This window comes from Streptomyces sp. NPDC104313 (assembly GCF_055583985.1).
Genome location: NZ_JBVJMW010000017.1, coordinates 57,290 through 112,774 on the forward strand (window position 1 = coordinate 57,290; position 55,485 = coordinate 112,774).

Annotated in this window: 48 protein-coding genes and 6 pseudogenes (2 of these 54 only partly in view); 34 read left to right on the forward strand and 20 right to left on the reverse strand. The window is 71.7% G+C overall.

The window, feature by feature from the left end:
- On the forward strand, positions 1–329 hold the 3' portion of the coding sequence (locus tag ACZ60Q_RS30535; protein WP_469640800.1) for a hypothetical protein. 151 nt of this gene lie to the left of the window's left edge; only the last 329 of its 480 coding nucleotides appear in the window; the start codon falls outside the window, past its left edge; it ends in the stop codon at positions 327–329.
- A gap of 95 nt (positions 330–424) precedes the next feature.
- On the opposite strand, the gene ACZ60Q_RS30540 is transcribed toward ACZ60Q_RS30535, so the two are convergent.
- Complete coding sequence (locus tag ACZ60Q_RS30540) at positions 425–1,351, reverse strand: DUF4231 domain-containing protein (protein WP_469640801.1); 927 nt, start codon at positions 1,349–1,351, stop codon at positions 425–427.
- A gap of 615 nt (positions 1,352–1,966) precedes the next feature.
- Between ACZ60Q_RS30540 and fxsA the strand changes: the two genes are divergently transcribed.
- From fxsA to fxsT, 4 genes are all read left to right on the forward strand, one after another.
- Positions 1,967–2,131, forward strand: a complete 165-nt coding sequence (gene fxsA, locus ACZ60Q_RS30545; protein ID WP_469640802.1) for an FxSxx-COOH cyclophane-containing RiPP peptide — start codon at positions 1,967–1,969, stop codon at positions 2,129–2,131.
- A gap of 30 nt (positions 2,132–2,161) precedes the next feature.
- Positions 2,162–4,507, forward strand: coding sequence for a radical SAM/SPASM protein FxsBH, inactivated beta-hydroxylase extension form (gene fxsBH / locus ACZ60Q_RS30550; protein ID WP_469640803.1), 2,346 nt, complete (start codon positions 2,162–2,164; stop codon positions 4,505–4,507).
- 74 nt (positions 4,508–4,581) lie between these two features.
- Entirely contained in the window at positions 4,582–5,922 is a 1,341-nt protein-coding gene (gene fsxC / locus ACZ60Q_RS30555; protein ID WP_469640804.1) for an FxsC protein, read from the forward strand.
- Positions 5,919–9,854, forward strand: coding sequence for an FxSxx-COOH system tetratricopeptide repeat protein (gene fxsT / locus ACZ60Q_RS30560; RefSeq protein ID WP_469640805.1), 3,936 nt, complete (start codon positions 5,919–5,921; stop codon positions 9,852–9,854). Before fsxC ends, fxsT begins: the two co-directional genes overlap by 4 nt.
- Before the next feature lie 18 nt (positions 9,855–9,872).
- Here fxsT and ACZ60Q_RS30565 read toward each other — a convergent pair whose 3' ends face one another.
- Positions 9,873–10,784, reverse strand: coding sequence for an alpha/beta fold hydrolase (locus ACZ60Q_RS30565; RefSeq protein WP_469640806.1), 912 nt, complete (start codon positions 10,782–10,784; stop codon positions 9,873–9,875).
- Between the two features lie 409 nt (positions 10,785–11,193).
- Between ACZ60Q_RS30565 and ACZ60Q_RS30570 the strand changes: the two are divergent.
- A pseudogene (locus ACZ60Q_RS30570) lies at positions 11,194–11,538 on the forward strand (S1 family peptidase); the annotation flags it as partial.
- 18 nt (positions 11,539–11,556) lie between these two features.
- Here the strand turns inward: ACZ60Q_RS30570 and ACZ60Q_RS30575 are convergent.
- Positions 11,557–12,609: a DUF3533 domain-containing protein gene (locus ACZ60Q_RS30575; RefSeq protein ID WP_469640807.1), complete on the reverse strand. Its 1,053-nt coding sequence runs from the start codon at positions 12,607–12,609 to the stop codon at positions 11,557–11,559.
- Positions 12,610–12,776: 167 nt separating this feature from the next.
- Between ACZ60Q_RS30575 and ACZ60Q_RS30580 the strand changes: the two genes are divergently transcribed.
- The 3 genes from ACZ60Q_RS30580 (at position 12,777) to ACZ60Q_RS30590 (ending at position 16,053) form a co-directional block, all read left to right on the forward strand.
- Positions 12,777–13,130 (forward strand): winged helix-turn-helix transcriptional regulator, encoded by a 354-nt coding sequence (locus ACZ60Q_RS30580; RefSeq protein WP_469640808.1) that lies wholly within the window; start codon positions 12,777–12,779, stop codon positions 13,128–13,130.
- Positions 13,131–13,413: 283 nt separating this feature from the next.
- Entirely contained in the window at positions 13,414–14,937 is a 1,524-nt protein-coding gene (locus ACZ60Q_RS30585) for an MFS transporter (RefSeq protein ID WP_469640884.1), read from the forward strand.
- A gap of 225 nt (positions 14,938–15,162) precedes the next feature.
- The gene (locus tag ACZ60Q_RS30590) at positions 15,163–16,053 is read left to right on the forward strand and encodes an esterase/lipase family protein (RefSeq protein WP_469640809.1); all 891 of its coding nucleotides are present in this window, start codon (positions 15,163–15,165) and stop codon (positions 16,051–16,053) included.
- Positions 16,054–16,322: 269 nt separating this feature from the next.
- On the opposite strand, the gene htpG is transcribed toward ACZ60Q_RS30590, so the two are convergent.
- The 3 genes from htpG to ACZ60Q_RS30605 form a co-directional block, all read right to left on the reverse strand.
- Positions 16,323–18,239 carry a molecular chaperone HtpG gene (gene htpG / locus ACZ60Q_RS30595; RefSeq protein WP_469640810.1) on the reverse strand — a complete coding sequence of 639 codons (1,917 nt, stop codon included), beginning with the start codon at positions 18,237–18,239 and terminating at the stop codon, positions 16,323–16,325.
- Positions 18,240–18,366: 127 nt separating this feature from the next.
- Positions 18,367–19,017, reverse strand: a complete 651-nt coding sequence (locus ACZ60Q_RS30600; protein ID WP_469640811.1) for a type III effector protein — start codon at positions 19,015–19,017, stop codon at positions 18,367–18,369.
- 314 nt (positions 19,018–19,331) lie between these two features.
- A complete protein-coding gene (locus ACZ60Q_RS30605; protein WP_469640885.1) occupies positions 19,332–19,985 on the reverse strand; it encodes a response regulator in 654 nt (217 codons plus the stop codon).
- A 148-nt stretch (positions 19,986–20,133) separates the two neighbouring features.
- Between ACZ60Q_RS30605 and ACZ60Q_RS30610 the strand changes: the two genes are divergently transcribed.
- The 4 genes from ACZ60Q_RS30610 to ACZ60Q_RS30625 are packed head-to-tail and all read left to right on the forward strand — an operon-like array spanning position 20,134 to position 24,714.
- A complete protein-coding gene (locus tag ACZ60Q_RS30610; protein WP_469640812.1) occupies positions 20,134–21,117 on the forward strand; it encodes a Bug family tripartite tricarboxylate transporter substrate binding protein in 984 nt (327 codons plus the stop codon).
- Entirely contained in the window at positions 21,114–21,674 is a 561-nt protein-coding gene (locus ACZ60Q_RS30615; RefSeq protein WP_469640813.1) for a tripartite tricarboxylate transporter TctB family protein, read from the forward strand. Before ACZ60Q_RS30610 ends, ACZ60Q_RS30615 begins: the two co-directional genes overlap by 4 nt.
- Before the next feature lie 3 nt (positions 21,675–21,677).
- Positions 21,678–23,207: a tripartite tricarboxylate transporter permease gene (locus tag ACZ60Q_RS30620; RefSeq protein ID WP_469640814.1), complete on the forward strand. Its 1,530-nt coding sequence runs from the start codon at positions 21,678–21,680 to the stop codon at positions 23,205–23,207.
- 13 nt (positions 23,208–23,220) lie between these two features.
- Positions 23,221–24,714 (forward strand): methyltransferase domain-containing protein, encoded by a 1,494-nt coding sequence (locus ACZ60Q_RS30625; protein ID WP_469640815.1) that lies wholly within the window; start codon positions 23,221–23,223, stop codon positions 24,712–24,714.
- Between the two features lie 43 nt (positions 24,715–24,757).
- Here the strand turns inward: ACZ60Q_RS30625 and ACZ60Q_RS30630 are convergent, their stop codons facing one another.
- On the reverse strand, positions 24,758–25,270 hold the full coding sequence (locus ACZ60Q_RS30630; protein ID WP_469640816.1) for a ribonuclease FAU-1 family protein: 513 nt from the start codon (positions 25,268–25,270) through the stop codon (positions 24,758–24,760).
- On the reverse strand, positions 25,251–26,171 hold the full coding sequence (locus tag ACZ60Q_RS30635) for a GNAT family N-acetyltransferase (protein WP_469640817.1): 921 nt from the start codon (positions 26,169–26,171) through the stop codon (positions 25,251–25,253). Before ACZ60Q_RS30635 ends, ACZ60Q_RS30630 begins: the two co-directional genes overlap by 20 nt.
- Before the next feature lie 70 nt (positions 26,172–26,241).
- Between ACZ60Q_RS30635 and ACZ60Q_RS30640 the strand changes: the two genes are divergently transcribed.
- The gene (locus tag ACZ60Q_RS30640; protein WP_469640818.1) at positions 26,242–26,616 is read left to right on the forward strand and encodes a GntR family transcriptional regulator; all 375 of its coding nucleotides are present in this window, start codon (positions 26,242–26,244) and stop codon (positions 26,614–26,616) included.
- A 22-nt stretch (positions 26,617–26,638) separates the two neighbouring features.
- On the opposite strand, the gene ACZ60Q_RS30645 is transcribed toward ACZ60Q_RS30640, so the two are convergent.
- The gene (locus ACZ60Q_RS30645; RefSeq protein ID WP_469640819.1) at positions 26,639–27,733 is read right to left on the reverse strand and encodes a DUF5925 domain-containing protein; all 1,095 of its coding nucleotides are present in this window, start codon (positions 27,731–27,733) and stop codon (positions 26,639–26,641) included.
- A gap of 235 nt (positions 27,734–27,968) precedes the next feature.
- Here ACZ60Q_RS30645 and ACZ60Q_RS30650 point away from each other — a divergent pair, with 235 nt between their 5' ends.
- Positions 27,969–28,772, forward strand: coding sequence for an SGNH/GDSL hydrolase family protein (locus ACZ60Q_RS30650; protein WP_469640820.1), 804 nt, complete (start codon positions 27,969–27,971; stop codon positions 28,770–28,772).
- A gap of 270 nt (positions 28,773–29,042) precedes the next feature.
- Positions 29,043–29,306 (forward strand): hypothetical protein, encoded by a 264-nt coding sequence (locus ACZ60Q_RS30655; RefSeq protein WP_003970092.1) that lies wholly within the window; start codon positions 29,043–29,045, stop codon positions 29,304–29,306.
- 44 nt (positions 29,307–29,350) lie between these two features.
- Here ACZ60Q_RS30655 and ACZ60Q_RS30660 read toward each other — a convergent pair whose 3' ends face one another.
- The 4 genes from ACZ60Q_RS30660 to hmgA all read right to left on the reverse strand — a co-directional run bounded on the left by ACZ60Q_RS30660 (position 29,351) and on the right by hmgA (position 34,287).
- Positions 29,351–30,547, reverse strand: coding sequence for a CaiB/BaiF CoA transferase family protein (locus ACZ60Q_RS30660; RefSeq protein WP_469640821.1), 1,197 nt, complete (start codon positions 30,545–30,547; stop codon positions 29,351–29,353).
- A 69-nt stretch (positions 30,548–30,616) separates the two neighbouring features.
- Positions 30,617–31,963, reverse strand: a complete 1,347-nt coding sequence (locus tag ACZ60Q_RS30665) for a type ISP restriction/modification enzyme (RefSeq protein ID WP_469640822.1) — start codon at positions 31,961–31,963, stop codon at positions 30,617–30,619.
- A gap of 71 nt (positions 31,964–32,034) precedes the next feature.
- Positions 32,035–32,886 carry a GntR family transcriptional regulator gene (locus ACZ60Q_RS30670; RefSeq protein WP_469640823.1) on the reverse strand — a complete coding sequence of 284 codons (852 nt, stop codon included), beginning with the start codon at positions 32,884–32,886 and terminating at the stop codon, positions 32,035–32,037.
- A 42-nt stretch (positions 32,887–32,928) separates the two neighbouring features.
- Positions 32,929–34,287 (reverse strand): homogentisate 1,2-dioxygenase, encoded by a 1,359-nt coding sequence (gene hmgA / locus ACZ60Q_RS30675; protein ID WP_469640824.1) that lies wholly within the window; start codon positions 34,285–34,287, stop codon positions 32,929–32,931.
- A gap of 226 nt (positions 34,288–34,513) precedes the next feature.
- On the opposite strand from hmgA, the gene ACZ60Q_RS30680 reads away from it, so the two are divergent.
- From ACZ60Q_RS30680 to ACZ60Q_RS30695, 4 genes and pseudogenes are all read left to right on the forward strand, one after another.
- Positions 34,514–35,134, forward strand: a complete 621-nt coding sequence (locus tag ACZ60Q_RS30680) for a TetR/AcrR family transcriptional regulator (RefSeq protein ID WP_469640825.1) — start codon at positions 34,514–34,516, stop codon at positions 35,132–35,134.
- A 128-nt stretch (positions 35,135–35,262) separates the two neighbouring features.
- Positions 35,263–35,655: pseudogene (locus tag ACZ60Q_RS30685) on the forward strand (molybdopterin dinucleotide binding domain-containing protein); the annotation flags it as partial.
- Positions 35,656–35,790: 135 nt separating this feature from the next.
- Positions 35,791–37,233: a CitMHS family transporter gene (locus ACZ60Q_RS30690; protein ID WP_469640826.1), complete on the forward strand. Its 1,443-nt coding sequence runs from the start codon at positions 35,791–35,793 to the stop codon at positions 37,231–37,233.
- Complete coding sequence (locus ACZ60Q_RS30695; RefSeq protein ID WP_469640827.1) at positions 37,233–38,501, forward strand: MFS transporter; 1,269 nt, start codon at positions 37,233–37,235, stop codon at positions 38,499–38,501. Before ACZ60Q_RS30690 ends, ACZ60Q_RS30695 begins: the two co-directional genes overlap by 1 nt.
- Positions 38,502–38,936: 435 nt before the next feature.
- On the opposite strand, the gene ACZ60Q_RS30700 is transcribed toward ACZ60Q_RS30695, so the two are convergent.
- Entirely contained in the window at positions 38,937–39,917 is a 981-nt protein-coding gene (locus ACZ60Q_RS30700; RefSeq protein WP_469640828.1) for a DMT family transporter, read from the reverse strand.
- 560 nt (positions 39,918–40,477) lie between these two features.
- Positions 40,478–41,167 (reverse strand): TetR/AcrR family transcriptional regulator, encoded by a 690-nt coding sequence (locus ACZ60Q_RS30705; RefSeq protein ID WP_469640829.1) that lies wholly within the window; start codon positions 41,165–41,167, stop codon positions 40,478–40,480.
- A gap of 91 nt (positions 41,168–41,258) precedes the next feature.
- On the opposite strand from ACZ60Q_RS30705, the pseudogene ACZ60Q_RS30710 reads away from it, so the two are divergent.
- The 4 genes and pseudogenes from ACZ60Q_RS30710 to ACZ60Q_RS30725 all read left to right on the forward strand — a co-directional run.
- Positions 41,259–41,446: pseudogene (locus ACZ60Q_RS30710) on the forward strand (acyl-CoA dehydrogenase family protein); the annotation flags it as partial.
- Positions 41,432–41,572: pseudogene (locus ACZ60Q_RS30715) on the forward strand (acyl-CoA dehydrogenase family protein); the annotation flags it as partial. The pseudogenes ACZ60Q_RS30710 and ACZ60Q_RS30715, both read left to right, overlap by 15 nt.
- An 88-nt stretch (positions 41,573–41,660) precedes the next feature.
- Positions 41,661–41,951 carry a YiaA/YiaB family inner membrane protein gene (locus ACZ60Q_RS30720; protein ID WP_469640830.1) on the forward strand — a complete coding sequence of 97 codons (291 nt, stop codon included), beginning with the start codon at positions 41,661–41,663 and terminating at the stop codon, positions 41,949–41,951.
- A gap of 88 nt (positions 41,952–42,039) precedes the next feature.
- Positions 42,040–42,672 carry a TetR/AcrR family transcriptional regulator gene (locus tag ACZ60Q_RS30725; protein ID WP_469640831.1) on the forward strand — a complete coding sequence of 211 codons (633 nt, stop codon included), beginning with the start codon at positions 42,040–42,042 and terminating at the stop codon, positions 42,670–42,672.
- A gap of 30 nt (positions 42,673–42,702) precedes the next feature.
- On the opposite strand, the gene ACZ60Q_RS30730 is transcribed toward ACZ60Q_RS30725, so the two are convergent.
- Positions 42,703–43,164 carry a MaoC family dehydratase gene (locus ACZ60Q_RS30730; protein ID WP_469640832.1) on the reverse strand — a complete coding sequence of 154 codons (462 nt, stop codon included), beginning with the start codon at positions 43,162–43,164 and terminating at the stop codon, positions 42,703–42,705.
- 113 nt (positions 43,165–43,277) lie between these two features.
- Here ACZ60Q_RS30730 and soxR point away from each other — a divergent pair, with 113 nt between their 5' ends.
- Positions 43,278–43,754, forward strand: coding sequence for a redox-sensitive transcriptional activator SoxR (gene soxR / locus ACZ60Q_RS30735; RefSeq protein ID WP_469640833.1), 477 nt, complete (start codon positions 43,278–43,280; stop codon positions 43,752–43,754).
- Between the two features lie 24 nt (positions 43,755–43,778).
- On the opposite strand, the gene ACZ60Q_RS30740 is transcribed toward soxR, so the two are convergent.
- Positions 43,779–44,393: a hypothetical protein gene (locus ACZ60Q_RS30740; RefSeq protein WP_469640834.1), complete on the reverse strand. Its 615-nt coding sequence runs from the start codon at positions 44,391–44,393 to the stop codon at positions 43,779–43,781.
- A 474-nt stretch (positions 44,394–44,867) separates the two neighbouring features.
- Between ACZ60Q_RS30740 and ACZ60Q_RS30745 the strand changes: the two genes are divergently transcribed.
- The 3 genes and pseudogenes from ACZ60Q_RS30745 to ACZ60Q_RS30755 all read left to right on the forward strand — a co-directional run bounded on the left by ACZ60Q_RS30745 (position 44,868) and on the right by ACZ60Q_RS30755 (position 46,211).
- A complete protein-coding gene (locus tag ACZ60Q_RS30745; RefSeq protein ID WP_469640835.1) occupies positions 44,868–45,356 on the forward strand; it encodes a hypothetical protein in 489 nt (162 codons plus the stop codon).
- A gap of 395 nt (positions 45,357–45,751) precedes the next feature.
- Positions 45,752–45,802: pseudogene (locus tag ACZ60Q_RS30750) on the forward strand (hypothetical protein); the annotation flags it as partial.
- Between the two features lie 43 nt (positions 45,803–45,845).
- Positions 45,846–46,211, forward strand: a complete 366-nt coding sequence (locus tag ACZ60Q_RS30755; protein ID WP_469640836.1) for a hypothetical protein — start codon at positions 45,846–45,848, stop codon at positions 46,209–46,211.
- A 132-nt stretch (positions 46,212–46,343) separates the two neighbouring features.
- On the opposite strand, the gene ACZ60Q_RS30760 is transcribed toward ACZ60Q_RS30755, so the two are convergent.
- Entirely contained in the window at positions 46,344–47,636 is a 1,293-nt protein-coding gene (locus ACZ60Q_RS30760) for an exo-beta-N-acetylmuramidase NamZ family protein (protein ID WP_469640837.1), read from the reverse strand.
- A gap of 257 nt (positions 47,637–47,893) precedes the next feature.
- On the opposite strand from ACZ60Q_RS30760, the gene ACZ60Q_RS30765 reads away from it, so the two are divergent.
- From ACZ60Q_RS30765 to ACZ60Q_RS30780, 4 genes and pseudogenes are all read left to right on the forward strand, one after another.
- Complete coding sequence (locus ACZ60Q_RS30765) at positions 47,894–48,664, forward strand: SDR family oxidoreductase (RefSeq protein WP_469640838.1); 771 nt, start codon at positions 47,894–47,896, stop codon at positions 48,662–48,664.
- Between the two features lie 66 nt (positions 48,665–48,730).
- A pseudogene (locus tag ACZ60Q_RS30770) lies at positions 48,731–48,935 on the forward strand (AMP-binding enzyme); the annotation flags it as partial.
- A 54-nt stretch (positions 48,936–48,989) separates the two neighbouring features.
- Entirely contained in the window at positions 48,990–49,583 is a 594-nt protein-coding gene (locus ACZ60Q_RS30775) for a TetR/AcrR family transcriptional regulator (protein ID WP_469640886.1), read from the forward strand.
- Positions 49,584–49,900: 317 nt separating this feature from the next.
- Positions 49,901–51,229 (forward strand): M28 family metallopeptidase, encoded by a 1,329-nt coding sequence (locus tag ACZ60Q_RS30780; RefSeq protein ID WP_469640839.1) that lies wholly within the window; start codon positions 49,901–49,903, stop codon positions 51,227–51,229.
- Between the two features lie 95 nt (positions 51,230–51,324).
- Here ACZ60Q_RS30780 and ACZ60Q_RS30785 read toward each other — a convergent pair whose 3' ends face one another.
- Together ACZ60Q_RS30785 and ACZ60Q_RS30790 are read right to left on the reverse strand one after the other, a co-directional pair.
- Positions 51,325–52,539, reverse strand: coding sequence for an acyl-CoA dehydrogenase family protein (locus tag ACZ60Q_RS30785; RefSeq protein ID WP_469640840.1), 1,215 nt, complete (start codon positions 52,537–52,539; stop codon positions 51,325–51,327).
- 4 nt (positions 52,540–52,543) lie between these two features.
- Positions 52,544–53,566, reverse strand: coding sequence for a phosphotransferase family protein (locus ACZ60Q_RS30790; RefSeq protein WP_469640841.1), 1,023 nt, complete (start codon positions 53,564–53,566; stop codon positions 52,544–52,546).
- Between the two features lie 142 nt (positions 53,567–53,708).
- Here ACZ60Q_RS30790 and ACZ60Q_RS30795 point away from each other — a divergent pair, with 142 nt between their 5' ends.
- Together ACZ60Q_RS30795 and ACZ60Q_RS30800 are read left to right on the forward strand one after the other, a co-directional pair.
- The gene (locus tag ACZ60Q_RS30795; RefSeq protein ID WP_469640842.1) at positions 53,709–55,001 is read left to right on the forward strand and encodes a glucarate dehydratase family protein; all 1,293 of its coding nucleotides are present in this window, start codon (positions 53,709–53,711) and stop codon (positions 54,999–55,001) included.
- A gap of 67 nt (positions 55,002–55,068) precedes the next feature.
- A protein-coding gene (locus ACZ60Q_RS30800; protein WP_469640843.1) for an NADP-dependent oxidoreductase crosses the window boundary here: on the forward strand, positions 55,069–55,485 show its start. 519 nt of this gene lie beyond the right edge of the window; only the first 417 of its 936 coding nucleotides appear in the window; the start codon lies at positions 55,069–55,071; its stop codon lies beyond the right edge, outside the window.

A 55,485-nucleotide genomic window follows, 5' to 3' on the forward strand; every position in this document is an offset into this window, starting at 1 on the left:
ACCTCGCCCTCGCCTGCGGTGCCGAACTGACCGCCGTGATCCCCAGCGGCGACTACGAGGCCTGTTTCGAGAACGCCGTCGACCTCGCCCGCTACCGGACGCTCAAGGCGCGCGCGGCGCAGGAGGTCCGGCTCGACTTCCCGCACTCCACCGACGAGGCGTACTACGCGGCGGGCGCCTACATCGCCGACCACTGCGACCGGCTGCTCGCGGTCTGGGACGGCCTCCCGGCCCGGGGCCTCGGCGGCACGGGCGACATCGTGACGTACGCCCGCACCCTGGGCCGTCCCGTCACCGTGATCTGGCGCGACGGAGTACTGCGCGGCTGAGTACTGCGTGACGGAGTACTGCGCGGCTGACCGGAGGGCGCCCGCCGAACGGGCCGTACGGGGAGGGGCTCACGCTCCCGCACGGCCGCCCCGGCTCACACGCGATGTCTGACCAGCCAGTCCGTGTGCTCGGGCGACACGATCCGCTCGGTCTCGAACACCGCCCTCGGCCAGTGCCGCTCGGTGAGGGTGGTCTCCATGGCGGCCTGCATCGACTCCAGGTCCTTCTCCACCAGCGAGTGCGCCGAGATCAGCGGATGGTGCCGGCGCATCTCGTTCCAGGCGAGACAGGCCGCCGCCGCGGCGGAGAACGCCCCCGTCAGACCGAACGAGCGCCCCACCCCGAAGGCCTGGAACACGCTCAGCGCCAGCGCCGGGAGCGTCAGCGCGACAATGGCGCCCGACCACAGGATCGCCCCGCGCCGGGAGGCCTGCTGACGTCTGCGGTACCAGCGCCGCTGTTCGATGAGCCGGTCCCGTACATAAGTTTCCTTGCGGACCGTGTAGGCCTTGTTCCGTAACGCGCGCATGGACTCCGTAATGAGGCCGCCGGAATCCGGCAGTTCCTCGCGCGGGTCGGCCCAGCCCACCTTTCGCAGTTCCTGGAGGCCGTCCTCCAGACGATTGGCGAACAGCGCCTCCGGGTGCTCGGACGCGCTGTCGAACGGTGCGCCGTGGACCGCGTAGCGCCAGCAGTTGGACTTGATGAACTCGGCCGCTGAGCGGTTCAGTTGCCAGTGCGACTTTGCTTTGCGGTGGGAGGCCAGAAACGTCGCGAAGAGCACGCCCAGGTAGGCCAGCACCGCGCCGCCGTACAGGGCCCGGGCCGCCGGATTGTCCTCGGTGTGCCAGGGCAGCGCCGCCGGCACCGCGCCGGCCACGAGCAGCGCGAGCTGCGCCCGGGTGGTGTTCACGGCCTCACGCTGGCGGGCCACGGCGACCGCGTCCGTGTGATGGAACAGCGCCGGCAGGTCGTCGTTCCTGAAGACCATGGATCTCAGCGGCTCGGGCAACGCCGTCATGGACGCCTCCGTCTGCAGTTGTCGTATGACCCGGCCGGTCGTGGCGCCTGCCCGCCCGGGGCCACGAGAGTAGGGGGGAGGACCGGACGCGGCAAGAGCGTCCCGGTTCCCCGGACGGTCACCACGACAGGGTTCGGCCACTTCCGCGCGGGCGTCCTTCCCCGCACCGCCGCTCGCGACCGCCGTGAACGCGACCTGGGCCGCGTGCGCGTCGCCCGGCCGGAACGCGACGTTCCCGGCGGGAACCGCTGAACGGGTGAACCGCCGTCCCGCCGGAGCGCCCCGGCACCCGCGGCTCGGGCCCACACGGCTCGCGCGCCCGGCATCTTTGTGAGCGGTTTCGCCGGCGGCGGGAAGCCTCTCACCTGCGAGGGCCGGCGGCAGCGGGGCCGGCGCTCCGGCCCGCCGGTTCCGCTGCTCGTCCCCCGCTCACCCGAGCGGCCGGGCGGAAAGCGTGTTTCGACTTCTGATTCCAGGTACGAAGGCTGCTCCGCCGGCATGTGGAAGGGCCTCCTCGGTAGTAAAGTGCGCGTGCCGGGACGTGTTGATGACACGTAATCCCGCAGCGTTTCAATGTCCGGAAACAGACCCCTTCAGGATCCCCCTAGGACGGCCGTGAAGACCTACGGAACCACCCCCGCCTTCGCCTCTGCGAAGACCCGCGCGACCCTCTCGGCGACCGACGTCCGCAGCGCCGAGGCCGTCAGGAAGATCAGCCGTGTATGCGGTGCGACAACGGCCCGGTCCACCCGGATCTCCACGTTCAATTCGGCTCTCTGAGCCGGCGTCGGAAGCGGCTAGAATGGCGGAATGACAGGACCCCTGGTCCCCTTCCGTGAATTCGTGCTCAAAGTGCACAGCAGGTGCGATCTGGCCTGTGATCATTGTTATGTCTACGAACATGCGGATCAGAGCTGGCTGACACGCCCCAAGACCATCTCTGACGAGGCAATTTCCTGGACTGCCCGGCGCCTGGCCGACCATGCGGCTACTCATGCGCTTCCCTCCGTCACAGTGATCCTGCACGGTGGGGAACCGCTCCTGGCGGGGCCCGCGCGACTGCGACGGGTCTGCGAGGAGCTCGGCTCGGCCCTGAACGGCATCGCTGAGCTGGACCTCAGAATCCACACCAACGGCGTCCAGCTCAGCCCCCGTTACCTCGACCTCTTCGACGAGTTCCACGTCCGGGTCGGGATCTCGCTCGACGGCGATCGCGCGGGCAACGACCGCCACCGCCGATTCGCCGACGGACGCAGCAGCCACCCGATGGTGATGCGAGCCGTCGAACTGCTCCGCGAGGAGCGCTACCGCCACCTGGACCTCGGCCTGCTGTGCACGGTCGACATCCACAACGACCCGGTGGCCGTGCAGGACGCCCTCGCCGGACTCGAACCTCCGCTCGTCGACTTCCTCCTGCCGCACGCCACCTGGGACGACCCGCCCCCGCGGCCGGACGGATCGCCCACCGCGTACGCGAACTGGCTCCTGACGGTCTTCGACCGCTGGACCGAACAGGGCCGCACCATGCCCGTCCGGATGTTCGCCTCGGTGCTCTCCAGCCTGAACGGCGGCCCCAGCCTCACCGAGTCCCTCGGGCTGGCCCCCACCGACCTCGTCGTCATCGAGACCGACGGGAAGCTGGAACAGGTCGACTCGCTCAAGAGTGCCTACGAGGGCGCCGCCGCCACCGGGTTCGACGTCTTCCGCAACACCTTCGACGAGGTCGCGGCCCACCCCGGCGTCCGGGCGCGGCAGCTCGGTCTGGCCGGAGTCAGCGAGACCTGTCGCCGCTGCCCCGTCGTGCGCTCGTGCGGCGGCGGGCTCTACACCCACCGGTACCGCTCCGACAGCGGCCCCGGCAGTGGCGCCGGCAGTGGCTTCGACAACCCGTCGGTCTACTGCGCCGACCTGGCCGCCCTGATCCGGGGCATCGAGGAGCGTACGGCCGCGGCCACCGAGTCGCCCGCAGTCCGGGCGCCGGACGAACTGCTCGCCGCACACCAGGACCTGACCCGAACCCTGCTCGCGGTTCTCCACGACACCCTCGACGGGCGGGGCGGGACCCTCTGGCACGACGCCTGGCGGCTCGCGGCGACGCTGGAGGCGCAAACCCCGGGCGCCGAAGCGCTCGACACGGTGCTCGCGCACCCCTACACCCGCACCTGGCTGGTCGGCGCCCTGGAGGACGTCGAGGCGGGCCGCGGCATGACGGAGCCCGCCGCCGAAAGGCTCGGCGCCACCGTGGCCGCCGCCGCCGTCCGCGCCGGACTCGACCTGTCCGTGCCGGTGGCCTACCGGGACGGAAGCCTGTATCTGCCCACCCTCGGCACCGTGGTTCTCGGCGGCCCGGGGGAGCGGGGAACGGCCGTGGTGCACGCGACGGGCGACGGATTCCTCGTCCGCCGGCCGGAGGCCGCGCCCGGCACGGAGCTGCGCATCGCACCCGATGCGCCCGAGAGCCCGCACTGGCTGCCCGTGCACGTCCTGCGCCGGGCGCCGGCCCCCGTACTCCTGCTGGACGACCTCGACCCCCTCCGCGACTGCTTCGACGCTCCCGCGACCGACCGCCTCGAAGCGGAGGAGGCCGAAGCCTGGGCGCACCGGGTCGGCGACGCCTGGGAACTGCTGGCCGAGGCCGTACCCGACCAGGCGGCCGAGGCCGCCCGTACGCTCACCACGCTGACCCCGCTGTTCACCGGTGAGGCCGAGCCGGGGCTCCACGGGCCCGGCGCGCTCGGCATCGGGCCGTCGGTGGAGGCGAAGCAGTTGGCGCTCGGCCTGCTGAGCGGATTCCGCCGGGCGAAACTGCGGGCGCTCGGTGAAGTGACGGATCTTTACGCCTTGGACGGTACCTGGGAGCATCGGACGCCCTGGGGGAACGAACACGTGACGTTCTCCCGACTGCTGGCCGAGACATTCGAACGGGCGGGGCTCGGGCTTTATGACCCGCGCTTCCTCGCGGGTGTTCCGGAAGCTCTCGACAAGATCGAGAACGCGGCGGAGGTGACGGTCGACGGTAAACAGCTGATCTCCGCTGTCCGCAAGGAGATCAGCGGAACACGGAGCGCGGCCGGGAAGAATCGCGGCAGGATCTTCCCGTCGTCCGGTCAGGCGCCGAACGTCCTGGCATCTGACCAAAAAGTGACGTTCGAATGACCGAACGGCAGTGGGGTGGAAAGTGGCCCGCTCCGGAATGATGAGTTCGCTTCCACTCCCTTCCTCCTTCCGGGATGCGAGTGCTCACACAGGACGGGGGTCGTGTGCACGCATCGACGCAACAGCGAGCGGTGGGCCATCGGCCGTATTTCTTTCTGAGTTACGCCCACACGCCGGGGTACGGCGGCGGCACGGACCCCGATATGTGGGTAGAACGGCTTTTCCAAGACCTTTGTGGCCATGTGATGGCCATGACCGACTTACCCGCGGGCGCGCCCGCGGGCTTCATGGACCGGGAGATACGTTCCGGAGAGGGCTGGTCGGAACGGCTCGGCGACGTCCTCGCCACCTGCCGGGTCTTCGTCCCGCTGTTCTCACCGCGCTACTTCGCCAGCGAGATGTGCGGCAAGGAGTGGTACGCCTTCGAACAGCGCGCCATCCACCACCGCGCCCGCTCCAACCAGCCCGCCGAGGCCATCGTCCCGGCACTCTGGGTACCGGTGCCGCCGAGCCAACTGCCGGGCTCCGCAGAGCGGTTGCAGTTCAACCACCGTGATTTCGGGGAACGGTACGTCAGTGACGGGCTGTACGGCCTGATCAAGCTCAGGCTCTTCGCCGAGGAATACGAACGGGCCGTCTACGAACTGGCCAAACGCATCGTGAGCGTCGCCGACTCGGTCCGCATCGACACCGGCCGCCCCGTCGACTACCGCCTCGCTCCCAGCGCCTTCGGCTCCCCCAGCAGCGGAGTAGGCGCCCCCCGGCCGATGCAGATCACCATCGCCGCGCCCACCCGCCACGATCTGCCCGAGGGCCGCAGCAGCGACCACTACGGCGATCACCCCCAGGACTGGAACCCCTACTACCCGGCCGCCGCCCGCCCGCTGGCCTATGTGGCGGAGGAGCTGGTCCGCTCGCTCAACTACCAGGCCGTCATCACCTCGTTCGACGAGGACCGCCCCGATGCCAAGGCCCCGCCCAGCACCCCCGAGATCCTGCTCGTCGACCGCTGGGCCCTGCGGGACGAGGACCACCGCCGCAGGCTCGCCGCCTTCGACGCCGAGAACCGGCCCTGGGTGACCATGGTCGTGCCGTGGAGCCGTGAGGACCACCAGAGCAGAGCGGCGGAGGCCGAGCTCACCGAGAGGCTGGAAGCGACCATGCCGATCAAGATGGGCCAGGGCCGGGCCCTGTGCCGGGCCGCGGCGAAAGGGGTCCCGACCATGGAGGCGTTCGGCCAGCTCCTGCCCCAGGTCGTCGAGGTGGCCGCCCAGCAGTACCTCAAGCACGCGAAGGCCTACCCTCCCGGCTCCGGCGGCGGCTCCGGCGAGCGGACCCGGCTCACCGGACCCATGGGCGCTACGAGCTACATCCCCGACCCGCACGACCCTGCGACGGAAGCGGAGGACCTATGAGTGCCGGTCGTGACGGGCGCATCGTCACCTTCTACTCGTACAAGGGCGGTACCGGGCGCACCATGGCGCTCGCCAACACCGCCTGGATCCTCGCGGCCAACGGCAAGCGCGTGCTGGCCGTCGACTGGGACCTGGAGGCCCCCGGGCTGCACCGGTTCTTCCACCCCTTCCTCGATCCGGCCACCCTCGGCGCCACCACCGGTGTGATCGACCTGATCACCGAGTACGCCTGGGCCGCGACCAGCCCCGCCCAGCGCGCCGAGGACTGGCACCGCGACTACGCCCGCATCCAGCCGCACGCCGTGTCGCTGACCCCGGAGTCGCTCGGCTGGGAGTTCCCGAAGGGCGGCACGCTCGACTTCGTCTCCGCCGGGCGGCAGAACCGCGAGTACTCCGCGACCGTCTCCACCTTCGACTGGGACAACTTCTACGACCGTTTCGGCGGCGGCCACTTCTTCGACGCGCTGCGCGACGACATGAAGGCCAACTACGACTACGTCCTCATCGACAGCCGGACCGGCCTCAGCGACATCGCCGACATCTGCACCGTCCACCTCCCGGACGTGCTCGTCGACTGCTTCACCCTCAGCGACCAGTCCATCGACGGCGCGGCCTCCGTCGCCCGCCAGATCGCCGAGCGCAACACCGGCCGCCCCATCGCCCTCTACCCCGTTCCGATGCGCATCGACGAGGGCGAGAAGGAGAAGGCGGACGCCGGGCGGGCGCTGGCCCGGCTCAAGTTCGACCGGCTGCCGCGCGACCTGTCCGGCGACGAACTCACCGCCTACTGGGGTGCGGTGGAGATTCCCTACCGGCCCTACTACGCCTACGAGGAGACGCTCGCCACCTTCGGCGACGAGGCCGGGCTCACCAACTCGCTGCTCTCCGCCTTCGAACGGCTCACCGCGGTCATCACCGACCGGGAGATCACCTCGATGCCCCCGATCGGCGAAGAGGTCCGCCTGCGGATCCGCGACGCCTTCACCCGGCGCAGGCCCGCCCTGCCCGCCGATCTCTTCCTCAGCTATGTGGCGGAGAACCGGATGTGGGCCGACTGGCTCGAATCGATCCTCACCCGGGCCGGCTTCCGGGTGGTTCCGCGCGACGTCTCCGCCGAACGACCCCCGGAGGAGGTGGCGGAGGCCACCGCTTCGAACCCCGCCCGCACCGTGGTGCTGCTCTCCAGCGCCTACCTGAAGTCCCAGCGCGCGGTCGAGCTGTGGGAACGGACCGCCGCGGAGGCCGTCGGCAGCGGCCGCCGCCGACTGGTCCCCCTGCGGGTCGGGGACGTACGCCTGAGCGCCCCCTACATCGACCGCAACCCGGTCGACCTCTTCCGGCTGGACGAGGTGCACGCCACCACCGCCGTGATGCGGGCCCTGGACCGCCCGGTGCAGGTGGCGGACGGGGTCTCGCCCGGACCCCGCTTCCCCGGTACCGTGCCGAGGATCTGGAACGCGCCGCCCCGCAACCCCGGCTTCACCGGCCGCTCGCTCGTCCTGGAGCGGATGCGCGACCAGCTCGGCGGCGGCCTGGCCGTCGTCCTGCCGCAGCCGCAGACCCTGTACGGACTCGGCGGCGTCGGCAAGACCCAGGTGGCCCTGGAGTACGTGCACCGCTTCATGGCCGACTACGACCTGGTGTGGTGGATATCGTCCGAGCAGCCCGACGACGTGGTCGCCTCGCTCGCCGAACTCGCCGTCCGGCTCGGCGCCCAGGGAGGCGACGACATGGCCGCCGCCTCGCAGGAGGCCGTCGACCTGCTGCGGCGCGGGGTGCCCTCGGACCGCTGGCTGCTGGTCTTCGACAACGCGGACGACCCCGAACAGCTGCGCCGCTACTTCCCGCAGGGAGGCTCCGGCCACATCCTGGTGACCTCCCGCAACCAGAGCTGGTCCCAGCACGGGGACGCGCTGCCGGTGGACGTCTTCCTGCGCGAGGAGTCGGTCGAGCACCTCCAGCGTCGGGCGCCGGGGCTCAGCGACGAGGACGCCGACCAGGTGGCGACCGCCGTGGGCGACCTGCCGCTCGCCGTGGAGCAGGCGGCCGCCTGGATCGCGGAGACCGCCACTCCCATCGACGCCTATCTCGAACAGCTCGCCCGGCAGGCTCCCCAGGTCCTCGGGCTCAACCAGCCGGCCGGCTACCCGGAACCGGTCGCCGCGACCTGGAACATCTCCATCGCCCGGCTCAAGGAGCGCTCGCCCGCCGCCGTGCGGCTGCTCCAGCTCTGCGCCTTCTTCGCCCCGGAACCGATCTCCGCGAACCTCCTCTACAGCAAGGAGATGATCGACGCGCTGAAGCCGTACGACTCCTCGCTCCAGGAGAAGCTGGTGCTGGGCCGGGTCATCCGGGAGATCGGCCGGTTCGCCCTCGCCAAGGTCGACCAGGTCTCCAACTCCATCCAGGTCCACCGCCTCGTCCAGGCCGTGATCAAGGCGCAGCTCAGTGAGGAGGAGCAGCGTGCGGCCCGGCACGTCGTCCACCGCATCCTGGCCGGCGCCCGGCCCGACGACGACGAGCCGATCGACAACCCGGATACCTGGCCGCGCTTCGCGACGATCTGGCCGCACCTCGGCCCCTCCGACGCCCGTAACTGCAAGGAGCCGGAGACCCGCAGGCTGCTGATCGACCGGGTCCGCTACCTCTGGAAGCGCGGCGACATCAGGACCGCGGGCGCGCTGGGCGACGAGCTGCGGGAGATCTGGCAGGAGAAGCTGGGGGAGCGGGACCTGCAGTACCTCTACCTCTGCTTCCATCTCTCCAACATCCTGCGTACGCGCGGGCGTTACGTGGAGGCGAAGGACCTCGACGAGGTCACCCTGGAACGGCAGCGGGCGGTGCTGGGGCCCGAACACCCGCACACGTACATGACCACCAGCAGCCTGGCCATCGACCTCGGTCTGCTCGGCGACTACGCCCGGGCGATCGAGATGGCGACCGAGGCCCACGAGGGGTTCGGGCAGATCTTCCACGACTCCCACCCCCGGACCCTGGCCGCCGCCAACAACCTGGCCCTGAACCTGCGCAGCGTCGGCCAGTACGCCCGCGCCCGGGAGATCGACCAGGACGTCTACGACCTCCGCTCCCAGGTGCTCGGACCGGAGCATCCCTACTGCCTGTCCTCAGCCATGAACCTCGCCCGTGACCTGCGGGAGGTCGGGCGGTACGAGGACTCGGTGGGGCTGCTCAGCACCACGTACAACAGCTTCAAGGAGACGATGGGCCGCAGCTTCCCCACCACGCTGAGCGCCGCGAAGAGCCTCGCGGTGTCGTTGCGCAGGGCGGGCCGGCTGGAGGACGCCCGTCGTCTCACGGTGGCCACCCGTGCCCGCTACCGGGCGAAGTACACCATCGCCAACCCCGATTCGCTGGCCTGCGATCTCAACCTCGCCGCCGACCTGTTCGCGGCGGGCGAGAGCGCCGAGGCGAGGGACCTGGCGCAGGAGGTCGTCGACCAGTTCATGAAGGTGCCGGGGGAGAAGCATCCGTACACCCTGGCGGCGCAGAACAACCTCGGCGTCTATCTGACGCGGGCCGGGGAGTTGGAAGCGGCGGACCGGGTGCTGAAACTGGTCGTCGCCTCCATGCGGGAGACGTTCGGCCGCGAGCACCCGAACACCTTGTTCTGTGTGATGAACCTGGCCAGCGCGACGGCGGACCGGGGAGAGCTGGACATCGTGCTGGAGACCGAGCGACGGCTGTCCGGGCAGCTGCGCGAGGCGCTCGGGGCGCACCATCCGGAGACCCTGGCCATGACCTCGAACATGGCGGTCACGCTCGCCGCCATGGGGCGCGAGGACCAGGCGGTGCAGCTGCGGGCGGAGCTCGTCCCCGAGCTGTCGCGCCAGCTCGGGGACGACCATCCGCTGGTGCGGATCGCCCGGACCGAGGAGCGGTTCCGGCGGGAACTGGAACCGATGTCGGTGTGACCGTCCGGCCGGGAGGGCTCACCCTCCCGGTGCGGCGGCCGACCGGATCCCGTCCGGGTGCTCCCGCTCGTCCAGCAGCCAGTCGAGGATGCGGGGGAGCATCGGGAACGCGTCGAAGTGCGCCGCCGCCGGTTCGAGTACGGCGGTGGCGCCCGGGATCTGCCCGGCCAGCCAACGGGAGTGCCCGACCGGGGCGAAAACGTCCTTCACCCCGTGCCAGAGGAGCACCTTTCCGGTGATCCGGGCAGGATCGAACCCCCAGGGGCTGCAGAACGCGATGGCGTCGTCGATCCAGCCGTAGGCCGAATTGCGCAGCCCCTCGCTGAAGTTGCGCAGCAGCATGGACCGGATGCCCGCGTCGTTGACCACCAGTCGGTCGGAGTCGGTCAGCTCCCGGCGCAGATCGTCCAGGAGCCGGGCCGGGTCCCGCCGGATCTGTGCCGAGCGGACGGTGAAGGACTCCGCCAGGCTGTCGGGGTCGTCGGCCGCCGTGGAGTACGCGAGCACATTGGACGCGGTCATCCCGTCGAACCAGTCGAGACCGGCCGCGTCCCGGGGCGCGAGGCTGACCAGCGCCGCGGTCCGGGTGATCCGTTCCGGCATCAGCGCCGCGCAGGCCAGGGCGTGCGGGGCCCCGCCGGAGCGGCCCACCACGGCGAATCGTTCCAGTCCCAACGAGTCGGCGATGGCCCGGACGTCCTCGACGACGTCCTTGATCCGGCGGCCCTCGTGCCGGTCGCTGCCGCCGTATCCCGGGCGGTCGTAGGTGATCAGCTGCGTATGGCGCTGGTACAGCACCATGCCGCGGGGAGCGGGTCCGAGCCTGCTGCCCGGAGTGCCGTGGAGGAGGAAGACCGGTCTTCCCCGTGGGTCTCCCATCCGCTCCACCACCAGATGCCGCCCGTCCGCCGCGAGCACCCGATTGCGCACCCGTTCCTCCTCCGCTCGGTCACCCGGCCGGCCCGGACACGGTGTGCCCGGCGTGTGCTGCCCTTTCGATGATGACCCATCAGAGGCGTTACCGGGACTGTTGGGCGACAGGAACTGTGAAGGTACTGGGAGGTCCCCGGCGGGCGATTTCCGTCGGCATCCGGACGGGTGGGCACACCATCCGGACCGGCACCGGCGAATACCGGACAGGCCTCGTCCTCACCCGGGGGCCGTCCATGGTTGCACCGAGTGTTCGCGATCGGAACCGACATGGTGGGACCCGGGGTAGGTGAACGCCCCGCGTGCGAAGCGTCGCTGTCGTGTGCACGTCTGGAAGTCGACCTTGTGTGCGTTTCGCCGTCTCGGAACAGTGGGCGCCCCATCCTCCGTGTACGGGCACCCCACTTGGCCGTACTTCCTGACGGCCGGCCACCGCACCGAGTCGGTCACCGGCTGGTCGGACACCCAGGGCGGCTCGGAGATCGGGGCGAACGAGGGCTCCAGCTTCCCGGAGAACGACTACGGCCTGGTCAAGTACACCTCGGACACCGCGCACCCGAGCGAGGTGAACCTCTACGGCGGCTCGACCCGGGCGATCACCCGGGCGGGCGACGCGACGGTCGGCCAGGCGGTCACCCGCAGCGGCTCCACCACCCAGGTGCACGACGGTGAGGTCACCGCGTTGGACGCCACGGCCAACTACGGCAACGGCGACATCGTCAACGGCCTCATCCGGACGACGGTCTGCGCCGAGCTGGCGTGGGCGTGGGCGTCAGGCGACCGTCGACCCGCCCGCCGCGCGTGCCGTCCCCGTACCGTTGTCGCCGTCCGGCCCCGGCCGGTGCCGCATCGACAGCAGCAGGGTCAGCGCGGTGCCGACGACTGCCCAGGCCGAGAGCACCAGCAGTGGCCCGGTGACCGCGTTGCCCCGGAAGTAGGCGATCGAGCGGGCCACCCAGGTGCCAGCGCCCGGAGGGAGGGCCGGGCCGATCGCCCGCCAGAAGTCCGGGAGCATCGGCAGCGGGAAGGCGCCGCCCGCGCTCGGGTTGCCCGCGATGACGACGATGAGGACGGCCAGGCCGATGCCGACGATACCGGTGAGTGCCTGGAGTGCGAGCGTGGTCATGCCGACCGCGAAGACGACCAGGGCGCCCAGGCCGGCCAGCCCCCAGAAGCTGCCCGGCAGCGCGCCGAGGACCGGACCGATAATGATCGCGCCGCCGATGCCGCCCACGATCGAGTAGAGGGCCATGGTTCCGGTCCGGATCACCGCGCGCTGCCGGTTGGCGGGCTTGGCGCCGGAGCTGATCGCCAGGATCGAGGCGCAGAGATAGCCGCCCACGCACCAGCCGATGACCAGGTAGAAGGACGAGAGACCGTTGAAGTCCTCGCCGGAGGACGGGGCGACGTCCACGGTCCGCACGCTTCGCTGCCGGGTGGCGTCGGCCTCGGTGAGGATCCCCTCCAGGGAGGCGGCCAGAGCCGTTCCGCCGCCGGAGGCGACCAGCAGCGTGTCGGTGCGGCCTTCCGGCGAGACGATCAGGGCGCCGTCGATGTCGCGGTTCATGATCTGTCTCCGGGCCTCGGCGGCGCTGCTCACCGTACGGGGGTCGAGCGGTCCGCCGGGGAGCCCGTCCAGCCGGTCGACGAGCTGCTGGGACAGCTGCTGCGGGGCCACCACCCCGAAGGCGACATCCGTCGGCTTGGGCTTGTGCAGCGCTCCGACGTAGGAGGCGATGAACAGCAGTTGCAGTCCGAGCACACCGATGACGAGCAGGGCGGCCCGTGGGGTGACGGCGTTCTTCACCTCGTCGACGAAAGTCATGCCCCCACGGTCCGGGCGGGACGGCGTCCGCGCAGGCGGGACGGGGCCGAACGGCGCAGCGCCGGGGGGCGGGCGGGCTCTGAGCTTTCCTTTCGTAAGGTCATGTTCTGTAGTAAGTTCCAGATGTGGACGTAAGCTCTGAGGTCAAGGATGAGAAAGTCGGCGCGATGAGTGACGCCTTTACGGCGGACTGCCCGGCCCGCACCGTGCTGAATCACGTCAGCAGCCGCTGGGGCGTGCTGATTCTGGCCTCGTTGCAGGAGGGGCCGATGCGCTTCTACGTGCTGCGGGACAGGATCGGCGGCATCAGCGAGAAGATGCTGTCCCAGAATCTGCGGGTGTTCGTGCGGGACGGACTGATCGCCCGTGAGGTCGAAGCCACGGTGCCGCCCCAGGTGACCTACTCGCTCACCCCTCTGGGGCGGGAGCTGGCGGTCACGCTGGGCGGCCTGGTCGAGTGGATCACGCATCGGATCGGAGACATCGTCGCCGCGCGTGAGCGCCACGACGAGGTGAAGTGAACCCGCTGCCCGTCGGCGCCCCGTTCCCTGGAGGTGGAGCGGGGCGCCTTCTCGTGCCGAGCGGCGCCTCGGATCGGTTCCCCGGGTCGGCGGTCCGGCCTGCGCACTGTCGGCCCGGTCGGGGGCTGACCGGGAAGTAAGCCCTTACCTATCGAAAGCTTAATACCTAGGGTAAGCCCGACGGGTCGAGTGACCCGGAAGGGAGAATCCGGTGGACACGGAAACCGCGCCGCGCGCCGGGGTGCGCGAGTGGATCGGGCTGGCGGCGCTGGCGCTGCCCGCGATGCTCGTGATCATGGACATGAGCGTGCTTCATCTGGCGCTGCCGACCCTGAGCCGGGATCTGGAGCCTTCCGGGGCGCAACTGCTCTGGATCACCGATGTCTACGGGTTCGTCATCGCGGGCGCGATGATCACCATGGGAACGCTCGGTGACCGCGTCGGCCGCCGTCGGATGCTGCTGATCGGGGCCGTTGCCTTCGGCCTCGCCTCGGTGCTCGCCGCCTACGCGCCCACCGCGGAGACGCTGATCGCGGCCCGCGCCCTCCTCGGCCTCGCCGGCGCGGTACTGGGCCCCTCGACGCTGTCACTGATCAGCGCCATGTTCCACGACGCCGGGCAGCGAGGCTTCGCCATCACGGTGTGGATGACGAGCTTCATGCTGGGCGGCGCGGTCGGCCCCCTGGTCGGAGGTGTGTTGCTGGAGGTGTTCTGGTGGGGCTCGGTCTTCCTCGTGGCCGTGCCCGTCATGGTGTTCCTGCTGGTGGCGGGCCCGCTGGTACTTCCGGAGGTCCGTGACCCGGATGCCGGCCGGCTCGACCTGACCAGCGCCGCGATGTCGCTGGCCGCCATCCTGCTGGTCGTCTTCGGAGTGAAGGGGGTCGCCGAGGAGGGCGTCGCCCCGCTGCCGCTGCTGTCCCTGGTGCTCGGCCTCGTGGTCGGCGCCCTCTTCGTCGTACGGCAGCGCCGGCTCACCGACCCACTGCTCGACATGAGGCTCTTCGCGAACCGCGGCTTCAGCGTCTCCCTCGGAACGCTGACTCTGACCGTGGTGTTCATGCTGGGCGGTCAGTTCCTCATCTCCCAGTACCTCCAGATGGTGCTGGGAATGGAGCCGCTGGAGTCGGCGGTGTGGAGCCTGCCGATGGTCGTCAGCGGAACGCTCGCGATGTTCGTCGCTCAGGGCGTCGCGGCCCGGGTGGGCAAGGGATACGTCGTCGGCGCGTCCCTCTCGATCGCCGCTGTCGGCTTCACTGTGCTCGCCCAGGTGGACAGCGGCTCCGGGATCGGAACCGTCGTCACGGCGGCTTCGCTGCTGTTCGCCGGTCTGATGCCGGTCTCGTCCCTCGGGATCGGGATGATCGTCGACGCCGCGCCGCCCGAGCGGGCGGGCTCGGCGGCCGCGGTGGGGGAGACGACCCAGGAACTGGGCGGCGCCCTCGGTATCGCGGTCCTCGGCAGCGTGCTGAACGTCGCGTACCGCGGCGGGATGACGGGCTCGGTGCCGGACGGCGTACCCGTCTCCGACCGTGAAACGGTCACCGACAACCTGCCGGCGGCCCTCGAAGCCGCCGGCCGGCTGCCCGCGGAGACGGGAGCCCAACTCGGTTCCGCGGCAAGGGAATCGTTCACCCAGGGCCTCGCCTGGATCGCGACGGGAGCCGTACCGGTCATGCTCGCACTGGCCGTGACGGCCACGTTGCTGCTCCGGAAGGTGGGGCGCGCCGACGGGGGCGCGGACCGGGAGGCGGGCGAAGCGGGGGCGGTCGTCAAGTCGACATCCAAGGCGGAGGCGTCGGCTCCCTGACCTGACTGCCCATCACCGGCCGGCCGCGCGTCACCCACCGAGGGAGGCGGGGGCCGGCCGCGTTGGCGGCACGGGGCGGTGCTCCCGCCCGCCAGTTTTTACCGACGCGTAACTTCCCTCGCCACCTTACTCGTGCGTAATTTGGCATGAGCACATAAAGCTTGTGGTCCGGGCCACAGGGCGCACCGCCATCGCACCTCCCTTGAGCCGCAAGGAGACCACACGATGCTGCCCTGGATCCGTGCTGCGCGCGTTCCCCGCACGCGCAGTCTGCTCGCCGCCCTGCTCCTCGCCCTCACCGTTCTCGTTGCCCCCGGGGCGACCGCGACCGCGGCGACCCCGGCCGCCGAGGCCACGTCGCGTGGCTGGAACGACTATTCCTGCAAGCCCTCCGCCGCCCATCCCCGCCCCGTCGTCCTGGTCCACGGAACCTTCGGGAACTCGGTCGACAACTGGCTGGTCCTCGCCCCCTACCTGGTCAACCGGGGCTACTGCGTCTTCTCCCTCGACTACGGCCGGCTCCCCGGCGTGCCGTTCTTCCACGGCCTCGGACCCATCGACAAGTCCGCCGAGCAGCTCGACGTGTTCGTCGAGGAGGTCCTCGACGCCACCGGAGCCCCGAAGGCCGACCTCGTCGGCCACTCCCAGGGCGGCATGATGCCGAACTACTACCTGAAGTTCCTCGGCGGCGCCGACAAGGTCAACGCCCTCGTCGGAATCGCCCCGGACAACCACGGGACCACGCTGCTCGGTCTCACCAAGCTGCTGCCGTTCTTCCCCGGCGTCGAGAAGTTCATCAGCGACAACACCCCCGGACTCGCCGACCAGATCGCGGGATCGCCCTTCATCACCAAGCTCACGGCGGGCGGCGACACCGTCCCCGGCGTTCGCTACACCGTCATCGCGACCGAGTACGACCAGGTCGTGACCCCGTACCGCACGCAGTACCTGGACGGGCCGAACGTACGCAATGTGCTGCTCCAGGACCTGTGCCCGCTCGACCTGTCCGAACACGTGGCGATCGGGACCGTCGACCGCATCGCCTTCCACGAGGTGGCCAACGCCCTCGACCCGGCACGCGCCACCCCGACCACCTGTTCCTCGGTCATCGGCTGACCCGCCGCGCAACGACGGGCCGGGGTCCGCCGTCCGATGGGGCGGACGGCGGACCCCGGCCCGTCACGTCCTGCCGCGCCCGACGTCCCGGAGGGACGCGGCAGGGGTATGAGAGGGGTGCCGCGGCGGTCGGCGGCTGTGGCGGCCCGCCGCGTCGGCGATGTTCACCCCGTTCCAGTCGTACAGCGCCTGGGTCCCACCCACCGCGACCGCCGCCCGGCACGCCGCCGACGCGGGCGGCTTCATCGGTGCCGGGCGGCACCTTGTGGCTACAGGGTGCTGGCCAGGCGGTCGGCGAGCAGCCGGGTGTAGCGGGCCGGGTCGGGCAGGTCGCCTCCTTCGGCGAGCAGTGCGCTGCCGTAGATCAGCTCGGCGACCTCCGTGAGTGCGGGGGCATCGGCGTCCGCACTGTGCGCCGTGCGCAGGGCGGTGATCAGCGGGTGTGAGGGGTTGAGCTCCAGGATCCTCTTGACGGTGGGCATCTGCTGGCCCATCGCCCGGTACATCTTCTCCAGGGTCGGCGTCACGTCGTGGGCGTCGCCGACGATGCAGGCCGCCGAGGTGGTCAGGCGTGATGACAGGCGGACCTGCTTGACCTGTTCGGACAGGGCTGTGGTCAGCCAGGGCAGCAGGTCGGCGAAGTCCTCCTCGCGCTGGGCCCTGGCCGCGTCGGTTTCCTTCTCGCCTTCGGTGGTCTCGCCGAGATCGACCTGGCCCTTGGCGATGGACTGCAGGGAGTGGCCGTCGAAGGCCGGGACCCGGTCGACCCACACCTCGTCTACGGGGTCGGTGAGGATCAGGACCTCGTAGCCGTTCGCCGCGACGGCTTCCATGTGCGGGGAGTTCTCCACCATCGCCCGGCTCTCGCCGGTCAGGTAGTAGATGGTGTCCTGGCCGTCCTTCATGCGCTCGACGTACTCGCGCAGCGTGGTGGCTCGGTCGGGGTCGTGGGTGGAGGCCACCGACACCAGCTGGAGCAGGGCCTCGGTGTTGTCCGCGTCCTCGACCAGGCCTTCCTTCAGGGCCCGGCCGAACTGCTCCCACACCTTCGCGTAGCGCTCGGCGTCCTTGGACTGCATGTCCTTGAGGGCGCCGAGGACCTTCTTGACCAGGCGTCGGCGCACGCCGTGAATCTGACGGTCGTGCTGGAGGATCTCGCGCGAGACGTTCAGCGACAGGTCGTGGGCGTCCACGACACCCTTGACGAAGCGCAGGTAGTTGGGCATGAGCGCTTCGCAGTCGTCCATGATGAACACCCGCTTGACGTACAGCTGCACGCCGGGCTTGGTCTCGCGGGAGAACAGGTCGAAGGGGGCCTGCGAGGGGATGAACAGCAGAGCCTCGTACTCGAAGGTGCCTTCGGCGCGCATATGGACCGTCTCGGCCGGGGGCAGCCAGTCGTGGCTGATCTGCTGGTAGAACTCCTTGTACTCGTCCTCGGTCACCTCGGTGCGGGGCCGGGCCCACAGCGCCTTCATCGAGTTGAGCGTGTCGGTCTCGCGGGTGGTCGCGCCATCAGTGGCGGTGCGCTCGGTGGCCATGCGGATGGGCCAGCGGATGAAGTCCGAGTACTGCTTGACGATCTGACGGATCTTCGACCCGGACAGGTAGTCGCCGCGTCCGTCCTCGCTGTCGGCGGGCTTCAGGTGCAGGGTGACCGAGGTGCCCACGGGCGGGCCGTCGACGGCCTGGATGGCGTAGGTGCCCTCGCCGTCGGACTCCCACCGGGTGCCGGTCTCCGTGCCGGCCCGCCGGGTGAGCAGAGTGACCTTGTCGGCGACCATGAAGGCCGAGTAGAAGCCGACGCCGAACTGCCCGATCAGATTCTCGGCGGTGGCGGCGTCCTTGGACTCCTTGATCCTCTCCAGCAGGCCGGCGGTGCCGGACTTGGCGATCGTGCCGATCAGCTCCACCAGCTCGTCGCGGGTCATACCGATCCCGTTGTCGCGGACGGTCAAGGTGCGGGCTTCCGGGTCGACCTCCAGGGAGATATGCAGGTCAGCCGATTCGACCTCAAGGCTGGAGTCGGTCAGCGACTCCAGCCGCAGCTTGTCCAGGGCGTCGGAGGCGTTGGAGATCAGCTCACGAAGGAAGATGTCCTTGTTCGAGTAGATCGAGTGAATCACCAGCCGGAGCAACTGGCGGGTCTCCGCCTGGAATTCCAGCGTCTCGACATTGCTGCCCATGGGATCTCTCTCTGTGGGAACGTCATGAATGGACTCGGAGCGGGGCCGGGACAGGGTGGTGCCCGTCACCGGCGTGGATCGGGGTGGGCCGGGCCACACCTGGCTGGTGTGCCTCCGAGCGGGGGAGTCAGTCATTGTCGGCGGTGTGGTCGTGCGCCGGGGCGCCGAGGGCGTCCAGGGATTCGACGAGGCCGGTGTGGCGGGCATCGAGGTAGGGGCGGATGCCGCCCAGCGGGGCGATGAGCTCGGCGGCGTCAGAGGCGCCGAGAGCGGCGTGCAGGGCGGCCTGGGCTGAGCGCGCACCGGGCGTGAGGTGGGCGAGCGCGGTGATCTGCCCGGCGAGGCGGCGCAGATCGGCGGCGTTGGCGCGGGCCCAGTCGGCGTTGGCGCGGTCGGCGGCTCTCGCCCGGCGGGTGTCCGCCACGCGCTGCTCGCCGGTGGTTCCGGCGGCGCCGGGGCGACCGCGCAGGTAGCGGCGCTCGGCGGCCTGGCGGCTGGCGACACCGAGAGGGCGGGCGAGAGCGGCCCAGCTGGCGCCCGCGCCACGGGCGGTTTCGATCAGGCCGGTCTCCCAGCCGGCGAGATGCTCGCGCACCTGCCGTAGCAGCAACAGGGAGGCCAGCACCTGATCGGGGCCGGGGCCCACGGCGTCGGGGGTCTCGCGCTGCGCGACGCGCAGCGCGTCGTCCATGGCGGCAAGGGCCGCTGCGGCGGCGATGAAGGACGCCGGGCCGTGGGTGCCGACACCGGCCGTGGACGGCTGGTCTGCCGCGTTCATGTGCGCCTCCCCGTCCTGTCAGCCGTTCGATGACATCGGGATTGTCGTCCACCGGGCGACACGTTGCAACGGGGTCAGCGCGGCGCATGGGCGGCGACAGCCCTGTCCGCTGGAGACGTCGCACTGGACGCCTGGGCACCTTGCCCCCGTGAGCGACGCCGTCGAGCAGGGCGCCAGAGGCAGCCGGCACCTGTCCCCGAGGCGCCGGCCGGCCTCTGGGCGCGGTGTTCGGGCCGCCTTCCTCAGTGACGTGAGGTGGGCGCGGACCACCACCTGCGCCGAGCAGCGGTGCGCGGACGCCGTCCCCTGCCTTCTCACCCCGTCCAGCGGTAGCGGCGCTCCGGCCGGCCCGTGCCCCCGTAGCGCAGGGTCACCGCGGCCCGGCCCGTTCCGGCGAAGTACTCGAGGTAGCGGCGCGCGCTCACCCGGGACAGCGCTCCCACCTCGGCGCACTCCGACGCGGACAGGCCTTCGGGGTGGTCGCGCAGGGTGCGTTCCACCAGGTCGGCCGTGGGGGCGGCCAGGCCCTTCGGCAGCTCGCGCGAGCCGGGCGGGCGGGTGCCGAAGATCTGGTCGACGTCTTCCTGGCGGGCCTCTCCCAGCTTGTCCAGGCGGGTGCGGAGCGAGGCGACATGGCGCATCTGCTCCTGGAGCGCGGACGGGCTGAACGGCTTGATCAGATAGTGCAGGGCCCCCGCCCGCAGCGCCGCCCGGATCACCCCCGCGTCCCGGGCCGCTGTGATGAACAGGGCGTCCGCGCTGGGGCGCGAGGCGTCCCGCTCCTCCGCCGCACGCAAGGCACGCAACACCTCGATACCGTCCATATCGGGCAGATAGATGTCCAACAGTACGAGATCGGGGCGCAGCCGCTCGGCCGCCCGCAAGGCGTCGGCACCGTTGTGCGCCACCCCGACGACCGTGAAGCCGTCCATAGCGGACACATAGCGGCTGTGCAGTTTCGCGACCATGAAGTCGTCGTCCACCACCAGCACAGTTGTCACGCCGCCACGCTAAGCGGCGACCGCAATGACCACAACGTCCGTTGATACCGGAAGAGAGACAGCTTCTTAACGCACAGGCAACATGTGGGCCACTTCACAGTGAAAGGCGGAACCTGTGCGACTGCGCACTCTCCTCGCCCTTTTCGGGGCCGCGTTGCTGGTGGTGGTGGGGCCACCCCTGCTGTCCACCGGTGACGGTTCCGAGACCGGCACCCAGATTCCCGGGCTCCGCTTCATGGTCCCCAACACTCCCGGCGGCGGGTACGACATCACCGCGCGCACCCTGGCCAAGAACGCCGAGGACGCCGGGCTCACCCACAACATCGAGGTGTTCAACCTGCCGGGCGCCGGCGGAACGGTCGGTCTGACCCGGCTCGTCGGCGAACGCGGCAACGGCAAGCTCGCGCTCTCCATGGGGCTCGGCGTCGTCGGAGCCGTCCACACCAACAAGTCCCCGAGCACGCTGGCAGACACCACCCCGATCGGCCGGCTCACCGAGGAGCCGGGCATCGTCGTCGTCTCCAAGGACTCCCCGTACCGGACCATCGCCGACCTGCTCGCCGCCTGGAAGAAGGACCCGGCCCGCGTCCCGGTCGGCGGCGGTTCCTCGCCGGGCGGCCCGGACCACCTCGCCCCGATGCTCATGGCACAGGCGGCCGGCATCGCCCCGAAGACGGTCAACTACGTCCCGTTCGACGGCGGCGGCGAACTCCTCGCCTCCATCCTCGGCAACAAGGTCGGCTTCGGGGTCTCCGGCCTCGGCGAGTACCGCGACCAGATCGAGGCGGGCGAGCTGCGACTGCTCGCCGTGACCGGTCCGAAGCGGGTGCCGGGCCTCGACGCCCCCACCCTGCGCGAAGCCGGACTCGACACCGAGTTCACCAACTGGCGCGGCATCGTCGCCCCACCCGGCCTCTCGCCGGCCGAACGCGACAAGCTCACCGGCCTGCTCCGCGAACTCCACGGCACGAAGCAGTGGAAGGAGTCGATGAAGAAGAACGGCTGGGACGACGCCCTCCTCATCGGCGAACCCTTCGGCGACTTCCTCGACGAGCAGAACCAGCGTGTCGCCACCGTTCTCAAGGAGCTGGGGCTGTGACCACCGAACCCACCGACTCCGCGGGGCAGCCGAGCGCCGAAGCCGTACACGAGGAGGGCACCGTCCTCGCCTGGCTGCGTGAACGCTCCGAACTCGGCGTCTGTGTCCTGCTGTTCGCGCTCGGGCTGCTCGTTCTCACCGACGCCTTCACCATGAGCGTCGACATCGCCCAGCGCGGCCCCGTCGGCCCCCGGACGGTCCCCTTCGTCATCGGCGGACTGTTCCTCCTCATCTCCGTCCTGCTCGCCGGCGACGTCCTGCGCGGCGGACGCGGCGAGGCGGAGGGTGGCGAGGACGTCGACCTCGACGAACCGGCCGACTGGCGTACCGTCCTCCTGCTCACCGGGGTCTTCCTCGGCGCCGCCGTCCTGATCGGCCCCCTGGGCTTCCCGATCGCCGGGGCGCTGCTCTTCTGGGGCTCCGCCTACGCGCTCGGCAGCCGGCACCACGGCCGGGACCCGCTCATCGCGGCCGGCATCTCCCTCGCCACCTATTTCGTCTTCGACAACCTGCTCGGTGTCCCCCTTCCGGGCGGCCCGCTGATGGGGGTGCTCTGACCGATGGATTCACTCAACTCCCTCATCGACGGCTTCGGTACCGCGCTCACCCCGATGAACCTGATGTGGGCCGCGATAGGCGTCCTGCTCGGTACCGCGATCGGCGTGCTCCCCGGCATCGGCCCGGCGATGGCCGTGGCGCTGCTGCTCCCGGTGACGTACGGACTCGACCCGACCGGCGCGTTCATCATGTTCGCCGGGATCTACTACGGAGCGATGTTCGGCGGCTCCACCACCTCGATCCTCCTCAACACCCCAGGGGAGAGCGCGGCCGTGGTCGCCGCCATCGAGGGCAACCCGATGGCGAAGGGCGGACGCGGCGCCCAAGCGCTCGCCGCCGCCGCCATCGGGCACTTCGCGGGCGGCATGATCGGCACGATCCTGCTGGTCGTCCTCGCCCCGACCGTCGCGTCGCTCGCCATCGGCATCGGAGCGCCCGACTACTTCGCCATCATGGTGCTGGCCTTCATCGCCGTCACCTCCGTCCTCGGCGCCTCCCGCATCCGCGGCATCGCCTCGCTCCTCATCGGCCTCACCATCGGGCTGGTCGGCCTCGACCAGATGACCGGTCAGCAGCGCCTGACCTTCGGCTCGCTCCAACTGGCCGACGGTGTCGACGTCGTCATCGTCGCGGTCGGACTCTTCGCGATCGGCGAAGCGCTCTGGGTCGCGGCCCACCTGCGCCGCTCCACCGGGAAGCCGATCCCCGTCGGCAGGCCGTGGCTCGGGCGCGCCGATCTGAAGCGCACCTGGAAGCCCTGGCTGCGCGGTCCCGTCATCGGTTTCCCCTTCGGGGCGATCCCGGCGGGCGGCGCGGAGATCCCCACCTTCCTCAGTTACGTCACCGAGAAGCGGCTCTCCAAGCACCGCGACCAGTTCGGCAAGGGGGCCATCGAAGGCGTCGCCGGGCCCGAGGCCGCGGCCTCCGCCTCCGCCGCCGGAACCCTCGTCTCGATGCTTACCCTCGGGCTGCCCACCACCGCCGTCGCCGCCGTGATGCTGGCCGCCTTCCAGCAGTACGGCATCCAGCCGGGCCCCCTTCTGTTCGAACGCGAACCGGAGCTGGTCTGGGGTCTCATCGCCTCGCTCTTCGTCGGGATGGTGCTGCTGCTGGCCCTCAACCTGCCGCTCGCGCCCGTCTGGGCGAAGCTCCTGCGGATCCCGCGCCCGTATCTGTACGCGGGCATCCTCTTCTTCGCCGCCGTCGGCGCGTACGCGGTCGGCGGCGAGTCCCTCGACCTGGTGATCCTCCTGATCATCGGGCTGCTCGGGTTCGGGATGCGGCGCTACGGGCTGCCGGTGCTGCCCGCCGTCATCGGGGTGATCCTCGGCCCGGCCGCCGAACAGCAGCTGCGCCGCGCGCTCCAGATCAGCGACGGGAGCGTGTCCGGCCTGGTCAACACCCCGTTCTCCGTCACGGTCTACGCGATCGTGGTGCTGATCGTGGCCTGGCCGCTGATCAGCCGGCTGATCCGCAGGCTGCGCGGTGGCCGGAAGTCGGCAGAGGAGTCCCGCACTGTCAGTGGCGGCTGAGAACATCGGCACCATGACCACGATCGACTGGGACGCGGCTGCCGGATCCTTCGACGAGGAGCCCGACCACGGGCTCCTCGACCCCGCGGTGCGCGACGCCTGGGCCGGGCGGCTGGAGAGCTGGCTGCCCGGCACCCGCGGCGATGTGCTGGACCTGGGGTGCGGCACCGGCAGTCTCTCCCTGCTCGCCGCGGGTCAGGGCCACCGCGTCACCGCCGTCGACCGCTCGCCCCGGATGGCCGACCGGGCCCGTGCCAAGCTCGCGGGGACCGGCGCGGAGGTCCTCGTCGGGGACGCCGCCCGGCCCCCGGTCGGGGAGCGGGCGTTCGACGTCGTGGTGGCCCGGCACGTCGTCTGGCTGCTGCCCGACCCGGCGGCGGCCCTGAAGCACTGGTTCGGACTGCTCAAGCCGGGCGGTCGGATCATTCTGATCGAAGGGGTGTGGGGCGGCGCGGGCCTGTCCGCCACCGCCCTCACCGCCCTGCTCTCCGCGCACACCGAGCGCATCCACCACGAGGACCTGGCCCCCGACTCCCGGCTGTGGGGCAAGGAGGTCGACGACGAGCGCTACGCGCTCATCGCCCGCGCGATGCCGCCGCACCGGCACACCGAGGTCGTCGACGTCCATCTGATCCTGCGCCGCGGCCCGGACGTCCTGCTGGCCCGCCGTGCCAACACGGGATATGCGGACGGGCTGTTCCATATGCCCTCCGGCCACGCCGAGGACGGCGAGGACGTCCGCGAGGCGATGATCCGGGAGGCAGCCGAGGAGATCGGCCTCCAGCTGGATCCCGACGAGCTGCGGGTGGCCCTCGTGATGCAGCACCGGGGCCCCGGCGGCGGGGCGCGCATGGGCTGGTTCTTCGTCGCGGAGTACGACCCGACCCGCCCGCCGCGCAACGCGGAGCCGGAGAAGTGCTCCGAGCTGGACTGGTTCCCGCTGGCCGCCCTGCCGGACGAGATGGTCGCGTACTGCCGTGCGGGCCTGGACGGATACCGCGCGGGCGAGCACTTCATGATCCACTGGCACCGGGACGGGGAGCCGATCGCGTATGTTCCCGGGGGTGTCGGCCGCGCCGTCCCGCTGCCCGCCGCCGGGGAGACCACCGGGCGGGTGCACCACATCGAGCTGTGGGTGGCGGATCTGGCGGCGGCGGAGCGCGGTTGGGGATGGCTGCTGGGCCGGCTCGGCCATGTGCCGTACCAGCACTGGGCCCACGGCCGCAGCTGGCGTCGCGGTGACACGTACGTCGTGCTGGAGCAGTCGCCCGACCTGGCCGTCGGAGGCCACGACCGCCGCCGCCCCGGGCTCAACCACCTGGCGTTCCACATCGCGGACCGGGCCGCCCTCGACGCCCTGGTCGCCGAGGCCCCTGCGCACGGCTGGCGGCTGCTGTTCCCCGACCGCCATCCGTACGCGGGCGGCGAGGGGCATCACGCCGCCTATCTGGAGGACCCGGCGGGGTACGAGGTGGAGCTCGTCGCCGACTCCCGGCCCCGCCCCTGAACCGCCCGGAGGTTGGTACGGGCCCCCGTGCCCGACGGGGCGTTCAGCCGAGCAGGGCGGTCAGCCCGTCCGCGCGGGCCAGGCGTTCCAGCTCGTCCAGGGCGCTGACCGCCGCCCCGGCAGCCGCCGGATCGCGCCCGGCCAGACCGCTCTCCTCGAACTCGTCCTCGTCCAGCCGCAGGACCGTCGAACCGTCGGCCGAGACCCACAGATCAAGGTCCAGGTCCTCGACCGCCAGTACCCCGTCCGCGAGCACCGCGGGCCGGGTGATGTCGCAGTACCAGCCCTTGAGCCCGCCGTCGCCGGTGCGGACCTCCTTCACCGCGAACCACCGGTTTCGCCAGTAGTGCTCGGTGAGGACGTCGCCCGGCTCGAACCGGACGAAGCCGAAGTCCCGCATCCCGGGCGCGGCCCACGGCGCCCGGACGGTGACGCGGACACCGTCGTCCCGGAGCAGCTCCGCCGGATACCTGATCTTGGTGCGGCCCGCCTTGGACAGGGCGACGACGAGGCCCTTCGTACGGCCCGCGCGGGGCTCAGGAGAGGGTACGGACATGGCGGACCTCCGTCACGCTGACCGTGTAGCCGAACCACTGGTTGACGGCCAGCATCGGGCCGTTGCCGGTGTCGTTGGAGGTGTAGGCGTCCGTGTATCCGGCGGCCCGCGCCCGGTGCAGCGAGTCGTTCTTCGCGAGCTTCGCCAGGCCCCGCCCCCGGAACTCCCGCAGAGTGCCGGTCATGGCGCTCAGATAGGTCCGCAGGCCGTCGGTGGTGGCCGCGCTGAACGCCGCCACCTTGCCGTCGACCAGCACCACCGAGGTGAGTGCCTGGTCGAAGGTCGGGTGGAGCCAGACGCTCGTCAGCCAGTTCTCGTAGTCGTCCATCTGCGCGTCGATGTCGCCCGGCTCGTCCGCCGTCACCTCGGCGTCCGCCTCGAACAGCGGCCGGGGATCGTCGGCGAAGTCGGACCCGGGCCGCAGCTCGACGCCGGCCGGGAGCTCCCGACGCGGCGGCAGGGCCCCGCCCGCGAGGTCGAGGCGCTGGAAGTGCGCGGAGCGCCTGGGCCGGTAGCCCCGTTTGCGGGCGAACTCCAGGCTTTCCGGGTTGTCCAGGGCCCACGCCCACAGGACCGTGGCCCCGGCCTCGGCCAGGTGCTCTTCCGCCGTGCGCAGCAGCAGCGAGCCCGCACCGCGATGCGTGCGGCCGGGAAGCGTCTGCGGCGTGAAGAATCCCTGCCCGGGCTCCGGGCTGTCATGGGCGATGCCCGCCTGCGCCGTGGCGATGATCTCGCCGTCCTCCTCGGCGACCAGCAGCCGGTAGTGCCGGTCCGGATGGGCGTGGGCCAGGTCGTGGACGACCTGTTCGGGGGTGGCGACCATCCAGGGGACCGAGGCCCGGCGGGCCTCGGTCCACGCTTGGGCGTCGGACGGCCGGAAATCGCGCACGATCACAGTCATGCGGTGGACCGTATGCGCAGCCGCACCCCGATCGCCTCCCCTTTTACCGCCGGTGGGGGAGAATCGGCCCGTGACTGACAAGATCGTCCTCGACCCGGACTCCGGCATCGCGCCGTACGAGCAACTGCGCACCCGGCTCTCCGAGCTGGCCCGTTCCGGCGCGCTGCCCGTCGGCCACCGGCTCCCGACGGTACGCGGCTTCGCCGAGGAGCTGGGCCTGGCCGCCAACACCGTCGCCAAGGCCTACCGGGCCCTGGAGGCGGACGGGGTGATCGAGACCCGGGGACGCAACGGGACCTTCGTCGCGGCGGCCGGGGGAGCGGCAGAACAGCGGGCCGCGACCGCCGCGCGGTTGTACGCCGAGACCGCCGAGCGGCTCGGCCTCACCCGGCAGCAGGCCCTGTCGCTGGCCAAGGACGCGGTGCGCGCCGCGTACGGGGACTGACCTCTCGCACGTAACACCCCGGTCAGAGGTACAGCCCCGCGTCCGACCCCGCGTCCTGCTTCGGCACCGACGCGGGGCCGATGCCGCGGCGCAGCGCGTACAGCTCGGCGAGGGAGTTGCCCTCCCGGCTCACCTCTTCGTCCGTGCCCAGCCAGGCCGCCGACTCCTGACGGGTCAGCGGGCCGACCTCGATCCTGGCCAGACAGCGGCCGGGGCGTACGACCGCCGGGTGCAGCCGCTCCAGGTCCTCATTGGTGGTGACCCCCACCAGCACGTTGCGGCCCTGCCCCAGCAGACCGTCCGTCAGGTTCAGCAGCCGGGACAGGGCCTGGCCCGCGGTGTGCTTGGCCTCGCCGCGGATCAGCTCGTCGCAGTCCTCCAGGAGCAGCAGCCGCCACCGCCCCTTCGCCGTGCCGTCGTCCTCGCCGATCGCGATGTCCATCAGATAGCCGACGTCGTTGAAGAGCCGCTCGGGGTCCAGCACGCAGTCGACCTGGCACCAGTCGCGCCAGGAACGGGCCAGGGTGCGCAGCGCGGACGTCTTGCCGGTGCCGGGAGGGCCGTGCAGCAGGAGCAGCCGGCCCGCGATGTCGTCCGGCGTCACCTTCATCAGCCGGCCCATCGCGTCGGCCACCGGCGCGGTGTAGTTGGGTCGGACCTCGTCCCAGCTTCCGGCGGTGATCCGGCGGGTGGTGCGGTACGGGCCGCGGCGCGGGGAGACGTACCAGAAGCCCATGGTCACGTTGTCGGGCTGGGGCTCCGGCTCGTCCTGCGCGCCGTCCGTGGCCTGGCCGAGGATCTTCTCCGCCAGCTCCTCGCTGGTCGCGGTGACGGTGACGTCCGCGCCCCGGTTCCACCGGGATGCCAGCAGGGTCCAGCCCTCGCCCTCCGCGAGCGTCGCGCTGCGGTCGTCGTCGCGGGCGGTCCGCAGCACCGTGGCGTCCGGCGGCAGCAGTGTCGCCCCGGACTTGACCCGGTCGAGGGAGGAACTGTGCGAGTACGGCTGCTCGCCCGTCGCGAAGCGACCGAGGAAGAGCGCGTCGACGACGTCGGACGGTGAATCGCTGTCGTCGATGGTGAGTCGGATCGGCAGAGCGGATTCGGGGGAGTCGGACATGGCGCCCATGATCCGGCACGGGGTGCCCCCGTGCACCCGGGTTTCGCAGGCTCGCGTGCCGGGCCGGTGGCGCGCCCGGCGACCGACGGGGCGACAGCGGGGCGTCAAGGGGCGCCCGTTGAACGACCGGGGGCGGGCGGAAGCACAACGCCCCTATTTTTGACATGAACACTTCCGGTTCGGTGTGGGTGCTGCTACTACGGAGTAGGCAGCTATCCCTGCTCAAGGAGGTCCCATGAAAATGTCCGGACTCGTGGCGTTCTCGTCCTCTCTCCTGCTCGGCGCCGCCCTCGCCCTCACCGGTGCCGGGGTCGCGAACGCCGACTCGTCCGCCGCGGCCGTCGACTACGCCGCCCTCGGTGACTCGTACTCCTCGGGTGTCGGAGCCGGCAGCTACGACGGTTCCAGCTGCAAGCGCAGCAGCCGTGCCCACCCCGCCCTCTGGGCGGCCGCCAACTCCCCCTCCTCGTTCGACTTCGCCGCCTGTTCGGGCGCCCGGACCGCAGACGTCACGGGCGGTCAACTCGGAAAGCTGAACGCCTCGACCGACCTCGTCTCCATCTCCGTCGGCGGCAACGACGCCGGCTTCGCCGACGTCATGACGACCTGTGTCCTGCAGTCCGAGGCCACCTGTCTCAGCCGGATCGCCACCGCCCGCTCCTTCGTCGACTCCACCCTGCCCGGCCGGCTCGACTCCGTGTACACGGCCATCCGCACCAAGGCCCCCTCCGCGCGGGTCGTCGTCCTCGGCTACCCCCGCTTCTACCAGCTCGGCGGCGGCTGCGTCGCCGGCCTGAGCGAGAAGGAGCGCTCCGCCATCAACGGGGCGTCCGACCACCTCAACACGGCCACCGCCAAGCGGGCGGCGGACCACGGCTTCACCTTCGGCGACGTCAGGAAGACCTTCGCCGGGCACGAGATCTGCTCGGGCAACGCCTGGCTGCACAGCGTGAACTGGCTCAACATCGGTGAGTCCTACCACCCCACCGCCGCCGGACAGTCGGGCGGCTATCTTCCCGTCCTCGACTCCGCTCTCTGACGGCGGACCGGCGCTTTCGAACGGAGCGTTCCACCCCCCCCTGGACCGTCCCCCACGCGCTATGCGCGGGGGACGGCCGGGGCGGACCCTCCGAACCGCGCGAACCGCGCGAACTGTCCGAAGTCGCCCTGGAATCGCTCGGATTCGGTAGCGAGGCGTCAACCTCCGTATACGTGTGCGTCATCCTGTGGCCGGGATTCACGGGTGTCACCGCGGGACGATAGGGTTAACCTGCCCGGACCGGGTGCCCTCGTACGGGTGGGGAGTGACATGGAACAGATAACGGTGCGAAGCAGGCCGCGTGTGCCTGCCATCACATGTGGGAGCGGTGCGACCAGTACGCGCCTCGACCGCCATCTCGCGGTGCTCGGCGGCCCCGTCGTCCCGCAGCGCGAGTCGGCGGAAGCGACGCTGCTCATGCGTGAGCTGACCTCGCGTGATGCCGCGCACACCCGCAGGAGCAGGAGCGCACGCGTGTCGCTCTTCGCGCCGCTGCGGCGACTGCGGCGCTCGCTCTTCGGCAGCCGCCGCTGACCCACGGCATCGCCCGTCCGGGCCGGCCCGCCGCTCGGGACGGTTCAGACGATCACCCCGTCCCGGCGCAGCGCCGATGTCTGCTCGTCCGTCATCCCCAGGGCTCGCAGCAGCGCATCGGTGTGCTCACCCAGCGCCGGTACGGCGCCCATCCGTGGCTCCTCGCTCCCCGGCAGCGTGATCGGCGGCAGCAGCGCCCGCAACGGCCCCACCGGTGACCCCACCTCCCGCCACCGGTCCCGCGCCGCGAGCTGCGGATGCGCCGCCACATCGGCCACCGTGTTCAGCCGGGCACAGGCGATGCCCGCCGCCTCCAGCCCGGCCAACGCCTCCCGCCCCGTCAGGCCCGCCAGCGCCCGGCCCACCGCCGCATCGGTCCGTTCCCGGTTCGCGGTACGTGCCGCGTTCGTCGCGAAGTCCGGGTCGTCGGCCAACTCGGGCCGCCCGAGCACCTGTTCCGTCAGCCGTCGCCACTCCCGGTCGTTCTGCACGGAGAGCAGCACCTGCTCCCCGTCGGCCGTCGGATACGCGTCGTACGGGGCGATCACCGCATGCGCGAGGCCCGTGCGCGCCGGGGAAGCGGAGCCGTGCGTCCCCTGGTGCAGCGGATGGCCCATCCACTCGGCCAGCGCGTCCAGCATGGAGATCTCCACCGGGCCGCCCCGCCCGGTGCTCGCCCGCCGCAGCAGCGCCGCGAGTACCCCCGAGAACGCGTACATCGCCGCCGCGATGTCCGCCGCCGGAATGCCCGCCTTCACCGGCCGGTCCGCCGTCCCCGTCACCGAGACCAGACCGGCCTCGCACTGCACGAGCATGTCGTAGGCCCGCTTGTGCGCGTACGGTCCGTCCGCGCCGTAACCGGAGATGTCGACCGCCACCAGTCGCGGGTGCGCCGCGCAGAGCGAGGCGGCGTCGAGGCCGAGCCTGGCCGCCGCCCCCTGGGCCAGGTTCTGGACGAACACATCGGCCCCGGCGATGAGTTCACGGACCACCGCTAGCCCGCGCGGATCCTTCAGGTCGACGGCGAGGGACTCCTTGCCGCGGTTGCACCAGACGAAGTGCGAGGCGAGCCCGCGCGCCGCCGTGTCGTAGCCGCGCGCGAAGTCGCCGCCGTCCGGGCGCTCCACCTTGATGACCCTGGCTCCGAGGTCGGCGAGCTGCCGGGTGGCGAAGGGGGCGGCGACCGCCTGCTCGACGGCCACCACGGTGATGCCGTCGAGGGGGAGTGGCAAAGTGTTCATGACCCGTGCTTACCTCCCCACCGGCGCTTCTGCCACCCCCGGCCGCCCCGCGGACTCCCCGGCCCGCCGCTACAGCAGGGCGAACTGCCCCTCCGGGCCCTCCTCCTGGTGCCCGAGCACCGATGCGGGACGCCGTGCCGAGGACGGCACCGGCAGCACCCCGGCCGTCCGCAGCTCGGCGGGCCCGATCAGCGGCCCCGACTCCAGCGCCGCCCACAGCTCCTTCCGGCGCCCCTCCGTGCCGTCCAGCAGGGCCAGTACGGTGATGAGTTCGAGCAGCTCCGAGGTCCACTCCCGGGGCCAGCCACGCGCACCGACCGCGTCCAGACCGTCCGGGGGCGCCCCGTCGGGACCCCGGCCCGTCGCCGCCGAGGCCCGGCGCCCGAACCAGAGCTCCAGCACCCGCACCCCGCCCACCGTGAACTCCCAGGCCGCCGCGGGCACCGGCGAGATCCGGCCATCGCCGACGACCAGCGCCTGGTCCCCGGCCTCATGGACCAGTTCGGTGGGCCGGGCCGGGAGGGGCGCCCGCACATAGGGCCTGTGCCCGCCCGGCAGCCGGGGCCGCTCCCCGCCCCGGGTCCCGCGCAACTGGAGCCGCGTCAGCTCCCGGCCGAGCGCCACCCCCGACGACCACACCCCCGCGTCGGCGGGCAACGGGACCCGGAGGCCGGTGGCGGAGGGCCGGGCGGCGGCCAGGACCCAGGCCAGCACCGCTTCCGGGGTGAACGCGTCCGGCTCCGCCGCGCCGCCGAGCCGCTCGCGCAGCAGCTCCGTGAGCCCCGCAGCCAGGTTGGGTTCCGTGCCGCCGGGCCTGCGGTAGAGCGGCCTGATCCGGCCGGGCCGCCCGGCGGGGGAGTGCCCGTCGGGCAGCAGCGCGGTCACGGACAGGGCGGGCCCGGAATCCTCGGGGGCACAGCTGTGCTCGACCGCGAAGAGCTGCCGCCCGTCGGCGACCCGCCAAAGCTCCGGACGGGCCGCGTCGATCAGCCGGTGGTCGGGGAGCAGCCACTGTTCGTCGTAGGGGCCGTGGAGGATCCGTACGGGGTCGGGGCAGGGGCCCGGGGTCCGGGCGAAGCGCCCCGTTCCGGCGGACCGGCCGGGCAGGGCGGCGACCGAGGTCTGCGGCGTACGGGAACGGGTGGGCGCGAACAGCCGTTCCTGCTCGGCGGGTCCGGCGGCGGCCAGCCGTTCCCAGCGGGTCCGGAGCGCCACGGGGTCGGGGCCGCTCACCCAGGCGCGGCCGGTCCGCAGCGGCCGTACCGACCACGGCATCAGTTCGTCCAGCGGCAGAAGACCGTCCGGCGGCAGGAGCCCGTCCGGCGGCAGGAGCCCGTCCGGCGGTCGGGGCGTCCGCGGAGGTGAGGGCCGGGCGTTCCCGTCGCCGCGGGCCGGCGCTGTCCCGTGCGCTGTCACCTGCCTGTCCTCCCCTGTCCGCCGTGGCCCTTTCGCATCGTAACGGCGGGCGGTGTCCCCGTGGGGCGGGGTCAGTGGGCCTCCACCGTCACGGAGAAGGAGAACCGGTCGCCCCGGTAGCGGATCCTGGCCACGTCCACCACGCGCCCCTCCTCGTCGTACGTCACGCCCGTGTAGTGCAGGATCGGGCTGAGCAGCGGGACCTGGAGCAGCTCGGCGGTGACGGGGTCGGCGAGCCGCGCCTCCACCGTGTCGGTGATCCGGGAGATCCTCACCCCGATGACGTCGCGCAGGACCTTGGTCATCGGCCAGCGCTCGAGGTCGGCCACATCGATCCGGGCGGCGATGTCGGGACGGACCGCGTTCTCCGCCCAGTTGGTGGGCTCGCCGCTCTCGCCGTCGCGGCGCAGCCGTCGGTAGCAGGTTACTTCGGCGCAGCCCGGGAAGAACTCGGCGAGATCACCGGGCACCGCCGTCGGGCCGTGGCCGAGAATCGTCGTCGCTTCCCCGGACTGCTGGGCCACGATCGCGTCGACCGAGCCCAGCAGCCGGACCGGGGAGACCCGCCGGGCGCGCGGCTCGATGAACGTGCCGCGCCGCCGGTGCCGGCTGATCAGCCCCTCCGTCTCCAGCTCCTTGAGCGCCTGGCGCATCGTGAGCACGCTGACCCCGTAGTGCGCGGCGAGCTGCTCCTCGGTGGGCAGCCGGGAGGAGGCGTCCTGCGGGCGGCCCAGTATGGAGGCCCGCAGGGACTGGGAGACCTGGTACCAGAGAGGCAGCTTCCGGTTCAGGACGAGGGAGTCGGGGGCGAAGGCGGGCGGTGGCGGCACCGGGGCCGCCCGGGCGTCCGCGCCGACCCCGGCCGCGGCGTCCCCGTCGGTCCTCCGGGCGTCCGCCCCGGCTCTCTCCTGGCTCTCTGTCACATCGTCCCCGTCCCCGTCCCGTCCTCTCCGGCTTCCGGGCGTCTACGGCCGGAAGTTGCGGCTCAGACCCTGCCACACGTCGTCGTAGCCGCGCTGCAGGTGTTCGGCGCCGGCTGCCTGCGCGGTCGCCGTGACCGGCCAGCGGGTCTCGAACATGAAGGCCAGACCGTCGTCGATCTTCTGCGGCTTCAGCTCCGCCGCGCTCGCCCGGTCGAAGGTCTCCCGGTCCGGGCCGTGGGCCGACATCATGTTGTGCAGGGAGCCGCCGCCCGGGACGAAGCCGTCCGCCTTGGCGTCGTACGCCCCCTCGATCAGGCCCATGTACTCGCTCATCACATTGCGGTGGAAGTACGGCGGGCGGAAGGTGTCCTCACCGACCAGCCAGCGCGGGGCGAAGACGACGAAGTCCACCCCGGCCAGCCCCGGGGTGTCGGACGGCGAGGTCAGCACGGTGAAGATCGACGGGTCGGGGTGGTCGTAGCTGATCGTGCCGATCACGTTGAACCGGCGAAGGTCGTAGACGTACGGGGTGTGGTTGCCGTGCCAGGCCACCACGTCGAGCGGCGAGTGGTCGTACGTCGCCGACCAGAGGTTCCCGCAGAACTTGTTGACCACCTCCACCGGGCCCTCGTGGTCCTCGTAGGCGGCGACGGGCGCGAGGAAGTCCCGGGCGTTCGCCAGGCCGTTGGCACCGATCGGGCCGAGGTCGGGCAGGGCGAACGGGCGGCCGTAGTTCTCGCAGACGTATCCGCGCGCGGTCTCCTCCAGCAGCTCCACCCGGAAGCGGATCCCGCGCGGGATCAAAGCGACCTGGCCCGGCTCGGCCCGCAGCAGGCCCAGTTCGGTGCGCAGCAGCAGTCCGCCGCGCTCGGGGACGATCAGCAGTTCGCCGTCGGAGTCGCTGAACACCCTTCCCCGAGATCCCGGTGCCGCTTGACCAGGAGAGGCCCCATCCGGCATCGAGGAGTTGGCGTTGTACAGGTGGATCGCCATACCCGCGCGCTGCGCGGCGTCGCCGTTGCCGCCGAGTGTCCACAGGCCGCTCAGGAAGTCCGTGCCGGGCGCGGGGTCGGGCAGCGGGTTCCAGCGCAGCCGGTTCGGGTCCGGCACGGTCTCGGTGAAGGGCGCCGAGCGCAGCCCCCCGTTGTCGATCCGGGTGAACGCCGGGTGGGCGGCCGAGGGGCGGATCCGGTAGAGCCAGGAACGGCGGTTGTCCACGCGCGGCTCGGTGAAGGCGGAACCGCTCAGCTGCTCCGCGTACAGCCCGAGCGGGGCGCGCTGGGGGGAGTTGCGGCCGTGCGGCAGCGCCCCGGGAACCGCCTCCGAGCTGTGCTCGTTGCCGAAGCCCGAGGAATACGTCAGCCCCTCGGCCGCCTTCCTCGCCTGGTCGATCGCGCTCATCCCGCACTCCCGGTGCCCAAGAAGCCCTCGGATCCGCCGGACGGCGAATCCTATGTACCACCGTAGGAATAGGGGCGGGGCACGTCAACGGCATACATCGCGCCATTCGTGGCCTGTGCCGCGCCATTCGTGGCCGGTACGGGGAGGTGAGGGCTCCCCGTACCGGGCGTCGCCGACATCCGCCGGGCGGCGGGTGCGGTCCGCCGGGCGGGGAGGGCACGGCATCATGGGGCCCGTGCCCCATGTCAACCCGAACCTCCGCCGCGCCCCCGTGCAGCAGCGCAGTGCCGACCGGCTGGCCCGGATACTCGACTCCTGCGCCGGACTCCTCGACGAGACCGGCTACGAGCAGCTCACCACCCGGGCCGTCGCCGAACGCGCCGACGTGCCCATCGGCTCCGTCTACCGGTTCTTCCCCAACAAGCGTGCGCTCGTCGACGCCCTCGCGCTGCGCAACCTGGACACCTACGTCGACCGCATCGCCGCCCGGTTCGGCGACCTTCCCGCCGCCGACTGGCGCGCCGCCATCGACGCGGTGCTCGACGAGTACCTGGCGATGAAGCGCGGCGTCCCCGGGTTCGCGCTCGTCGACTTCGGGCCGCCGTTCCCGGCCGAGGGAGCGGCGGACGACGCCAACCGGCGTCTGGCGGACCGGCTCGCCGTACTGCTCGCCGGCCACCTCGGCCGACGGCCCGACGCGGCGCTGTCCCGGGCGGTCCTGGTGAGCGTCGAGGCCGCCGACGCCCTCCTCCAACTGGCCTTCCGCACGGAGCCGTCGGGGGACGTGGCCATCGTCGCCGAGACGCGGACCCTGGTCAGGTCCTACCTCGCCCAGACGCTCGACTGAGCGAGGGGCCCTGACCGGGGGCGCCTTCGGCTCCGCGTGCCGCCCGTCCGCCCACCGGCCCGTCAGCTCACCGCCCCCGTGCTCGCCCGCCTGTTCGCCGGCCTGTCTGTTCGCCCAGCAGTCTGTCCGCCTCGCGCGTCCTCGTCGGCCGCCGCCGGCTGCGCTCCAACAACAGCTGGATGCACAACGTCGGCTCGCTCACCGGCGGGTCCAACGTCTGCACCCTCCAGATGCACCCCGACGACGCGGCCCGGCTCGGCCTCGTGGACGGGGCCACCACCCGGATCGAGTCGTCGGGCGGGGGGATCGAGGCCCCCACCGAGATCACCGACACCGTGCGCTGCGGGGTGGTGAGCCTGCCCCACGGCTGGGGCCACAGCCGCCCCGGCACTCGTATGACGGTCGCCGCCGCCGCTCCGGGGGCGAACGTGAACCAACTGCTCGACGGCACGCTCCTGGATCCGCTGTCCGGCACCGCCGTGCTGAACGCCATTGCGGTCCCCGTGGCCCCCGCTCTTTAGCATCACCGTGTTGACCTGGGGTTTTGCTCGTATTGCTCATGCGTCAACATCTTGTTAACGCTGGGACAGCACCCCTAACGTCATCCGGACCGCCGAGACCGGTGGGAGTTCAAAGATGAACGTTAGGTATCCCCCATGCTGACCATCCTCGGCTTCGCCATGATCGCGACCTTCCTGGTCCTGATCATGACGAAGAAGATGTCGCCGATCGCGGCGCTGGTACTGATCCCCGCACTGTTCTGTGTCGCCGTCGGGCAGGGAGCGCAGCTCGGCGACTACGTCATCGAAGGCGTCGGCAACCTCGCGCCCACCGCCGCCATGCTGATGTTCGCCATCGTCTACTTCGGCGTGATGATCGACGTCGGCCTGTTCGACCCGATCGTCCGGGGCATCCTGAAGTTCTGCCAGGCCGACCCGATGCGCATCGTCGTCGGTACGGCGCTGCTCGCCGCGATCGTCTCGCTGGACGGCGACGGCTCCACCACCTTCATGATCACCGTCTCGGCGATGTATCCCCTCTACAAACGCCTGAAGATGAGCCTGGTCGTCATGACCGGCGTCGCGGCCACCGCCAACGGCGTCATGAACACCCTCCCCTGGGGCGGCCCCACCGCCCGTGCCGCCACCGCCCTCAAGCTGGACGCCTCCGAGATCTTCGTGCCGATGATCCCGGCGCTGGCCATGGGGCTGCTCGCCGTGTTCGTGCTGGCGTACGTGCTCGGCCTCCGGGAGCGCAAGCGCCTGGGGATGCTCACGCTCGACGAGGCGCTCGCCCGGAAGCCGGAGCCGGAGACCGTGTCCACCGGCGCGGGCAGCACCGGAGCGGCAGGCGCCGGAGCCGACGGCGGGGACCGCCTCCGCAAGGGCGCCTCCGCTCCGGCGGGCGCTACGGGGACCGGCACCGACGCCGACCCCGCGGACGGGGACGACGAGGAGTTCCAGGGCCTCGACCCGAACCGGTCCACGCTCCGCCCGAAGCTCTACTGGTTCAACGCCGGACTCACCGTCGCCCTGCTGACGGCGATGATCATGGAACTGATGCCGATCCCGGTGCTCTTCCTGCTCGGCGCCGCCCTCGCTCTCACCGTCAACTTCCCCCACATGCCCGACCAGCGGGCCCGGATCGCCGCGCACGCCGACAACGTCCTCAACGTCTCCGGCATGGTCTTCGCCGCCGCCGTCTTCACCGGAGTCCTCACCGGCACCGGCATGGTCGACAACATGGCCGACTGGGTCGTCGGCGCTGTCCCCGACGCGATGGGCCCGCACATGGCCATCGTCACCGGCCTGCTCAGCCTGCCGCTCACGTACTTCATGTCCAACGACGGCTTCTACTTCGGCGTCCTCCCCGTCCTCGCCGAGGCCGGCGCGGCCCACGGGGTCTCGCCGCTGGAGATCGCGCGCGCCTCCCTGGCCGGCCAGGCGCTGCACATGTCCTCGCCGCTCGTGCCCGCCGTGTACGTCCTCGTCGGCATGGCGAAGGTCGAATTCGGCGACCACACCCGCTTCACCGTCAAGTGGGCCGTGCTCACCTCGCTCGTGGTACTCGCGTCAGGCGTCCTCTTCGGCATCATGTAATGACACGCACGCCGCGAACCGGGCCCGGCAGGGGCTGGCTGCTGCGCCTCGTCATCGCCTTCGCCTTCGCGCAGGGGGCGGTGTCGATGGCGCGGCCCGCCGTCTCCTACCGGGCCCTCGCGCTGGGTGCGGACGAGGCGGCCGTCGGCGTCATCGCCGGGGTCTACGCCCTGCTCCCGCTGTTCGTCGCCGTGCCGCTCGGCCGCCGCGCCGACCACGGCCGCTGCGCGCCGCTGCTGCCTCTCGGTGTGCTCCTGATCTCCGGCGGCTGCGCGCTCAGCGGCATCGTCTCCTCGCTGCCCGCGATGGCCGCCTGGAGCGGGGTGATGGGCCTCGGCCACCTGTGCTTCGTGATCGGCGCGCAGTCGATCGTGGCCCGGCAGTCCGCGCCCGACGAACAGGACCGCAACTTCGGGCACTTCACCATCGGGGCCTCGCTCGGCCAGCTGATCGGCCCGGTCGCCGCGGGCGCGCTCATCTCCGGGCAGGGCCAGATCCTGGGCCGTACGAGCGCGCTGGCCCTCCTCGTGTCGGCGGCGGTCGCCGCCGCCGCCCTCGCCTCGCTCCGGCGCATCGAGCACCGCCGGGCGACCGGCCCCGGCGGCAGGCCCGGCGACAAGGTCCCGGTCCGCGCGATCCTGGGCGCGCGCGGAGTCCCCGCGGGCATCTTCATCAGCATGGCGGTGCTGTCCGCCACGGACATCCTCACCGCCTACCTGCCGGTCGTCGGAGAACACCGCTCCATCGCGCCGGCCACCGTCGGGCTGCTGCTGAGCCTGCGGGCAGCCGCCACGATCGCCTGCCGGCTGGTCATGTCGCCGCTGCTGAGGGTGGTGGGCCGCAGGGCCCTGCTGACCACCAGCTGCCTGCTCGCCGGGCTCCTCTGCGCGGGAGTCGCCCTCCCCGTGTCCGTCCCGGTCCTCGCCGTCATGCTCGCCCTGCTGGGCTTCTGCCTCGGTGTCGGCCAGCCGCTGTCCATGACCACCGTGGTCCGGGCCGCCCCCGACCGGGCCCGGTCCACCGCGCTCGCCCTCCGGCTGACCGGCAACCGGCTCGGCCAGGTCGCCGCCCCCGCCGCGGCGGGTCTGATCGCGGGTGCGGTGGGGGTGGCCGCCCCGTTCGTGCTGCTCGGCGTGGTCCTGATCGGCGCGGCGGGACTCGGACTGCGCGGCGACGGCCGTACGGGGTCCGCACCGGCTCCCGCGCGGCCGGACACCGGGGCCGCCCCCGTACGGCCTCGCGGGTTCGACGACATCCCGCGGCGCTGAGGGAACCGGGCTGACCCACCGGCGCCGAGGGGCCCGCCCGGTTGGGTGCTGCGCGGGAGCGCGGGGCTCGTCCCGGTCCTGGCCGGTCCCCGGCCGCCAGGGCAAGGGATCATGCCGTTCCGGCAGGACGGTGCGGGGCGGTGGCGTGCGTGCCGGAGCGTTGCGTGCCGGGCGGGACCGGCGACTCCGGGGGCCCCGGCGTAGTCCTCGCGCCAGGCGTCGCGGGCAACGCCCTTCGGCGTTACCAGGCCCGGACCGTCGTCCCCGCTGCCGACGACGCCGAACCCGTCCGGATACGGGCCACCGTGATGGGCCGCCCGGTCGCTCGCCCCGGAGATGCCGGGCTTCCGGTCCGTGCCCGCCCCGCGACCGCCGCGGTCCTCGCGCCCGCTCTTCCCGGGGGCGTCGGGCCCGTCCCGTCCCGCTCCGCTCCCGCTACGTCCGTTCCGCCTGGCGCTCCTCGTCATGACGGGATCCCTCCACCGGCCGGGCCGGACTCTCACCTGTGGGCCCAGTCTGCTGACGGCTCCGGGAGACCGCCACTCCGGCCAGGCACAGCACGCCGCCCAGGACGCCGAGCGGCGTCGGCACCTCGTCCAGCAGCACCCAGGCCATGCCCACGACGAGCGCCGGAACCGCGTACGTGGTCGCGCCCATCCGGCCCGCGGTGGTCCGTGCCAGCGCGTAGCCCCAGGTGGTGAAGGCCAGCGCGGTCGGGAAGACGCCCAGGTAGACCATGTTCAGCGTGGCGGACAGCGGCGCGTCGGCGGCCTCGGAGACCAGCACTCCGGTGAACGGCAGGCAGGCCACGGCCCCGATCAGGCAGCCGAAGGTGTTGATCTGGAGCGAGGAGCCGTGCGCGAGGGCCGGCTTCTGGCTCACCACGCCCAGCGCGTACACCACCGCGGCCAGCAGGCACAGCGCCACGCCCAGCACGGAGGAGCCGCCGTGCCCGGACATCGCGAGGCCGACGACGACCGCGCCCGAGAACGAGATGCCCATCCCCAGCAGCAGGCGGCGCGGCAGCCCCTCGCCGAGCATGCGGGCGCCCAGCAGCGCCATCAGGATCGGCCCGATGTTCACCAGCATCGCCGCCGTCCCGGCGTCGACCTCCTGCTCGCCCCAGTTGAGCGCCACCATGTAGAGCCCGAACCACAGCACGCCCGAGGTGATGATCCCCCGCCAGGCGCCCCGCCCCGGCAGCCCTTCCCGGCGGACGAGCAGGATCGCCCCCAGCACCAGCGCGCCGGTCGCCAGTCGCCCGAGTGCCAGCGCGCCGGGGGAGTAGCTCTCGCCCGCACTGCGGATCGAGACGAAGGCGGAGGCCCACAGCACGACGGTGGTGCAGGCGGCGGCGGTGGCGCGCCGGCGGTGGGCCGGCGGGGAGAGGGGGAGGGCCCTCGGGGTCGTCGTCATGGCCACGACCGTAGAGCCGGAAGCTTTTGGCCCCCACCGAATTGTCGAGGACCGTCAATCGGCGACCGCGAGCCCGCCGCTCCGGCCCGTCCGGTGCGCGCGGACGGAGCGTGCCACTTCCAGCCCGTCCGGCGTTTGAGGACGGAGCCCTGGCGGTGGCACGGGACGGCCCTTCCGCGTCCGGGAAGCAGGGGTACCGCCCGGGCCCGCGTCGGTCAGCGCGAAACCGGTGTCCCGCGCAGGGGTGCGCGACCCGCTCGTCCGCCTGCCGGACATGGCGGTGACGGCCCCGCCGCTCCTCGGCCGGCAGCCCGCCCGCGACCAGCCGCTCCAAGCGCTCGCCGGCGGTGGACGGGGCGACCGAGGCGTACCGGGCCGGCTCACCGGTCGTCCGGGCCCGCCCGTCGAGCAGGGCCAGGCAGAACGACGCGCGGGTCCCGCCGGCCGGGAGGGCGGCCGGCGCGGCGGGGCGCGGGGCCGAAGCGTCGTGCGGCCGAGGCCGCGGGGAACGGCTCATGGGGCCAGGTCGTGTCGGGAACGGCCCAAGGATCCAGGGTGCTTCAGGGACGGTTCGGTGCGGGCCGAACCGTGGTCGCGGCCACACCCCCCGGCCGCGCGTACTGCTCGTACTGGATCGCCAGGCCGTCCAGCAGGGCCCGCAGCCCGATCTCGAAGGCCCCTTCGTCGACCTGGCGGCGGTGGTCGGCCAGCAGATGGGCCTGGCCGAGGTGCGGGTAGTCGGCGGGGTCGTAGGCGCTCTCGTCGTCGACGAAGCCCCCGGCGAAGGAGCCCAGCGCGGAACCGGTGATGAAGTAGCGCATCAGGGCCCCGATCCGGGTGGCCTGGGCGGGCGGCCAGCCCGCGCCGGTCATCGCCCCGAACACGGCGTCGGCGACCCGCAGCCCCGCCGGGCGGCGCCCGGGGCCCCGGGCGAGGACCGGGACGATGTGCGGGTGCGCGGCGAGGGCGGCCCGGTAGGACAGCGCCCAGTCGTGCAGGGCCTCGCGCCAGTCGCGCGGGTCCGACTCCTCGAACATCGACAGATCGACCTGTACGGAGACCGCGTCGGCGACGGCGTCGAGGATCTCCTCCTTGTTGCGGAAGTGGTTGTAGAGCGAGGGCCCGCTGACCCCCAGGACAGCCGCCAGGCGGCGCGTGGAGACGGCGTCGAGCCCTTCGGAGTCCATGAGCGAACTCGCCGCCCCGACGATGCGGTCTCTGCTGAGGAGGGGCTTGCGCGGTCGGGCCATGCGGCTCATAGTAGGGCCCCCGAACCATAAACTAGCGATGCTCATTAAAGTGCGCTCCGGCGGCGCTCGCGAGAGGCAGGGGGTGGGCACGATGGGCCTGGCGCTCAGCGAGGAGCAGGAGGCCGTCCGGAAGCCGGCCGAGGACTTCGTCGCCCGGGAGGTCGCCCCCCATGCCGTCGCGTGGGACCGCGCCGAGAACATCGACAAGTCGATCGTGAAGAAGCTCGGGACCTCGGCTTCCTCGGTCCGACCGTCCCCGAGGAGTACGGCGGCTACGGCTGCATCGACGAGTATCCGGTCGGCAAACTGCTGCGGGACGCCCGCGTGATGACGCTCTACGAGGGCACCAGTCAGATCCAGAAGCTGATCATCGGCCGCGCGCTGACCGGCGTCTCCGCGTTCTGACCGGCGCGCGGATTCGTACGGGTGTCTGAGTACCGGCCTGAGTACGGGCGCGGATATGGCGTGCGCCACGTCGGCGGATGCTGAACCCATGAGTGACACGACATCGGTCAAGCAACAGAGCACCGCCGCCTTCTACGGTCAGGCCGTCGCCTCCTTCATGGTGGCGATCGGCGCGGTGGCCCTCGGCATCATCTACCTCGACGCCGATGCCTGGGTGCGCGGCTTCCTCGCCATCGGTGTGCTCTACCTGGTCACGTCCTGTTTCACGCTTGCCAAGGTGATCAGGGACCGCCAGGAGGCCGGGCAGATCGTCAGCCGGGTGGACCAGGCCCGGCTGGAGAAGATCCTCGCCGAGCACGACCCCTTCCAGAAGCTCTGACGCGGCAGGATCGACCGCGCAACCCCTAAGCGCTTGCTCAGGTTCGGGGTATGGTGTTCGTCCTGTTGACGGAGAGGGGCCCTGGGCGATGAGTGCGGCGGAGGAGACGAGCGGCGAGGACGCGCCGTGGGGCGAGGTCACTCCCGAGGCGGCCAGGCGGCTCCTCGTCGCCGGCGTGGACGCCTTCGCCGAGCGCGGGTACCACGCGACCACCACCCGTGACATCGCCGGCCGGGCCGGAATGAGCCCGGCGGCGCTCTACATCCACTACAAGACCAAGGAAGAGCTGCTCCACCGGATCAGCAAGATCGGCCATGAGCGCGCCCTGCACGTCCTCGACGCGGAGGCGGACCGGGACGGCACGGCTGCCGAACGGCTCGCCGGGGCCGTCCGCTCCTTCGTCCGCTGGCACGCGGAGCGGCACACCACGGCCCGGGTCGTGCAGTACGAGCTCGACGCCCTCGGCGAGGAGCACCGCACCGAGATCGTCGCGCTGCGACGCAGGAGCGACGCGGTGGTGCGCCGGATCATCGGCGAAGGGGTGCGGGACGGCGAGTTCGACGTCCCCGACATCCCCGGCACCGCGCTCGCGGTGCTGTCCCTCTGCATCGACGTGGCCCGCTGGTTCAACGCCCGGGGCGCCCGTACCCCCGACGAGGTCGGCGAACTGTACGCCGGCCTCGTCCTGCGGATGGTCGGCGCCCGGCAGGTCCAGAAGTGATCCGGCGGCTTCGGAAGCGGTCCGGCGGCTTCAGAAGTAGTAGCGGGACACCGACTCGGCGACGCAGGCCGGCTTTTCACTGCCCTCGCGCTCGACCGTGACGACCGCCGTGACCTGTACGCCGCCGCCCGTCTCCTCGACGTCGCGGAGCACCGCCGTCGCCCGCAGCCGCGAGCCGACCGGGACGGTCGAGGGGAAACGGACCTTGTTGGTGCCGTAGTTGATGCCCATCTTCATGCCCTCGACCCGCATCACCTGCGGCACCAGCGCGGGTAGCAGCGAGAGCGTCAGATAGCCGTGCGCGATGGTCGTGCCGAACGGCCCGTCCTTCGCCCGCTCCGGGTCCACGTGGATCCACTGGTGGTCGCCGGTCGCGTCGGCGAACCGGTCGACCCTCTCCTGCCCGATCTCCAGCCAGTCGCTGTGTCCCAGCTGTTCGCCCACTCCGTCCCGCAGTTCCCGCGCGGACGTGAAGATCCTCGGCTCTGCCATGTTCCCGGTTCCCGCTTTCCGGCTCGGCGCGCCATCGGGCGCGATGTCTAAGCGCTTGCTCAGCATTGTTGTGCGGCGCGTTCCTGTCAACGACAAGGCAGTAGATTCGAGGGGTGCCCCAGATTCCACAGACACTCCATGAACTCTCGGTCGGCCAGCTCTCGGTGCGCAGCGGCGCGGCCGTCTCGGCCCTGCACTTCTACGAGTCCAAAGGACTGATCAGCAGCAGCCGCACCAGCGGCAACCAGCGCCGCTACTCGCGGGACGCGCTGCGCCGGGTCGCCTTCGTCCGGGCGGCCCAGCGCGTCGGCATTCCCCTGGTCACGATCCGGGAGGCGCTCGCCGAACTGCCCGAGGAGCGCACGCCGAACCGCGAGGACTGGGCCCGTCTCTCCGAGGTCTGGCGCAAGGAACTGGACGAGCGGATCGGACAGTTGCACCGCTTGCGCGACCACCTGACCGACTGCATCGGATGCGGCTGTCTGTCGCTGGAGACCTGTGTGCTGTCCAATCCCGACGACATCGTAGGTGAGCGGATCACCGGTTCCCGTCTCATGCCCGAGGGCCGGAAGCCGCCCAAGCGCACGTAGTTCCCGGGGTGCGGGCGCGCGGCCTCACGCCGCTGTTGTGGCCTGCCTCCGGTGCCGTGGCAGCCGGGCTCTGGCCAGCGTGCGGTCGGTCAGGGCGGGCTGCGGCACCGCGATCCCGCAGCCCGTGCACACCGGGCCCGCCCACGGCGCCTCGCCCCGCTCCTGCCGCCACTCGATGCCGGTGCCCGCGCAGACCGGGCAGGCGGAACCGGGGCCGGCGCCCAGAGCCGCGATCAGGCGGCGCAGTACCTCGGCGAGCGGCCCGGTGGGATGGATGCCCGGGTCGGAACAGCGGGCCACCCCGTGACCGCCCCAGGTGCGGCGGTGCCAGTCGTCGAAGGCGCCGGGCCGCCGCAGCCCCGCGTGCTTCTCGCGCCGTCGCCGCTCGGCGAAACCCGCCTCGTACGCGAGCCAGACGGCCCGCGCCTCCTCCAACTCGTCCAGCGCGCCCATCAGGCGCACCGGATCGGGCGCCCGGTCCTCGGGATCGATCCCGTGCCGGGCGCACAGATGGTCCCAGGTCGCCCGGTGCCCGTACGGGGCGAACCTCTCCAAACACTTGCGCAGCGAATACCGCCGCAGGGCCAGATCCCCCATCGGATCGCGGACCTGTCTCGCAAGACTCCGGAAACCGGCCATGACACCGCCACCTCCGTCGCTCGTCCTTGGACGTCAAGGAATGGACGTACGCCTGCCCGTTTCGGCTCCATCGAAAGATGAAATCCGTCCATTGGCCGAGACTCCCCAGGGGGGAAGGGTTGTCACGGGCGGGAGCGGGGCGGCGCGCGGACGGGTGGTGCGAGGGCGTGCGGTCGTGCGGTGTCCGGTACCCGGTGGCGGGTCCGGCCGCCGGCCGCGCTGTTCCGGGGCCGGTGAAATGCCAGGTCGGAGCGGTACCTCCAGGGATCGGTCGGTGATGGGGATCACGTACTGACAGGCGGTTGATTGGGTGCCTTCAGGTGTTCTGCAGGACTATGACTGCCTGTCATGCACATGTGCCTACATCTACGGTCAGCTCCGTATTTGATCACCCTCACAGGTGATTGACAGGAAATGATTCTTGTAGGGGAGAACGTGAACAGACGGTTCACGGCGGCGGCCATATCCTTGGCCATGTCCGCCACGCTCGTTGCCTCAGCGGGCACCGCACAGGCGGGGGACGACGGAGACGGAAGACCCGTCACCATCTCCGGCCCGGCGAAACCCATGACCGAGGCACCGGACCTCGCCGCGGCGCAGCTCGCCGCGAAACTCTCTGGGCGGCGGGTGGAAGCCCTTTCCGAGCGCACGGCCGACGCGGGCACCTGGGCCAACCCGGACGGCACCCTCACGACGGAGACGTACTCCGGTCCGGTGCGGGTCAAGGAAGCCGGCCGGTGGAAGCCCCTGGACACCATCCTCGTCGACACCGGTACCCAGGTGGAGCCGAAGACGGCCGTGGCCGATGTCGCCCTCTCGGACGGCGGCAGCGGGGACTTCGCATCGGTCAGCCGGGGCAGCCGCACCTTCGGTCTCGACTGGGGCAAGGCGCTCCCCGTACCCCGGCTCGACGGCGACACGGCGGTCTACCCGTCCGTGGTCCCCCCGGCGACCTTCATGTGACCGCGCTGCCGCACGGCTTCTCCGAGTCGCTGATCCTCACGGAACGGCCCACGGAACCGGTCGAACTGCGCCTCCCCGTCACACTGGAGGGCATGGAGCTGCTGAAGCCCCCCCCAGCGGAATCTGCGGTTGGAGGACGGCTCCGGCAATCTCCTCGCCAGCGCTCCCGCGCCCCGGATGTGGGGCACCGGAACCGACCCCGTGTCGGGTGACCCGCTGCGCCACGCCGAGATCGCCACCACCGTGGAGGAGAGCCCCGAAGGCACGGTGCTGGTCCTCAGGCCCAGCGCGGCGTTCCTCGCCGACCCCTCCGTGACCTACCCAACAAGGCCGGCAAGGACGCCGACAAGGCCTTCGCCGAGGCCGCGAAGAGGTACCCCAGGAAGTCCCTCACCCAGGGGACCGGCGACGCGTTCCGGCACTGCTACTGGAACGCCCGCATGGAGATCAACATCGACCATGACACCGCCTACGAGGTCGCGACCCGCCATGAGTCGGAGTCCCGTGGTGTCGACAAGGAGGGACACCGCGGAGATCGACCACACCGATCCCTCCGGCTTCGACCCGCTGAACGCCGCCTTGATGGTGCTCGCCCCGGCAGGGCTGACCGGCGGTGCGGTCCTGCTGGGTCTGGAGCGCGTACGGTCCCGGGCGCCGCGTGCGCTGACGGGGATCTGGCTGGCCCTGGGCCAGACGGTACTCGCCGTGGTGGCCCTGGCCACGCACGGCAGCGCCGCGGGACTCGGCCTGCCGGTCGCCCTGCTGTGCGCTGCGGCCTGTGCCGTGGTGGCCGTCGCCTGTGCGCTGACCATCCGCACGTGCTTCGGAGCGGTCCGGCCGAACACGGCCGGCTGACGCGAGGGGATGGCCCGTACGGCGGCGGCACCCGGAACGCCGGGGCCGCCGCGTACGGGCTCCGCTCTCGTCGGGAGACGCGGAAGCCGTTTCCGCCGCCGGGCCGGCTGCTGCGACCGGGCCCCGCCCGCGCTATCCGCCGTACCGCAGATACTTCCCTCGCTTCGCCCGGAACGCCGACAGGTCCTGCTGCCACTCCCCTACCACCGTGTCGGTGTCCGCGCCCGCGTCGATCATCGTGCGGACCCGGGTGTTCCCGGTGAGTTTGTCGATCCAGTGGTCCGGCCGCCAGGCGAAGCCGCTCCACGTCCGCTTCGCGGTCACCAGCAGGGCGATCCCGGTGCGGACCGGGTCGAAGACCTCCCGGTCCTGGACGTGCACCTGCACCCCGCCCACCGTCTTCCCCGCGAACTTGGAGAACACCGGTGCGAAGTACGCCTCCCGGAAGGCCACCCCCGGCAGCTCCAGGGCGTTCGCGGCGGCGGCCCAGCGGTGGTCGACGCCCTCCGCTCCCAGTAGCTCGAAGGGGCGCGTGGTGCCGCGCCCCTCGGAGAGGTTGGTGCCCTCGAAGAGGCAGGTGCCGGAGTAGACGAGAGCCGTCCGGGGCGTCGGCATGTTCGGGCTCGGCGGCACCCACGGCAGCCCGGTCCCGTCGAAGAAGTCCGAGCGCCGCCACCCCGACATCGGCACCACGTCCAGCCGCGCCGGATTCTCGTGCAGGAACTCCGCGTTGAAGAACAGGGCCAGCTCCGCCACCGTCATCCCGTGCGCCTGGGCGATCTCCCGGCGGCCGACGAACGTGGCGAACGCCGGGTCCAGCACCGGGCCCAGTGCCGCCCGCCCGGTCATCGGATTCGGCCGGTCCAGCACGACGAGGCGCTTGCCGGCGAGCGCCGCCGCCTCCATGCAGTCGTACAGGGTCCAGATATAGGTGTAGAAGCGCGCGCCCGCGTCCTGGATGTCGAAGAGGACCGTGTCCACGCCCGAGGCGGTGAAGATGTCCGCGAGCGGCTGTCCGCTCTTGAGGTACGTGTCGTAGACGGGCAGGCCGGTCGCCGGGTCGTCGTAGCGCCCCTCGGAGCCGCCCGCCTGCGCGGTGCCCCGGAACCCGTGCTCGGGGCCGAAGACGGCGGTCAGGTCCACCCGTGCGTCCGGGTGCATCACGTCGACGATGTGCCGGACGTCGGCCGTGACGCCCGTCGGGTTGGTGACGATGCCGACCCGCTGGCCTCGCAACAGCCGGTAGCCGTCGGCCGCCAGCAGGTCGAAACCGGTGAGCACCCGGCCGCGCCCGTGCCCGGGTCCGGAGGCGGGGCCGTGTCCGGGGGCGGCCGACGCCGTGGCGGGACCGGTGCCGGCCGCTGTCGCCGCGAGCGCTCCCAGGGCGCCTCCCGCGGCCAGCACACCACGTCGGGACAGGCTCATTCCGCTACCTCCATGATCGCGCCCACTGTCATGGCCACGCACGCTAGCGCGGGCCGGGACCGCACGGAACGACCTGGACCGCGTGGGATTCCCCGAGCCGGGCGCCGCGCCCCTGCCGGTCTCGGCCAGGGCTCCTCCCGTGGTCCTCCCGTGGCCCTCCAGGGCTCGGTCAGGGCTCCGGCCGGTCCGTTCGCGACCCTTCCCCGATCACATACCGACCGGTTAGTCTGTCGGTGCGGTCGGATGAGAAGGGTCAGATGACGATGAGTATGGTGCAGGGCGCCGGCGTAGTGGTCACAGGGGCCGGAGGCGGCATCGGCGCGGCTCTGGCCCGCCGGTTCGCCGCCGGGGGCGCGCGGGTCGTCGTCAACGACCTCGATCTCGCCCGGATCGAACCGCTCGCGAAGGAGATCGGCGGCTTCGCCGTCGCCGGGGACGCCTCGGGGATCGTGGACGCCGCCCGGGAGGCGCTGGACGGCACGGTGGACGTCTACTGCGCCAACGCGGGCCTCGCCTCGCCCGGGGACGCGTTCGCCGACGAGGAGGTCTGGGCCGCCGCCTGGGACGTCAACGTGATGGCCCACGTCCGCGCGGCCAGGGCCCTCCTGCCGGACTGGCTGGAGCGCGGCAGCGGCCGGTTCGTCGCCACCGCCTCCGCCGCCGGGCTGCTGACGATGATCGGCGCGGCCCCGTACAGCGTCACCAAGCACGGTGCGGTCGCCTTCGCCGAGTGGCTCTCGCTCACCTACCGCCATCGTGGGATCAAGGTCCACGCGATCTGCCCGCAGGGTGTACGCACCGACATGCTCACCGCCGCCGGTTCGGCCGGTGAGCTGGTCCTCGCCCCCGGGGCCGTCGAGCCGGACGCCGTGGCCGACGCGCTGTTCGAGGCGATGGACGCCGGCCGCTTCCTGGTCCTGCCCCACCCCGAGGTCGGCCGCTACTACCAGGCCCGCGCCGCCGAACCCGACCGGTGGATGCGGGGTATGAACCGCCTCCAGAAGAAGTGGGAGGCGAGCGGCGCATGAGCGCCCCGACCCCCGGAGCCTCCGGCCGCCCCGCTTCCGGCGTACCCGGCTCCGGGGGCTCGATCTGTGCCGCCCGTGCCCGACGGGTACCGGGGGAGACGGTCCGGGCTTGTGCGAGTCTGCGTCCGGGGGCCTCGGTGGAGCCCGGCGAGCTCGGCGCGTACGGCGAGGAACGGCTCGCCGCGTACGGATATGGCGCGAGGTGGAGATCCTGACCGAGCTGCCGAAGACGGCGAGTGGGAAGATCCTCAGGCGGGAACTGCGTTCCCCCGTTGGAACAGCGTCGAAGCAGCGCACGCACGGTACGAAAGGAAGGTGGCGGCTCATGGCCAAGGCGACGGACCGGAGCGGCACTCCCGTCCCTCAGAGGCTGCTGGCCGCCGCCACCCGGCTCTTCGCCGAGCGCGGGTACGACCGCACCTCGGTCCAGGAGATCGTCGAGGCGGCGGGCGTCACCAAGGGGGCGCTCTACCACTACTTCGGCTCCAAGGAGGACCTGCTCCAGGAGATCTACGCCCGGGTGCTGCGGCTCCAGCAGGAGCGGCTGGACGCCTTCGCGGACGCCGAGGCGCCCATCGAGCGGCGGCTGCGCGACGCGGCGGCCGACGTGGTCGTCACGACCATCGACAACCTGGACGACGCGGCGATCTTCTTCCGCTCGATGCACCACCTGAGCCCCGAGAAGAACAAGCAGGTGCGTGTCGAGCGCCGCCGCTACCACGAGCGCTTCCGGGCCCTGATCGAGGAGGGCCAGCGCGGCGGCGTGTTCTCCTCGGCCACCCCCGCCGACCTGGTCGTCGACTACCACTTCGGCTCGGTCCACCACCTCTCCACCTGGTATCGCCCGGACGGTCCGCTCAGTCGCCAGGAGGTCGCCGACCACCTGGCGGACCTGCTGCTGCGGGCCCTGCGCCCGTAGGCGTGTCCGGCGATACGGGGCGGGCCCGGGCCATCCACTGGCCCGCTCCGCCGGTCGGGGCGAGTCTGGATGTATGACGTATGTCCTGCCTCCCGATGAGGCGCCGGGGTTCACGGGCACAGCACCGTTCGTTAATAGAACGGTGCTGTCCGGTTTCCGCTCTTGACGGAGCACGGTCACTTCCTTGAGCATCGGTCACGCATCGCGCACCTCTGGGCCCCTGTCCGGGCCCACGCTCCAGGACCCGGCCGGATCACCACACGGCCGGGGACCCCCCGCACGTTCCGTCAGTCCCCAACGGAATCCGGAGCCCGTGAATGAGACCGAACCGTTTCACCCTGCGCAGATCCCCGGCAGCCGCCCTGGCCGTGGCTCTCGCCGTCGCCCTCGGAGCCGGAGCACCGGCCGCCGGTGCGGCGACTCCGGCGGCAGCCGCCGCGGCCGCGCCCGACATACCCGTGGCCAACGTCAAGGCCCACCTCACGCAGCTCTCGACGATCGCCGCGAACAACGGCGGCAACCGCGCCCACGGCCGCCCCGGCTACAAGGCGTCCGTCGACTACGTGAAGGCCAAGCTCGACGCGGCCGGGTACACCACCACGCTCCAGCAGTTCACCTCCGGCGGAGCCACCGGTTACAACCTGATAGCCGACTGGCCCGGCGGCGACCCGAACAAGGTCCTGATGGCCGGGGCCCACCTCGACTCGGTCTCCTCCGGCGCCGGGATCAACGACAACGGCTCCGGCTCGGCCGGCGTGCTGGAGACCGCCCTCGCCGTCTCCCGCGCCGGGTACCAGCCCGACAAGCACCTGCGGTTCGCCTGGTGGGGCGCGGAGGAACTGGGCCTGATCGGCTCGAAGTACTACGTCAACAACCTGCCGGCCGCCGAGCGCTCCAAGCTCTCCGGCTATCTCAACTTCGACATGATCGGCTCGCCCAACGCCGGCTACTTCGTCTACGACGACGACCCGGTCATCGAGAAGACCTTCAAGGACTACTTCGCGGGCCTGAACGTCCCCACCGAGATCGAGACCGAGGGTGACGGCCGCTCCGACCACGCCCCGTTCAAGAACGTCGGTGTCCCCGTCGGCGGACTCTTCACCGGCGCGGGCTACACCAAGTCCGCCGCCCAGGCGCAGAAGTGGGGCGGGACGGCCGGGCAGGCCTTCGACCGCTGCTACCACTCCTCCTGCGACAACCTGAGCAACATCAACGACACCGCCCTGGACCGCAACAGCGACGCCGCCGCCCACGCGATCTGGACCCTGTCCTCCGGCGCCGGCGAACCGCCCACCGGCGAGGGCGTGTTCAGCAACACCGCCGATGTCGCCATCCCGGACGGTGGAGCGGCGGTGACCTCGCCGATCGCGGTCACGGGACGGACGGGCAACGCCCCGGCCGCCCTTCAGGTCGGCGTCGACATCAAGCACACCTGGCGCGGCGACGTGGTCGTCGACCTGCTGGCCCCGGACGGCACCGCGTACCGGCTGAAGAACTCCAGCAGCGGCGACTCGGCCGACAACGTCATCACGACGTACACGGTCAACGCCGCCGCCGAGGTGGCAGACGGTTCCTGGAAGCTTCGGGTCCAGGATGTCGCCCGTCAGGACACCGGCTACATCGACAGCTGGAAGCTCACCTTCTGACCGTCGGGCCGACCGGCTTCTTCCGACCGTCGGGCCGACCGGCCGCGGCCCCCTCCCGAAGAGCACCTCGGGAGGGGGCCGCACCGCTCCGTCCGTCACAGGTACCGCTTGATCTCCCGCCGGGCCAGCGACCGCTGGTGCACCTCGTCCGGCCCGTCCGCCAGCCGCAGTGTCCGCGCCGAGGCCCACAGCTCCGCGAGCGGGAAGTCCTGGCTCACCCCGCCCGCGCCGTACAGCTGCACCGCGGAGTCGAGGATGTCCACCACCGCGCGCGGAGTGGCGATCTTGATGGCCTGGATCTCCGTGTGCGCGCCCTTGTTGCCCACGGTGTCCATCAGCCAGGCCGTCTTCAGCACCAGCAGCCGCAACTGCTCCACCGTGACCCGGGCGTCCGCGATCCAGTTCCGCACGACGCCCTGCTGGGCGAGCGGCTTGCCGAACGCCGTACGCGCCACGGCCCGCCGGCACATCAGCTCGATGGCCCGCTCCGCCATCCCGATGAGCCGCATGCAGTGGTGGATCCGCCCCGGACCCAGCCGCGCCTGCGCGATGGCGAAGCCACCGCCCTCCTCGCCGATCAGGTTCGCCGCGGGCACCCGGACATCACGGAAGACCACCTCGGCGTGACCGCCGTGCGCGTGGTCCTCGTACCCGTACACCCGCATGGCGCGCCGCACTTCGAGTCCGGGGGTGTCGCGCGGCACCAGGATCATCGACTGCTGGCGACGGATGTCCTCGCCGTCCGGATCGGTCTTGCCCATCAGGACGAAGACCGCGCAGTGCGGGTTCATCGCCCCGGAGATGTACCACTTGCGCCCGTTGATGACATAGTCCTCGCCGTCCCGGGCGATCCGGGTCTCGATGTTCGTCGCGTCCGAGGACGCCACGTCCGGCTCCGTCATCGCGAACGCGGAGCGGATCTCCCCGGCGAGCAGCGGCTCCAGCCACCGCTTCTTCTGCTCGTCCGTGGCGAACTGGAAGAGCACCTCCATGTTGCCGGTGTCCGGGGCCGCGCAGTTCAGCGCGGTCGGCGCGAGGTGCGGGGAGCGTCCGGTGATCTCCGCGAGCGGGGCGTACTGGAGGTTCGTCAGCCCGGCCCCGTACTCCGCGTCCGGCAGGAAGAGGTTCCACAGTCCCTGCCGCCGCGCCTCGGCCCTCAGCTCACCCACCACCGCCGGGGTGTCCCACGGGGAGGCGAGCCGCGCCCGCTGCTCCTCGGCGACCTCCTCGGCCGGATACACGTACTCGTCCATGAACGCGAGCAGCCTGCTCCGCAGTTCCTCGGTACGGGCGTCGAATGCGAAGTCCATGGGTTCAGCCTTCCTGGAGGGTGGTGAGGCCGTGCTCGATGAAGACGGGGACCAGATCGCCGATCCGGTCGAAGCCCGCGCCGACGGTCCGGCCGAGGGTGTAGCGGTAGTGGATGCCCTCCAGGATCACGGCGAGCTTGAACCACGCGAACGCGGTGTACCAGGAGACGGCGGAGGTGTCCCGGCTCGAACGGGCCGCGTAGCGCTCGACCAGCTCGGCGGGGGACGGATGCCCGGCCGCGCCGCTGGTGGTGGAGACGGGCGACCGGGGCAGGCCGAGGTCGGAGCTGTACATCACGAGCAGCCCGAGGTCGGTCAGCGGATCGCCGAGCGTGGACATCTCCCAGTCGAGGACGGCCTTGATCCGGTCGTCGGAGCCGAGCAGCACGTTGTCCAGGCGGTAGTCGCCGTGGACGACGGTGGGCGCGGGGGAGGAGGGCAGCCCGCGGCCGAGGGAGGCGTGCAGCTCGCCGATGCCCGCCAGGTCACGGTTGCGGGAGGCGTCCAACTGCTTTCCCCAGCGCCGCAACTGCCGGTCCAGGAAGCCGTCCGGCCGCCCGAAGTCCCCGAGGCCCACCGCCCCCGGGTCCACGGCGTGCAGATCGACCAGGGTGTCGACGAGCCCGAGGACCGCCGCCCGGGTGCGCTCGGGGCCCAGCGGGGCGAGCTGCTCGGCGGTGCGGTACGGGGTGCCCTCGACGTACTCCATCACGTAGAACGGGGCGCCGATCACGCTGTCGTCCTCGCAGAGCAGCAGCGGCTGGGGCACCGGGACGGTGGTGGGGTACAGGCCGCTGATCACGCGGTGCTCGCGTGTCATGTCGTGCGCGGTGGCCAGCACATGGCCGAGCGGAGGTCTGCGCACCACCCATCGGCCCGTCCCGTCGCTGACGGTGTAGGTGAGGTTCGAGCGGCCGCCCTCGATCAGTCGCGCTTCGAGGGGTCCGCTCACCAGCCCCGGCCGCTCACGGTCGAGATGGCGGCGCAGCGGCTCCGGGTCGAGACCTGGTGGGGGGACTGGGCTCATGGTGCGTACCTCCGGGCGACGGAACGATCGGGAACCATGATGCCGACCAGTCGGTATGTCGTCCAGTGTCCTCCCGGGGTCCGGCGGCACGGAAGGCGGTCCGGCCCTGGCGGTGAAACGCATCTCTGAATAGAGTTCATGTATGAATACAGATGATCTGGTGATCGAAGACGTCAGGCTCACCCCGATCCTCGTGTCCGATCCACCCCTGCTGAACACGCAGGGCGTCCACCAGCCGTACACCCCGCGCCTGATCGTGGAGGTGGTCACCCGGGGAGGAACGACCGGTGTGGGGGAGACCTACGGTGACGGCGCCTACCTGGAGCCCGCGCGCCGCCTCGCCGAGGCGCTCCCGGGCCGGGCGGTCACCGATCTGAACGGGCTGTTCGCCCTGGCCGAGAAGGTGTGCGGCGACTCGCGCGCCGCCGACGACCGGGTCGACGCCGGGGGACTGCGCGGAGTCAGGAACGCCGGGAAGATCCGGCTCTCGGTCGTCTCCGCCTTCGAGGTCGCCTGCCTGGACGCCCTCGGCAAGGCCCAGGGCCTGCCCGTGCACGCCCTGCTCGGCGGCAAGGTCCGTGACACCGTCGAGTACAGCGCCTACCTCTTCTACCGGTGGGCCGCCCACCCCGGCCCCGGCGAGAGGGACGACTGGGGCGCGGCGCTCGACCCGGCCGGCGTCGTCGCCCAGGCCCGGCGCTTCGCCGACACCTACGGCTTCGGCTCCTTCAAGCTCAAGGGCGGCGTCTTCGAGCCCGACCGGGAGATCGCCGCGATCCGCGCCCTGGCCGAGGCGTTCCCGGGCCGCCCGCTGCGCCTGGACCCGAACGGCGCCTGGTCCGTCCCCACCTCGCTGTACGTCGCCGAGCAGCTGAAGGGCGTCCTCGAATACCTGGAGGACCCCACCAGCGGCACGGACGGCATGGCCGCCGTCTCGGCCGGAACCGACGTCCCGCTCGCCACCAACATGTGCGTCACCACCCTCGCCGAGGTGCCCGAGGCCTTCGCCCGCGACGCCGTCCAGATCGTCCTGAGCGACCACCACTACTGGGGCGGACTGCACCGCACCCGGGAACTGGCGGGCATCTGCCGCACGTTCGGCGTCGGACTCTCCATGCACTCCAACACCCACCTCGGCATCAGCCTCGCCGCGATGACCCACGTCGCCGCCACGGTGGCGGACCTCGCGTACGCCTGCGACAGCCACTACCCCTGGCAGACCGAGGACGTCATCACCGAGCGCCACACCTTCACCGGGGGCCGGCTGGCCGTCTCCGACGCCCCCGGACTCGGCGTCGAGCTGGACCGCGAGCGCCTGTCCGCCCTGCACCGGCGCTGGCTGGAGGACGACGGGACCTACCGCGAGCGCGACGACGCGGCGGCGATGCGCCAAGCCGAACACGACTGGACGACGCCGGCGGTCCCGCGCTGGTGAGCGGGGGCGGGCCCACGGCCGTACCCCCTGAGTTGCGGCGGCCCCGGCCTGCACGGAGGGTCGAGGGATGAAGGCGATCAGCTACAGCGCGTACGGCTCCGCCGACGTCATGGAGTACGGCGAGCGGCCCGACCCCAAGGTCGGCCCCGACACGGTCCTGGTGAAGGTGCGGGCCGCCGCCGTCAACCCGGTCGACTGGAAGGCCCGCGAGGGCTATCTCCAGGGGGCCCTGGAAGCCGTCTTCCCGGTGATCCCCGGCTGGGACGTCTCCGGGGTCGTCGTGCAACCGGGCGTCGCCGTCGACGAGTTCGCGGTGGGCGACGAGGTCATCGGCTACGTACGCGAGGACTTCCTCTCCCGGGGCACGTTCGCCGAGTACGTCGCCGCCCCCGTGCGCACCCTCGCCCGCAAGCCCCTGAGTCTGAGCTTCGAGGAGTCCGCGGGCCTGCCGCTGGCCGGGCTGACCGCCTACCAGGTGCTGCAC

Excerpts from the sequence above, each read along its gene's own strand:
- ACZ60Q_RS30540 (WP_469640801.1), bottom strand. The coding sequence starts at position 1,351 with ATGACGGCGTTGCCCGAGCCGCTGAGATCCATGGTCTTCAGGAACGAC.
- fxsBH (WP_469640803.1), top strand. The coding sequence starts at position 2,162 with ATGACAGGACCCCTGGTCCCCTTCCGTGAATTCGTGCTCAAAGTGCAC.
- fsxC (WP_469640804.1), top strand. The coding sequence starts at position 4,582 with ATGCGAGTGCTCACACAGGACGGGGGTCGTGTGCACGCATCGACGCAA.
- fxsT (WP_469640805.1), top strand. The coding sequence starts at position 5,919 with ATGAGTGCCGGTCGTGACGGGCGCATCGTCACCTTCTACTCGTACAAG.
- ACZ60Q_RS30575 (WP_469640807.1), bottom strand. The coding sequence starts at position 12,609 with ATGACTTTCGTCGACGAGGTGAAGAACGCCGTCACCCCACGGGCCGCC.
- ACZ60Q_RS30580 (WP_469640808.1), top strand. The coding sequence starts at position 12,777 with ATGAGTGACGCCTTTACGGCGGACTGCCCGGCCCGCACCGTGCTGAAT.
- ACZ60Q_RS30585 (WP_469640884.1), top strand. The coding sequence starts at position 13,414 with ATGCTCGTGATCATGGACATGAGCGTGCTTCATCTGGCGCTGCCGACC.
- ACZ60Q_RS30590 (WP_469640809.1), top strand. The coding sequence starts at position 15,163 with ATGCTGCCCTGGATCCGTGCTGCGCGCGTTCCCCGCACGCGCAGTCTG.
- htpG (WP_469640810.1), bottom strand. The coding sequence starts at position 18,239 with ATGGGCAGCAATGTCGAGACGCTGGAATTCCAGGCGGAGACCCGCCAG.
- ACZ60Q_RS30600 (WP_469640811.1), bottom strand. The coding sequence starts at position 19,017 with ATGAACGCGGCAGACCAGCCGTCCACGGCCGGTGTCGGCACCCACGGC.
- ACZ60Q_RS30605 (WP_469640885.1), bottom strand. The coding sequence starts at position 19,985 with ATGGTCGCGAAACTGCACAGCCGCTATGTGTCCGCTATGGACGGCTTC.
- ACZ60Q_RS30620 (WP_469640814.1), top strand. The coding sequence starts at position 21,678 with ATGGATTCACTCAACTCCCTCATCGACGGCTTCGGTACCGCGCTCACC.
- ACZ60Q_RS30625 (WP_469640815.1), top strand. The coding sequence starts at position 23,221 with ATGACCACGATCGACTGGGACGCGGCTGCCGGATCCTTCGACGAGGAG.
- ACZ60Q_RS30630 (WP_469640816.1), bottom strand. The coding sequence starts at position 25,270 with ATGTCCGTACCCTCTCCTGAGCCCCGCGCGGGCCGTACGAAGGGCCTC.
- ACZ60Q_RS30635 (WP_469640817.1), bottom strand. The coding sequence starts at position 26,171 with ATGACTGTGATCGTGCGCGATTTCCGGCCGTCCGACGCCCAAGCGTGG.
- ACZ60Q_RS30645 (WP_469640819.1), bottom strand. The coding sequence starts at position 27,733 with ATGTCCGACTCCCCCGAATCCGCTCTGCCGATCCGACTCACCATCGAC.
- ACZ60Q_RS30650 (WP_469640820.1), top strand. The coding sequence starts at position 27,969 with ATGAAAATGTCCGGACTCGTGGCGTTCTCGTCCTCTCTCCTGCTCGGC.
- ACZ60Q_RS30655 (WP_003970092.1), top strand. The coding sequence starts at position 29,043 with ATGGAACAGATAACGGTGCGAAGCAGGCCGCGTGTGCCTGCCATCACA.
- ACZ60Q_RS30660 (WP_469640821.1), bottom strand. The coding sequence starts at position 30,547 with ATGAACACTTTGCCACTCCCCCTCGACGGCATCACCGTGGTGGCCGTC.
- hmgA (WP_469640824.1), bottom strand. The coding sequence starts at position 34,287 with ATGAGCGCGATCGACCAGGCGAGGAAGGCGGCCGAGGGGCTGACGTAT.
- ACZ60Q_RS30680 (WP_469640825.1), top strand. The coding sequence starts at position 34,514 with ATGGGGCCCGTGCCCCATGTCAACCCGAACCTCCGCCGCGCCCCCGTG.
- ACZ60Q_RS30690 (WP_469640826.1), top strand. The coding sequence starts at position 35,791 with ATGCTGACCATCCTCGGCTTCGCCATGATCGCGACCTTCCTGGTCCTG.
- ACZ60Q_RS30695 (WP_469640827.1), top strand. The coding sequence starts at position 37,233 with ATGACACGCACGCCGCGAACCGGGCCCGGCAGGGGCTGGCTGCTGCGC.
- ACZ60Q_RS30700 (WP_469640828.1), bottom strand. The coding sequence starts at position 39,917 with ATGACGACGACCCCGAGGGCCCTCCCCCTCTCCCCGCCGGCCCACCGC.
- ACZ60Q_RS30705 (WP_469640829.1), bottom strand. The coding sequence starts at position 41,167 with ATGGCCCGACCGCGCAAGCCCCTCCTCAGCAGAGACCGCATCGTCGGG.
- ACZ60Q_RS30720 (WP_469640830.1), top strand. The coding sequence starts at position 41,661 with ATGAGTGACACGACATCGGTCAAGCAACAGAGCACCGCCGCCTTCTAC.
- ACZ60Q_RS30725 (WP_469640831.1), top strand. The coding sequence starts at position 42,040 with ATGAGTGCGGCGGAGGAGACGAGCGGCGAGGACGCGCCGTGGGGCGAG.
- ACZ60Q_RS30730 (WP_469640832.1), bottom strand. The coding sequence starts at position 43,164 with ATGGCAGAGCCGAGGATCTTCACGTCCGCGCGGGAACTGCGGGACGGA.
- ACZ60Q_RS30740 (WP_469640834.1), bottom strand. The coding sequence starts at position 44,393 with ATGGCCGGTTTCCGGAGTCTTGCGAGACAGGTCCGCGATCCGATGGGG.
- ACZ60Q_RS30745 (WP_469640835.1), top strand. The coding sequence starts at position 44,868 with ATGTCCGCCACGCTCGTTGCCTCAGCGGGCACCGCACAGGCGGGGGAC.
- ACZ60Q_RS30755 (WP_469640836.1), top strand. The coding sequence starts at position 45,846 with ATGAGTCGGAGTCCCGTGGTGTCGACAAGGAGGGACACCGCGGAGATC.
- ACZ60Q_RS30760 (WP_469640837.1), bottom strand. The coding sequence starts at position 47,636 with ATGAGCCTGTCCCGACGTGGTGTGCTGGCCGCGGGAGGCGCCCTGGGA.
- ACZ60Q_RS30765 (WP_469640838.1), top strand. The coding sequence starts at position 47,894 with ATGACGATGAGTATGGTGCAGGGCGCCGGCGTAGTGGTCACAGGGGCC.
- ACZ60Q_RS30775 (WP_469640886.1), top strand. The coding sequence starts at position 48,990 with ATGGCCAAGGCGACGGACCGGAGCGGCACTCCCGTCCCTCAGAGGCTG.
- ACZ60Q_RS30780 (WP_469640839.1), top strand. The coding sequence starts at position 49,901 with ATGAGACCGAACCGTTTCACCCTGCGCAGATCCCCGGCAGCCGCCCTG.
- ACZ60Q_RS30785 (WP_469640840.1), bottom strand. The coding sequence starts at position 52,539 with ATGGACTTCGCATTCGACGCCCGTACCGAGGAACTGCGGAGCAGGCTG.
- ACZ60Q_RS30790 (WP_469640841.1), bottom strand. The coding sequence starts at position 53,566 with ATGAGCCCAGTCCCCCCACCAGGTCTCGACCCGGAGCCGCTGCGCCGC.
- ACZ60Q_RS30795 (WP_469640842.1), top strand. The coding sequence starts at position 53,709 with ATGAATACAGATGATCTGGTGATCGAAGACGTCAGGCTCACCCCGATC.